We start from the raw sequence: 56,027 nt of genomic DNA, 5'->3' as shown, positions 1-56,027 counted from the left end.
TTCCTGATGCCGAACTCACAGCCATTGGGGGCGGCGGTCGGATCGATCGCCATGTAGTCGTGGCCACTGTGGAGTTCGACCTTCTCTAACGCGGTGCAGCCGCCGCTGCGGATAAACCAGGAGCCCTCGGCGGCCTGCGCCGAGGTCGCGCTCCCCACTCCGATCGCGCCCATCGCCACCATGGCGAGCGCGGCGGCCGAGGCACGCTTCCCGGTCCTGGTGAATCGCATGGAATCCTCCGGTTCGTCGGTCCCGCCCCGAGCTGGCGCCCGGGGCGCACCCCAAGTCCAGCAGCCGACAGCACGGAGCACAACTGATCGAGCGGAATCCGGACGGTCCTGGACACTGGCCCCCGCATCACCAATGCGACACCATTCGGCTGGCGGGCCGGGTCGCTGACAATAGCTCTTGCATCTTCGACGCGAGGTCTGTCGGGCTCACATCTCGGGATTGTCTTGGGGGAGGCCGGAGCGCTGCAGCGTCTCCATCAGGTGGGCTGCGTGCTCGGGGTGCTGTCGGGGGTTCAGAGACAGGTAGTGACCTTGACGTTTATCCAGTTCGTCGGAGTTTGGTGCCGACCTTGTGGTGTGCGGGTCTGGTGTAGGACTCGCCTGTGGCGAGGACGCGTCCGACGTCGTATCGGGTGGCGGTCCGCCGGTTCTTCGATCCGCGCGGACGGCCAGGGCCCGGCCGGGTGGGTTTCGGTGCACGGGCTGGAGTGCCCGCCTTCGCTCGGAGGTTCCTGAACCCCCGGCGGACTCGGGCGGGGGTAAGTCTGTTCGGTTCCGCTGGCCGTTCCCACGGCCGACGGAGATCCCGCGTGAGGGGGCGGGCGAGCCGGAGTTGGGCGTGGGCGGCCAGGACAAGCCAGGTCCAGCGGTCGGCCGCGGCGGAGTCCCGCAGCTTGGGTCGGGCCCCGCCGAGCGTCTGCTTGAGCAGGCTGGTGCGGGACCACCAGAGCCAGACGGGCTTGTTTGCCCCGCCGCTGGGCAGTTTTGCGACCGTCAACCGGATCACGGTGCCCTCGATGATGGGCAAGGGGCCTTCATGCTCGGCCCATGCCGCCCGGCGGGTCAGCCGGGGGTTCAGCCGGTCCCAGGCCTGCGCGGTCGCCGCCCCATACCGCTCGGTGTCGACACCTGCTGCGTGCGCAAGGCCCGGGCTGCGGGAGAGGAGTCCTCCAGCACGACAGCTGGAAGAAGACTCCTTCTACCTACGTCATCTGCACACAGCCGCGATGGGCGGCCGGGGTGCAGCTGTCGGGGTGCGAGCGCTTTCGGTGTTCGGTGTTTCAGGCTCAGGCCCGGCGTGTCACATGATCCATGATCACTTCACCTGCGGCATTCCAGCGCTTTCTCGACATCGCGTGGCCGTTCTCGTCGAAGACGACCACCTCCGACGGCTGGCCGTTGGCGTGCCAGTACCGCCACTCACCTACCGCGGCACCCATGATGGTCACGCCCTCGGCCCGCTTGGTCCCGTCCGGCCACCACTCCTGCTGCCGCCCGTGCTCGATGCCCAAGAAGTAGGTGCCGAGCACCTCCGTGTGCCCGTTGTCCGCCTGTTCCTCGACTTCGCCGGTGAAGAGATCCCCCTCGTAGCAGGTGCGTCCGTACTGGTCGAGGTAGGTCTGATCGCCTTTGACGCGTATCGCACGCACTGGGGTCGGCCTTGCCCTGAGCGGTTTCGCCGGCGGCTCGGCACCACCACGAGCCTTGGTGGCCCTCGGCCTTGACTCGCGCTCGGCGGCCTGCTGCTTGCGCGCCTCGAACTTGCGCATCAGCTCTGCGTGCCAGCGCGCAGCGTTGCTGCCGTCCAGTTGTCCGGCGAAGGCGGCCCGGGCCGCGTCGACGAGTTCGGGAGGGGCCCCCGGACCATACTTGACGATCTCCCACAGTGCGTCATCCGTTTCCATGTCCAGCCCGGTGCAGGTCCGCAAGCCTTGGCCGCTCAGCACCTCTTCCAGCACGGCGCGGAAAGTCCTCGTCAACTGGTCGTCGGTCAGCCGATCACCGCGCATGGATCCACCCTCCCTGATATGAATGAACCATCCCATCCCTGTACGACGCCCGGCACGACTCGGCGGGTTCCCGCCACCGTCACCGCTCGTGTCCCGCCGACCGATCCACCCGGCGGCAGCGTTGCCGTTGAGCCGAAGCTCGCATGGCTGCGAGGCACAGGAGGGCAAGCCCCTGCAAGCTGCTGGCCAAGTGCCGCATCAACGACGACCTGGACGGCTACCGGCTGCTGCTCGACCTCCTGGCCGAACACGGCGACACCGCGGAGACGCCTATCCCAGTGGCCATCGAGACCAGCCGCGGCCTGCCGGTAGCCACGCTGAGGCAGGGGCCTCGGCAGATCTACGCCGTCAACCCGATGCTGCCTCCCGCTACCGCGACCGCCACGGGGTGAGTCGCAAGGAGTCCGACCCGGGCGACGCACTGATCCTGGCGAACATCATCCGCACCGACAGGGACAAGCCTGGCAATCCCTGACCCGTCCCGATGTCCGCCGCATCCTGGCAGTAGCGCCCAGAGCTGCTCTGGCGGCCAAGCTGGCGATGTGGAAGCTGCCCGCCATGCTCCGGCGTGCCGGCCGCCGTCGGGGCTATCGAGACGGACGCCGAACCAATCCAGCAGCTCTTCCGCCAGGAGGCCCCTCGGCAACTGCCCCTCGTCGATGACGCCATGGGCAAGCAGGCACTGGCTCTGCTGCTGCAGCTGGACGCGGCCTGCGAGGCGGTCGCTGACCTGGCGCGGGCCACCGAGGAGGCCTTTCGGTCACATCCCCTGCGCTCAACCACGTCGGCCATCTGTGGGCCTTCGCCTCCCTCAGCGGTTCATCCGACGCGGACGCCCACCTTCGATGACTCGATCGCCTTCCCCCAGAGCCACTACCAGCAGGCACAGCTGCCACGTGAACCAGACAATCGCTGCCCGGCCCATCGCCCCGGCCTGCGGGTGAGCGCGGCCCAGCCCACACGATGAGCCGATGCCGGAGGGTGCGACCATCGTCGGATGCGAGGCATCGATGAACTGGTCAATGTGGACGATCCGGCGTGGCCGGAGCTGCAGGAGGCTCTCAGGACGAGCTCCGTGCCGGTTCAAGTGCAGCCCGGCGACATCAATGAGGGCCGCCGATGACCGGCCCGGAGAAGCAGGCGAACGCGAAGTGGTACGGCTACACCGGCCCGATCGGTGACAGCGAGTACGCTCACCTGATCTCGCTCGTCCTTCATGGGGATATTTCGTCGGGCCGCCCGGCGTCGGCAAGACGATGCTGTCGGTCGCACTCGGACGGGCTGCGGTCGAAGCCGGGCACCGCGTCTACTTCACCACCGCCGCCGAACTCTCGGCCCGCTGCCACAAAGCCGCTCTCGAAGGCCGGTGGAAGTCCTGCATGAACTTCTTCGCCGGCCCGAAACTCCTAATCATCGACGAACTGGGCTACCTCCCGCTGCCCGAGGACGGCGCCTCCGCCCTCTTCCAGGTGATCAACCAGAGGTATCTGAAGTCCTCCACGATCCTGACGACCAACGTCGGCATCGCCGACTGGGCCGGCGCCTTCGGTGACGCGACCGTCGCGGCAGCCATGCTCGATCGCCTCCTGCACCGGGCTGCTGTCGCGGGCATCGACGGCCCCTCCTACCGGCTCCGCGGCCACCGGAACAGGCGGAAACCCTCCGCGCCGGGGTGAACGCCCGTGTCTCCTGACCACCCTCCCGTCACCGAGGTCGAATCCGAGATGGCCCGCCGCTGCCCCGTCTGCGAATCGGTCTTCACCGTCGCCACCCACACCAGCCGCCAGGTCTTCTGCTCGCCCACCTGCAAGGAGAGCAACCGGCAGCGCAGGCCCGTCCAGCAGGTCTGCCCCTCCTGCCACACCGAGTTCGTCACGACCGCCGCCCTCCGACGTATCTACTGCTCGGAGGAGTGCCGCATCACCTCCCGCACCAGCGAGGAAGCCCGCGAGACACGCATCTGCCCCGTCTGCGACGGCACCTTCGACTCGCTCAGGACAGTCCGCCAGATCTACTGTTCCCCCGCCTGCCGCAAGGACGCCGAACGCCAACGGGACCAGGCCAGGGATGAAGACCGCGCCCGCCGGCTCGGAGGAGCATCACGGTCGGCTCCAGCTGCCACCCCGCCCCTCGCTGATCTCCCACCGGCCAAGTCGGCGGCACGAGCCTCGCGACAGGCACCCGAAAGGGACCCGCTCGAAACCCACCGCGACCCGCAATTGTCCGCACTGCCAGCAGCCCGTCACCATCGTCGCTCTCCTGGCGACCCCGGAAGCCGCCCGGCCGTCGATGCCGACCGGCCTTCCCGATGTCGTCCCGCTCCGCAGGGCTCCATGACAGCCAGACCGATAAGTCGGCAGTCCGGAAATCCAGCTGCCGACCCCAGGCCGTGATGGCAGGCTCTGCCCATGGTTTTCCTTCGTTGCGAAGCGGTCCGATGGGTCGATGACGAACCCCAGCCCGGCCTGGTCGAAGTCCGCTTCACCGACGCCCACCAGCAGCAATGGGCCTTCGTCGACAAGTGGCCCGTCTTCACCGGCGACGACCTGACCCCCGACTCCGCCTATCCCGTCGAGGTCGGCATCCTCTGCGACATCCTGAACACCGCCGCGGACACGCTTACGATCTCTGTCACACCTTGGGGACTCGAATCACTGGACGGACGGGTCGAGTTCGAAGTGCGATCTGATCAATTGACCACGAGCTGAGCTTCACGATCACCGGGCCCCGCCGACCTAACGATCGGCGGGGCCCACGCATGCTCGCCGATCCCCATTCTCCCCACACTGTTCAACCAACAACAGAGTGAGGCGAAGAGCGGCAGCGGCCGTTTTCAAAGATCCCCGTCATCCTCGACGGTGACCCCGACGATCCGCGCAACCTCTGGGTCGCCCCCCCGTCTCCCGACCACAAGCCCGGCGCCGGCCCCACGCGAAGGACACCGTGGAGGCGAAGCTGTCCAAGGCGGTCTGCTCGGGCAGGGTACAGCGCACCGCGGCGCAGAATGCCATCGCCACGGACTGGACCACAGCATTGGACCAGCTCGCTCTCCAATAGGGCCCCCTGTGTACGGGTTCGGCCTTTACATCGGCACAGCGTTTAGGGTTCCCCCACTTTCAGGCGTATGCGGTGGTGTGCGGGGATCCTGTTGAGACACCTCTGCAACCACGGCAAGAAGCCCCCAATGCGCCGCCCGACCCGGGAAGGCTTCGCGGCCCTCATCGCCGCAGCCGGCCTGGCCCTCCCCCTCCACCTCGCGGTCTCGCAGGGGAAATCAGGTGAGGCAGAACTCGTTGCCCTCGATGTCCTGCATCGTGATGCACGACTCATTGACGCCATCCGCACGCTGCGTCAGCACGTGCTTCGCGCCGAGCGCCATCAGCCGTGTGCATTCGGCCTCAAGTGTGGCCAGGCGCTCCTCGCCCACGAGCCCGACGCCGGACCGCACATCGAGATGCACCCGGTTCTTGACGACCTTGCCCTCGGGAACTCGCTGGAAGAGCAGGCGCGGAGCCACGCCCGAGGGATCAGTGCACGCGAAGTAGATCGCATCCTCGGGCGGCAGCGAGCGGAAGCACTCCTCCCATGTGGCGAAGCCCTCCGGGACCGCCGGCAGGACGTACCCCAGCACCTCACACCAGAAGGCGGCGAGGCGCACAGGATCCGCGCAGTCGAAGGCCACTTGGAACTGTTTGATCGTTGACATTGGCGCACAATAACAGGGGCCCTGCTCATCTCCGCAGGTCAGGGGGTCGAAGGTGGTCGGGAGGAGGGCTGCTACCCGCTGCCGTGTCGTCCGGTCACAGGGGTGAACCGAGGTCACCGTCTCACCAAAGGGAACCCGGCCAGCCACTCCCGTGCTGTCGAAGACCAGTTACGGGACAACCTTTGGGAAGGCTTGCCGGCGCTGATGTCAGTTCGGGATGAGATCGTCTCCCACATGGCTGACACAGAGAAAACACAAACCGATGTCGAGCACGCCGTCATCGCCCGCTATCGACTGGGCGGTGCCGGCTTCGGCGAAGCCGGCCAACGGGAGACCGTCCGTCGGGCCAAGTCGCTGCTAACGGAAGCGATCGAGCAGGCTGGCGCCGGAGCGTTCGATGGACATGAATTCGGAGCCGGCGAAGTGCTCCTTTACGCCTACGGGCCGGATGCCGACGCGCTCTTCGCTGTGATGGCCCCCATCCTGCGAGGCCTACCTTTCCGCCCGGCTCACGTCACCTTGCGCCGCGGTCCGGTCGATGACCCGTCGGCTGCCGAGCACCGAGTGGACCTCTGACGGGAACCCGCGAACCGCGGAGCAGACGAGCACCCCGGGAAATACGTGACGTTGGTCCTGGAGAAATGAATGACCGTCCACAGTCCGGCGAGGACTCATTGCCGGGCTGGTCTACCGACGAGGACGCCGACACCTCGGGGCCCTGGCAGCGGGGGAGGTGGGGGCGTCGGTGCGCCGGCTGACCGCGCCCGGCGCGGGGCCGTTGGCGGAGGTGCGGGTGATCGACCGGTTCCGGTCGGGGTCGGGCGGTTTGCGGCTGACGCTGGCGTGACCGGCCCGGGTGAGGGACGCCGCCGCCGAAGGCCCGGCGGGCAGAGTGGTGCGGCACGGAGTGCCGGGACCGGCCTGGCGGAGGGCTGCGTCTGTGCCCGGCACGACTGCGGCGGCTTGATCCCGGCGTCCTGGTGCGCTGAACACGGCAACGCATCAGCCCCGGTGGGGGAGTGGCATCCCGGCGGCGGCCTGCGCTGCACGGTCCTGGCCGCGCAGCGAACAACAGCAGCTGCACGCCCTTATCCGGCCTATGTGGCCGCCCGTGTCGGGCAGACCCTGGGCATTCCGCCGACGTGGCGGCCCAGGTCACCTGGCGGGATCAGCCCTGCTGAATGGTTGCCTGGTCGATGCCCACCGTGTCGTTGGGCTGGCCATCGTCCCCGCCGCCCTCGGGTTCTGGCTCAACTTCCGTGACACGACGGCGGACGCGGCTATGGCTACGCCTCCGAGAGCGGGAGTCATTCCGACGCCTGCCTGGCGTAGCACTCCATCCGCTGCGTGCCGCCGCGCTCTCATTCGACGTCAGCAGGGGACTTGCTCCGGCGCACCAAGCTCGGTACGCCGCCCCCGTCCGGACCGCGGGCCGCCTCGGGCGGCCGCGGCGTCGGGCGTGGAATGTGCGCTCTACATATCGGAGAAGAATCCGGACAAGTCGCCGAGGACGGGGTCCACGACAGACGGCTTTGACGAAGAGGCCGGCCTGCCAGGGCCAGGAGCTGGGGTCGGCCACACGGGTCTGGGCGGCGGCTGGAGCCGCGACAGCGAGCGCCGCGGCGAGCAGCACGGCGGTGGCAGCGGCGCGCTTGAGGGTGGTGGTCATGACTGATCAAGTCCCCGGGGCTGGCCCGGACCACGTCGCCGGGTCGGTGGGTTCACCTGCGGGGGCGGCGCCAGGGCGGCCGTCCCGAGTCCCGATGGTTGATGTCCCGATGCTGGCGAGCCTGACTGCTGGGTCGTCACGGAAGCTGAGCCAGAACCGGTTCTCGTGGACAAAGCCAACGGCTCATGGGTCGGGTAGATCTCACGGACGAGCAGTGGGCAGTGCTGGAGCCGCTCCTGCCGAGGCCATGAAGGCGGGTTGGCTGCCTGTCTGGCCTCGGCGGCAGTCCCGGGCCTCGGCTCTCCAACGTCGCCTTCAGCACCCCTGAACCCCGTCCAGCACAGCCGGCGCGGCCTACGGCACATCCAGTACCGCAGCGAACTCATACACGGCTGCTTCGCCGAGACCGGCCTGGCAATCAGACCCACCTGAGCAGCCCGGCCACATCCCGCGTCCAACCTCAGTAACGCAGGGCGGCCGCGAGTGCCTCGGCCAGGGGCACGGGCGGCCGGCCGATCAGGCGGCGCAAGTCGCCAGAGTCGGTGTACATCTCGCCGCGGCTCATACCGCGGTCAGCGTCAGCGAGGACCTCCGCCAGCTCGGCGGGTAGGCCCGCGGAGGCCAGTACCTGGGCGAAGTCCGCCACCGGGAGGTCAGCGTAGGCAACCTGCTTTCCGGCCGCGGTGGAGATCGCGGCGGCGAGCTCGGCCAGGGTGAAGGATTCGTCGCCGCCGAGCTCGTACACGGCGCCGGTGTGGCCTTCAGTGGTGAGCACGACCGCTGCGGCCTCGGCGTAGTCGGCGCGGGACGCGGCGCTGATCCGCCCTTCGCCCACGGCGCCGACGACCGCGCCGTTCTGCAGTATCTGCGGCAGTTGGCTGGTGTAGTTCTCCAGGTACCAGCCGTTGCGCAGCAGCACGCTGGGGATTCCGCGGTCCCGCAGATACGCCTCGGTCTCGCTGTGCGTGGCACCGATGACGGTGGTGGCCGTGTCCGCGTGCGTCGTGCTCGTGTACGCCACTAGCGATACGCCTGCGGATGCCGCGGCGTCGATCACGCGGCGGTGGTTGGCGACCCGCTCGCCCACGGGGATCGAGGCCGAGATCAGCAGCAGCCTTTCCGCCCCCGCGAATGCCGCGGCCAAGCCGTCGGTGTCCGCGAAGTCGGCGCGGCGTACCGTGATGCCTCGGTCGGCCAAATCCTTGATCCCGGCGATGTCCCGGCCGGTCGCGATGATGTCCGCGGCCGGGATCCCGCGCCGCAGCAGTGCCTCGACGGTGAGCCTGCCCAGTTGGCCGGTGGCTCCGGTGACGACGATCGGCATGATGGTCATTCCTTCCTTCCGCGCGTGCCTCGCACGCCTGCCGCGGTCCGTCCGCCGCGGGATGGAACACAGAATGACCTGGACACTCTCTGTTGGGGAGTAGCCACTTCTCGGTAGGGTACTTACCGCTGAGAAAGTATTGAGGTGAGCCGTATGGCTGCTGTCGAGAATGTGACCGGGCCCATGCCGTCATTCGATCCGTACGACCGCGGCTGCCCGTCGCGGGACCTGCTCGACCAGATCGGCAGCAAGTGGGCGGTCCTCGTGCTGGGCGAACTCGGCCGGAACGGGACCTCCCGGTTCGGTCATCTCCGGCAGGCGCTGGCGGGCGTGAGCGAGAAGATGCTCACCCAGACGCTGCGCACCCTCGAACGCGACGGGCTGGTCAGCCGGACCGTCTACCCAGAGGTGCCGCCGCACGTGGAGTATGAGCTGACCGCGCTCGGCCAGACGCTACGGGAACCGCTGAAGGCGCTCACGGAGTGGTCCGTGCTGCACATCGAAGAAGTCATCGCCGCCCGCGAAGAGTACGACGACCGCACTGAGCGCACCAGGTAATCAGCGGCGGCCCAGCGGTCTGGTCATAGACGGCTGCCATGGCGAGGCCGCGCCATTGCCTGAGTCGGGCGATGCACCCACCTCATCGACCGGCAGGCGGACTTCCGTCCCGGGGCAGTGCTGGACCCATTGACCAGGGGACCTGTCCCTGAAGGGCCGCTCCTCGCTGGTCCTTCAGGTCCGCAGCGTGGCCTTCAGCCGGCACCTGGCCGACTGCCTGCCTGACGTACAGCAGGCCCTCAGGCTGGGCGCGGAGCTTACCCACGCCGCGATGTCCGCCTCGGCGGAAGGCGACGGCAGCTACTTCGGCATCCACACCCACGCGCCCAAGGTCGCCGACCCGCCACCGCGGTCACCGCCGTCTACTTCATGCACCGCCGCCCCCGCGGCCACGGCAGCGGCCAGCTGCGCTTCTACGACACCGTCGTGCACGACGGCCTGGCGCAACGCGCCGACCCACCAGATCGAGGTCACCGCCGCGAACTATCCCTCTTGGCCGTTCGCCGACCACCGCTTCACCCTGACCAGTTGGATCTCCGGCCCGCCCCGGCAGGACGGCGCCCTGCCCGGCTCATCGCAGACCTTGCAGTGGATGGCCCAGTCCGCCGAGGGCACCCGGCCACTGCCCGCGCGTCAAGCTCCCGCAGCACAAAGCCTCCCCCGATCCACAGCCCCTCCACGGCTTGGCAGGCCCTCACCCGCCCATCCCCATAGAAGACGACTCCGGGCCACCAACGGTGGCGCGGCGCCGCGCCACCGGCTACGCCGCGAGCGCTCCTAGGGCCTGGCCGCCGGCCGTGGCCACGATGGCGGCGGGCGGCGAGGCTTCTCCGGGCGTTTGGGGCTCAGGGCATTCGGCCGCGGTCCGCACGCCGGGCCACGCCTTCGCCAGGTGGTCGCGGAGGTTGATGACGACCTGGAGCACCTCCTGGGCATCCCGCTGGATACCGGCCCGGGCCGGGCATCCGTCGGCCTCGCCCGCGGCACCCTGGCCATGGGAGAACCGCGGGGCGTACGCGGAGTGGCTCCCGCTGCGACGAGACGGGCCAGTAGGGTTCCCCCAGCTCAAGCAGCGGTATCGGCCGGACGCGAACGGGCCGGGTGCGAGATGGTCCGCACTGGCAGGGTCCGGCGTCAGGGTTACGAGCTGCCCGGTGACGGTGTCTCGCGCGTGCAGGGTCATGCCCTCGATGATCCACTCTTCGCCTCGGCGAGGGCAGCGGATTCCGGCTGATCCGGACGATGCATCGGGCCCCGAGCATGCAGGGGTTGGGCCCGTCGTCTTGGTTCGGCTGTGAGCGGTGCTGGTCTCGGTCAGCCCAGAGCGGTTCGGTGCCGCTCCACCCCCGAGGCCGCAGTGGAGAGTCGGGGTGCTGCGAAGCCGGCTGGTGCGAGCGCCCCGCTGGGGAGAGCGTCGTCGGTCTGCGCCCGAGGCGGAGCGCAGACCGACGACGCGGCCAGTGGCTACCAGCCCTGCGTGTAGCCCTTACCGCCGCGGAGCAGCAGGCCGGCCCACCCCGGGACGCGGCTCAGGAACCGCCCCCCATCGCCCCCTTCTCCAGTACCGGGCGCAGCTCCGCGTGAGCCCAGCCGGCGAGCCGGGTCGGCGTGGTGGTGAGCAGATCGCGGGACTGCTCCGGAACCAGGCCCCGCGACCCGGCGGCCATCCCGACAATCCCTTCGGCTGCCGACGCCGGCAGCCCGGCCGCGCGCAGCGCCTCCCGCACCGCGTCGTCCCCCACGGGTTCCACCCGGACCGTGCGCCCGAGTGCCTGGGTGAGGATCCCCGCGACCTGCTCGAAGGTGAGGTCCTCCGGCCCGTGCACCGCTTGCACCACCCGCCCCCGCCAGCTGTCGGCCAGCAGCCGGGCGGCAGCGACGTCCCCGACATCGCGCGGATCCACCCACGGCATCGGACGGCCGGGATCAAAAGCCGTGGTCAGCACCCCTCGCGCCAGCCCTTCCACATCGAGCAGCAGATTGGTGAAGAAGTACCCGCACCGCAGGTGCAGCACGTCCACGCCGGTGGCATCGAGTTCCGCCTCGATGCCACCCAGGGCGTCGATGTGCCCGACCCCGTGCCGCTTCTCCGCCCCGACGCTGCTGAGCAGCACCACGCGCCCCACATCCCCCGCCCGGGCGGCCGACACCAGGGGCGCCGCCGTCGCCAGCGACACATCCACCGGGTCCGCCGTCGTGTGGGGAGTCGGATCCACCCAGAAGACCGTCCGTGCCCCGGCCACCGCCTCCCGCACGAACCCGGCATCGGTCAAATCCCCCTGGCGCACCTCGACCCGTTCCCGCGTCCCCTCGTCCAGACGGGCCGGATCACGCACTAGCACTCGGGGCCGGACACCGGCCTGGAGCAACAACCGCACCACCCTCGATCCCACGTGCCCGGTCGGTGTGGTGACCACGATCGTCATCGAGTCCGTCCCTTCCCCCGCCGCCACAGCCACACCCCCACCCTCCCGCATGCCCCGGCTGCCCCACCGCACCCTTGACCTCGTCAGCAAGGGTGACGGCTGCTTTCCACCGGTGCGCAGACGGACACGCCGAGGTGTCAGCGAGGGGACCAGGGTGGCGAAGTCGGGGTTGCCCTGGGCCCCGAACCGCGCGTGTGCGTGGTCGGCGCCGGCACCGTCACGCCTCTGTGAACGGGCGAGCGCGGCCGAGGCCCGGCTCGTGCTGGCGCCAGCGGTCCGGCGGCCACCGAAGACTGGCGCTGGACACTGGAACCCGGCGAGGAGTACCCCAGCTACCCCCACCGGCCGGGCGTGACCGAGCCGTCGGCGTCACCAGGGGCGAGATGGTGCTCGTCGTCGACGGCGCCGATGCCACCCCCACCTACCGCGTTCAGGCGCCGGTACCTGACACTTCATCATGTGCGTTCACCTGCGCCCGGCACACGCGTAGCCTCCCGAGGGCCCACGCGCCCGGATACCCCCTGTCGCCAGACGAGGGTCCGTCTGGCGAAGCACCCCAGCCCAGCTGGCTGATGCGCGCCGTTGCGGCAAGACGCCGGGTGTCGTGGAAGACGGGAGGCGTGCCGCCGCCACCTCCAGCGGCGGCTGCCCCCCCCCGAAAGGGCTGCGGCCTCCCGAACTTCCACGCCACCGATCGCTCCGCCCGCGGGGAGGGGGACTACTGGTCCGTCGGTTTGCCTGCCAGGGCCTTGGCGACCGTTTGCGCTGACAGTTCTGTGACGCGCATCAAGTCGGACTTCGTTACGCCGCGCCTGTGGGCGGCCCGCATGACGGCGTTGCGCAGCGCGACATCCGGCCGGAAACGATGGCGGGCGAATTTGCCTTGCACGACCGCTACGAACCGGAGTAGTAAGCGTCCTTGCCAAGTGATCAAGGTGTTGCGCGGTGAGGGCAGCGAGGATGTTGCCAAGACGTGCCTTTCTCTTGACCGATCTCCCCTCGACGGTGACGGCAATCGGAGCCACCCGGCAGAGCGAGACCAGGCCAGGTTGCGACGGAACGCGGGCACGCGTACGGGAAAGGGCGGGCCTCACGGGGCTCGGGGGTCCTTCAGCACCTCACGCGGCGCGTCCGGTTTCGAGCGGTGACGCGCTCGATTGAGGTCCTCACCGCTCCATGCATGCCGCAGGCAAGGCTGCCATGGCCCCCAGGGTCGTATCACCCGGGCCATGGCCTGGCCCGAAGCGGCCACCCTCACGCGTCCCGGTGCAGGGCGCTGCTGGGTGCTGCCTGACCGGTGGCGCGGTACAGCTGGGGGAGTTGGTGTCCTGGCTCAGATCGCAGCCCTGCTCGCACCTCGGCCCGTGCAGACGTGCATCCAGCTGTGCGCCCGACCGCCCGACACCCGCCGCATCCTTTGATACAGCCGCGCGGCTGACAGGTCGCCGACCTGGCCCTGCCCATCAGCCAGAAGTAGCCCGCACCCTGACGCCCGGCCCCGCGCCACCGGTCCCACCACCGCGCTGGTCCGGGCACGCCGGGCATCCACGCACGCCGACCCGCTGGAGGTCGCGCGGGTGCTGGAGAGCCTTCCGGCCGGTGTCGACGTGCTGGTGAACAACGCGAGCGGCCGCGGCGGACCTGCGGCAGAGGGGGGACTTGAAGGCGTCGCCCGACAATGGCGTCAGGTCTTCGACGGCAACGTATCGCCCGCTGTCCTCCTCACGGAGGTGTTGCTTCCGCGCCTGTCCCGGGCCAGCAGTCGTGTGATCACCATCGGCTCTGTCGCCGCACTTCGGGGTAACGGGGCCTGCGGCGCCGCCAAGGCGGCCCTGATGGCGTGGAACCGCACGCTCGCACAGCAGCGGGGACCCCATGGTGCGACCGCCAACGTGGTGTTGCCCGGGTTCCTCGCGGTCACCGAGTTTCGGCGAGCCGACCGACGCCCAGGGGCTGGACAGGCGCCGGGTTGGCCGGGTGGGGGAGCCCCAGGACATCGCAGACGATCCTGCGCCGGCTGCGCGCCGATGGGCACGGCATCTTCCTTCCCGCCGCCCAGATGCCCCACGGCTGGATCGAGGCGTTCGACGCCATCCTCGTGACCCCCCGCCCACCTGCGGGACGCCATCCGGGCACACCAGACCATCCCGCCCCTACCTGGGCCACTGACCCTGTTCCAGGCCCCACCCCTTGGGCGGTTGCCACCCGAGCAGCGGCATGATCTACGGTCGTTACCGCACCAACACTGATCTTCAGCAACGGGGAAGCACGCACATGCGCAAGACAGCAGCACTCATCACCAGTCTGCTCGCGGCGTCGGTCCTGGTGACCGGGTGCGGCAGCGAGAAGAAGGACGACAGACCGGCCAAGGCGAGCCAGGCCGCACCGGCCGCCTCCGCGAGCAGCGAGGCAAGCGGCTCGTCCTCGGGGAAGAAGGGCGTTCCGCACCAAGTGGTCTTCGAGGTGGGCGGTACGGGCGCGTCCCAGGTCATGTGGAACGGAAACAGCAACCACTTCGACCAGGTGACACTGCCCTGGACCAAGACCGAGGCCATGCAGTTGGAGGGCGCCGAGCTGAAGGTCGGCGTCACGGTCTCGGTGGTGCCCGGCTCGGTCACGGGCCCGGACGGGATGCTCAAGCCAGCCCCGTGCACGATCAAGGTCGACGGCAAGCAGGTCGCTGACAACCAGGAGGGCAAGTCGCCCAAGCCCTGCGAGTACAAGCTCAAGGACTGACAACCGGTTCCTCCCATTGACTCTTTTGCGACGAGGCATCGGCTCAGGTGGCCCGCTGCCGGACGTGGTTCGCGACGTAGACCGCCAGCCCCCGGCCACTCGGCTGAGGGGGCCGGCCGGGGTGAGGCCGCCACCCGGCTCGGCGGCTACGTCGTGCCGCCGCAGAGGGAGCCGAGGTATCCGGCGACCGAGGAAGGGAAGCTGATGGTGTTCGGGCGCGACATGCGGGACGAACCCTTCGAGACGGTGCACTGGGACGAGATCACCCAGTTCACGGTGGGCAGGACGATGCGGAACACATTCCGCAGGTCGAAGCGGGGTGAAGGCGCGCATGCGGTCCGGTCCCTGAGGATGCGCGGGGGCGAGGAGTACATGGTCCCCGGCGTCTACATCGTCCCTCTGGAGCCGGCCGCGAGCCTTGCGAAGGGCGGATTCCGGCTCTTCGAGGACGAGGCCGGGCGGCAACTGCTGTGCACGGTGCTGCCGGACGGCTCCGACCGCTACCAGGTGAAGGATCACGCGGGCCGGGAGATCGGGTTCATCCGTCGTACCCCGGTCACGAAGCGGCTCACCCAGCAGGGCCTGTGGATCGAGCAGCCCGGGTATCCGGCGGTCGTGGCCCCCCGCGCGTGGGCGATGGGCGGCCCAGGAGCGTCCCTGGGGCGCGGGGTGGGCCACGTCCTTGACGGGATCGTTGATTCCCTGTTGTCCTTCGGGTCGGACGAAGCGACGGGGTCCGGGGGCCTCAAGCCGGTGGTTTGGTCGGCGGTTGTGGAGGACGTGAGGGAGGAGGCGGGTGGGGAGTACGGGGAAGCGGTGCTCACCTTCCCCCGCCGTACCGACGGCACCCGCTGGTACTTCGTCAAGCGGGACGGCTGGCTGGACAAGCGCCTCGCCTTCGCACTGGCAGTTCTACGCGACAGCGACACCATCGGCGCCGACCGCCACTGAACTGCGCCCGCCCGTGTTCGTGGCTACTCGTCGCCATCGCGGAGTGACGAGTACCTTTCCGGCCCTCGCCGGTGCATCCCTCTGGGACGAGCCCCGCCGCGGTGCGACACGCGCGAGCAGCGGTTCGGGCACCGCCTATCGGCGGCGGCGAGGTCGCAGTGCGGCGGAGCTGGGCCGGCGCGACGACGGGAGGTTCGCGTACCGGAGGGGGACCGCCAGGTCCGGGAGCAGGGGGGTGGTTGCGGCCCAGCCGGAGACCGTCGCCGTCGTTCCCGGTGCCGGGCTCGTGGACGCCAGCTGGATAGGCCGGGTCACCCCCGGGAATGCGTCGCCCTTTCCGCGAGGTTGACCGGGCAGGCACCCACCGACGGCGACAGGGGGAACAGCAAAGTGACGCAGGCGAGGAAGCTTTACCTGAGCGTGGCGGAAAGAGCGGCGAGGCTGTTGGCCGCTCCGGAAGTGGCAGACGGCTGGTACCAGCCCTCCGCGTTGGCGAAGCTCAGCGTCCAGGGTCTGGCAGGTCACCTGGCCGGGCAGGTCTTCTTCATCCCCACGGTGCTCGCAGAGCCAGTACCTACCGAGCCCGCCATCTCGATCCACGAGTATTACGCGCGAGTCAGCTGGATCGGTTCAGACCTTGACACCCCGTTTAACCAGGCCATCCGAACCGGCGGCGAGGAAGAGGCAGCCGAGGGTCCGGCCGCCCTGGCCGCACGAGTCACCGCATGTGTCGAGGAGCTGTGCGGCACCCTGCCCACCAGTCCGGATCGCCTGGTTCGCCGTCCCACCTGGGGGCCGTGGTCGATCAGTCTCGACGACTTCATCACCAGCCGGCTCCTGGAACTCGTCATCCACTCCGACGACCTTGCACACAGCGTCGGGTTGCCGACCCCGGAGTTCCCGGCTCCTGCCGTCGAAACCGTCGTGGACTTGCTGTCCCGAATCGCCTTGCGGCGGCACGGCGCGACCAATGTCCTGCGCGCACTGAGCCGCAGCGAACGCGCACCTGCTTCCATCTCGGCGCTCTAGCCAGCGCAGGCGCTGAACCCGCCCAAAGCTCACGTACCGCCCTCTCGGTTCGGGTCTGTCAGCAAGGTCCGGAGCCGGGGGCCAGGGCCGAAGTTCAACGGACGCGATGGGCCGGCGAACACCCCACGAGTTGACGGCTTAACTGCATGAGGTGTCTTTCCCACGCGATAGCCGAGGGGGAGAGGTGTCGTCTATCAGGGCGGGGGCCGGGCGCGCTCAGGCCGGTTGCACCTGGAGTCCGGCGAGGGGAGAGCGCCGGTCCTTGCCGACCGTGCGTAGCTGCGCCCAGTCGACCTCGGGGTGTGCTCCGGGCAGGTCGTCGACGTGCCCGGCGGAGAAGCGCGGGACGGTGACGGCGGCCAGGTAGAGCGACAGCGGGGTCAGGGCCCGCGACCGGTCGGCTGGGCGGGTTGAGGCTCGTGGGAGTTCTCGTCGATCCGTGGTGGTCGGTCCGGTTGCCGGCCCGCCGGGGTCGGTGGGCCATGGTGCGGCCCCCGACGCGGGGGAGTGGGTCGGGGGTCTGGCTTCGTTCACGTCAATCGGCTCTGGCTCAACTTCTGTGGAGCGACGGTCGTACCGGCTCGGCTCCATGGCGCGCCGGAGGCCTGACCTGCGCGATCGGGCATCGGCGCGGGACTGCACGGCCAGGCATCCACGGCTGACCACAGAAGTTGAGCCAGAGCCCGTCAATCGACGTCGTTTGTTCGTGGGTTCCAGCGGCGTTCAGTGATCACCGGCACTCTGGATGTCCACGGGAAATAACGGCAGCACCTTGGTTGTCCCGCCCGTCGACCGGCTTCGGAGACCGGTCATGATCGTTCGGCGGCAAAAGAGCCGGTGCTGTCTGCGACAGAGGTGACACCCATGTCCAGATGTCCATCGGCACCGCCCGCACCGGTGATACCTGTATCAGCGAGCCCAGCTTCTACCAGGAGAACTGGGAGATGCCCTGACCTCCGAGGTCCAGAGGCTGAGCCCAGATTCCGAGGGGGAACGTGGAGGCTGGGGGACGGCCCGACTCTGCGCCAGCCAGCCCGATTTCACGACGCGGCCCAGTCGATGCCGAGGGCGGCGAGCGCGGCGAGCTGTCCGGCGTCGAGGCGGTCGCGGCGTTGTTTCCGGTTGACGATCCACACCCCAGTCCGGTGCGCTTCGGACGGTAGATCTTCGACGTGTCCGCGGCCGGGCATCCCGCCAAGGGTGCCGTGGAGCTCGAAGTAGGCGCGGCGCTGGTCTGGCAGCCACCTCCCGAGTGGGTAGGCCCCTCGGTGTGGTCGTAGGGGACCTCCAGGTGGCCCTCGCGTTCCTGGTACCGGTAGGCGGCCTCGTAACGGCCTCGGGGAGCAATCAGGACGTGGTGAGCGGTAAGGAACGATCTCGCTCGCTAGCACAGTGATCGCCCGGCCCGTTCGACTTCAGCCGAAGATCGTATGAGGTGATCGGCTGGCAGATGCCGTCCGCCGCGTGCGGAGGCAGTTTCTGACGGTTGAGCAGGCCGTCATCTGTACCTGGCCTTGAGAAGAGCCAAGCTGAGCAGGTCATCTACTTCGCTGACAGTGTCAGCGAAGCGACTCCCCCGCGGTTCCGGACCGGGTTGCGGTGACATCCCCTGTCCACCAGTCCGGCTTGTCGGTGGGCGTCCAGGCCATGGTGACCGACCGTTGGAAGGTGTCCTCGATCCAGCGGTGCATGGCCTCCTGAGCGGACTCGGGTGAACCGTCGGGCGATTCGTTGGGAAGCGCGCCGTCCAGGACACCGCCGGGATCGGCGAGGTAGACGGCGAAGCGCCACTTGAGTGGGGTCCTGAACAGCACGGCCGTGGCGGGCCGGCCAAGTCGGCTGCGCCAGTCCTGCCTGCGCCTGGGCATCAGGTACTTGCCTTCCACTCGTCGAGCTTGATCTTCACCTGGGAGTTGTGGCCGACATGCCAGATGACTTCGCCGCTGACGCGGGTTCCGATCAGCGGGAGCACTGCGTCCCGGGGCATCGCCGTGATCTCGGCCAGGCCGATCGCGTCTGGGGCGTTGTCGATGGTCATGAAGACGCCGAAGGGCTGGCGGCCGACAACCTCGCCGGTCACCGAGGTTCCGACGGGCAAGGTCAGGCAGGTCGCGGACCAGGCTGCCCGGGACCGAGCTCCGGCCTCGACGCCGTTGTCCGGCCACGAGAATATGACCTTCGGCGGCAACATCATCCAGACCGGGACCGAGTCCTACCGCCTCGCCCACACCAAGGCTCAGGCGGACCGAGCCGCGAGCTGAGCAACAGGATCAGCCGGCCCTGGCCAACACGCTGGCGGCTCCTCGTCCGGACTGTCGGGATCGAAGGACGCGGCAGAGGTGAGGCCCTCCGCGAATGCTCTGAAGTCTGCAGCCAGGGTGAGTTCCGAGTTCCAGTCTGCGTCGAACCACGCTACCGACGGCTCACCTTGCCGGCCGTAGACCCGGTAGTCGAGGGCGATCCAGCAGTGCCCATCACCCGAGAGCAAGACGAGCGGGGACGGCAGTCCCCACTCCTCCACCAAGTAGGGCGAGTCCAGCAACGACAACTGATCATCGTGACGGCCGATCCCCATCACCATGTCGAGCGGGACGTGGTCCTCGCTCCATGAAGTCGGAACATTGGTCGGAAACGCGTCCCATCGATCTGCCACCAGGCCGCCGTTCTGGCCCTGCAGAAGCTCCAGGAACGACGACGGCAGGCGAACCCCGAGCTGAGCCTCGGCGTCCTGGACCACCGCGTCAGTCAACGGTGGCTGAACCCCATAGAGCCCGTCACCCCAGAACGTCGTCCTGACCTCGTCAAATCGCGCCACACACGCATCCTACGGCCCAGCCGGACCGCCCTCGGGAGTCGATCGAACGTCTGGGCGACTTCGAAACTCGTCGATATTGCAGGCTCCCAGGCCCCCCGAGTGACACCCCAACTCATCGACAGACGCCTCCCACAACCATTGGCATAGCCACCTCGCCGGGGCCGGGCCCGGTCACCCCTTCGAGGGGGTGCGGTTCACCTCGACGTGGGGGAGTCGCGACGTGCTGGACGTGGTGCTGGTCCGCCCGGACCTGGTGGCGGAAGTCAGCGCCGACCGGGCGGTGCCCCGCGGGGGGTTCCGTCACCCGCTGAGGTTCCAGCGATTCCGCGACATGAGCGTGGGCGACGTGCCTCCGTTCGGGGTGGGGTCGACGGCGGAGGCCGGCTGACTGTGACAAGAACCCGCCTAAAGGGTGTTGCAGAAGGTCTGGTTCGGGCAGGCACGGTGGTGTTGGGTGGTGCGGTAGTACACGGCCCCCAGCAGCACCCGCTCCGCCAGCGGCAGACACCACGGCCGACCACCAACGGGACCGTTCCCGCCCCGTTCATGGACTACCTTGAACACCGAGCAGCTAAACCTGGTCGCCGGGCACGAGGGGGCCCGGACGCCCTGTGGGCGCCCGGCCGAGGAGGCGGTGGGGCGTCCGGCGGTGGCTGGCGCGCTCGCGACCGTCGAGGCCCTGGGGAAGCAGGTCGGCCCCAGGTATGCAGAAGATCATTTATCTGAAGGGGGCGGCCGCCCTCGCGGCAGCCTTCGTTATGTCGACGCTTCAGCGCCTGCGGCTTCGAGACCGCCGTGTCGGTCACGGTCCCGGACGCGAAGGGCTCCTCGCTCGTCGACTTCCCCGATCTGAAGAAGATGCTCACGGCTATGGTCGCCGGGGAGACCAAGAGAGTCGCGGGCTGGACCCGCGTCTCGCATACCGGAGGCCGGCCGCGCGCCAGGGCGCCGACCTCGGTGTCGGACAGCGGGCCGTACCACGGGGAACGGCCCTCCGCGCACCGCCGTGGCGTCCATTTCGGCCTGCCAGGGCATCATCGGGCCTTGGCTGGCCTCCGCGCTCACGGACCACGTACCACCCTGACGTGCTGCGGATCGGCGACCGGCAGGATGTGGTGCGACCGGGCACCGCGGCAGCTCGGTGGTCTACACCGATGCCTGCCTCACCATCGGTGAGCCGGCGATGCCATCGCTGGTCCGGGACTCCTTACGCGATCGGCACCGCTGTACGGGACCCGGCCCGCTGCCCGCACTGGACACGTTGACGGCCGCCACCGGCTACGCCGAGATCGCCACCGGCGAGGACGGAGTCCGGCAGCTGTACGGCGACCCCAGGGTCAGATGGAGGGGCCAGCGGTGCGGCGTGATACTGGGCTCATGGGACGCGGGGGCCTGGTGCGAGTGCCGCGCGGAACGGCGGCGGTGGCGGTCGGCTGGCTGCTGCTGCTCGGTCCTTCGGGTGTCGGTGCCTTCGCGGCCTTGCCCCCCACACCCTCGCCCGCCGGAGCCAGTCGTGTGGACGGCGGCCGGCAGGTGACCTTGCCCGATGGGCGCATGATCTACCTGGACTGCCGGGGGCACGGCACCCCCACCGTGGTCCTTGAGTCCGGTATCCACGACTCATCCGACGTCTGGAGCCTGACCGACACCCGGCCACCCGTGCCCGCCTCCCCGGCCACCCTGCCGGGCATCGCGCGCGGTGCGCGCGTGTGCACGTACGACCGCCCCGGCACGATCCGCTACACGGCACCGCCCACGCTGACCGACCGGAGCAGCCCCGTGGCCATGCCGCGCAGCCTGCCGGCGCTGGTGACCGAGCTGGACCAGACCCTGACCGCGGCCGGGGAGAAGGGCCCGTATCTGCTCGTCGGCCATTCCTTCGGCGGGATGATCATCCGGCTCTACGCCCAGACGCACCCCGAACGGACGGCTGGTCTGGTGTTCGTCGACGCCTTCGGTCCCGAGATCCGGGACGGGCTGGGAGCCGACTGGCCGGCCTACGCCCGCCTGGTCAACCGGCCAGGGGTGCCCGTCGAGCGGGATCCAGGCTTCGAGACGATCGACCTCGACGGCGCGATGACGGCGGTGGCGAAGGGGCCGCGCCTGCCCCCGATACCCATGGCGGTCATCAGCAAGACCGCGCCCTTCGAGGTGGCGCCGGGCACCCCGCACACGCTGATGAAGGCGGTCGAGGCGGCCTGGCCGCGCCTGCAGGACAGCCTGGTGGCGCTGGGTCCGAACACGCCGCACATCCTGGCCACGGGCAGCGACCACTACGTGCAGCTCCACGACCCCGATCTGGTGACCGCGACGGTGGACCTGGTCCTGGACCGGGTCCGCCACGGACCGACGGCCGGGTCGCAGACGACGCCTGCGCAGGGGCCGCCTGCCCGGTGACTGGCCGGTCCGGGCGGCCCGATGTTCGCTCCGACGCTGCAGCGCGACCGGTTCGGGTGCCGGTGCCGGACGGCCGGGGCAGTTCGGTCCACGCCGACCGAGGCTTGCGTACGGCGGGCGTTGGCGGTGTGGTCCTGGATGGCCACCGTGCCCTTGCCCGAGCGGCACGGGAAGCCCGTGGGGGCGGCGCCCCTGTTCCCGGCGTATCCACGAGGCCGAGCACGGAGTTCAACCAGACGCGTTCACGGCGGTGACTGCGTTCCGCACGAAGCCGTACGCCTCCCTGCTTGCCCGAGGAGATGTCCTCTTCCGGCGGTGACGGGGAGGGGGAGTCTTCGTCGAGCTTGTGTACCGCTTCGAAGACGCGGTCTTCAGCCCGGGGGCGGCACTGAGGAACGCCAGTACAGCCCGGGCAGAGGTGGTCCAGCACAGTCCGCGAGCTCAAGGCGCGGACTTTGGTCCGTGTCGCCGTTCCGGCGCGGCAGGTGACGATCGTTCTGGTAGAGACACCTGTTCCTCGCGCCGGACAGCCGCCAGGCCGTGCGCTGCCAGTGAGGGGCGCTCCAGGGCAGTGGCCGCCATGACTGGTTCGGGTCGGATGCCCGGCAGGGGAAAAGGCGTGCGCCGGCCTCCGCCGCCGTCAGGCAGTATGTCGGGTTCTGCCGTGGGCGGATGGTGTGGTCGGCGGCGGTCTTCCATTCCTGCCGCGTGGACCCGTCGCACACGTGGAGCCGGACCGGTCCGGAGTGCCATGATCCGGCCGGCGCCGTGAGGCACTGCTCGGCCGTGTCACCCGAATGCCGCGTGAGCCGGCCCACGTCCGCGAGGATCTCGCCCGGCCGGGGATCACGGTGGGTGCGCTGGTAGCGGCGCTCCACCCAACTCCGGTAGGTCGGGCCGAGTACGGCCTTCGCCTCCCTAGGGGTGGCACAGACGTGCTCGCGGGGGCACTGGCTGGTCGCGAGGTACCAACGGGCGATGCGTTCCTTCCACGATGTCTCGGCCGGTGTCAGGTTTCTGCTGAGCGGGGCCACGGTGTAGCCGCGGTAGTAGTACGGATGTGTGCCGGTGCGGTAGGCGGCCTCGCGGGCATAGCGGGCGGTGATCCCGTGGTCGCTGTGGTCCACGTGGCCGTCGGTACCCGTCGCGAAGGAGGCGACGTCGGGATCCAGGGTCAGGACGGTGTCGGCCCGCGCCCGCCGGATCAGGGTGGCCAGGACCGACACCAGCTGTTCCTCCGTATAGCTCATGGCGCCCTGCATCGGTGTGATGGCCCTGCGGTCCGCGGTGAAGAGCCTCAGGAGGCTTTGCGGTCTTCCGCCCTTGGGCTTGCCGTCGTACAGGCCCAGGAACGTCAGCCGGACGTCTTTGCCCCGCCCCCCGCCGTTCAGCCGGAAAGAACGGATGCTGCGACCGTCCGCGCGCACTGTGTCCGCCGTCCAGTCGTCCCGCACGCCGGCCATCTCCGCGTAGGCCTTACGGACGCCGTTCTCCCTGTTCAGGACGTAGTTCTTCGCCTCCTGCGGGACTTCTTCGCCGCCGTCACCGGCGGTGAGGTAGACGGTGGAGACGAAACAGTTGCGGGCGACGGCGGCCATGATGTCCGGGTTGACGAACACCAGGTCGTCGTCGGGGTGGGCCACCACCACGAGGGTCCGCCGGCATGCCGACGGGGCGGCCGCCGGGACGCGTCCGGCGTTCGGGTGCGGTGCCATCGAGGCCGCCATGCACAGGGCCAACGCGGAGGCGGCGGCCGCAGCGGTGCGCATGAATCTGGCCACGCCTCTTCCTCTCCTCCCTCTGCTCCCGCGCGCGAAGTGCGCGATCACCCTCCGCACCAGTACTACGCGGCGTGCGCCGACGGTGCACCCGCGGCGCTGGGCTCGGCTCCCTGCTGTGGGCGCGGGAGCCCGGTCGCCGTGTTCGCGGGGCCTGGCTAGCCTGAGGACCGTGATGCGGGGCCCGACGCCGCCGTACCCCCATGTGTCCGGTTCAGCGCCTTGGAGAGGAAGCCCCCCTGTGGCCACCAGAGCGTTCCGTCACTCACGCCGGGCGCCGTCCGTACCCACCGCCGCCTCCGGTCAGGGCGTGGCGGCTCTCCCGGCGCGGGCCCTCGTCTAGGCCTGCGATGACCGCGAAAGACAGGCCTCTGGTCCCGCTGTCGGACCGGCACGTGCGCGGCATCGGCCATCCGGGGCCACCCGGACCGCCCGCCGACACCGGTCCGGGCAGGGCCATGGCCGCGGGACTGGCTGCGGCCCTGGCCATGGGCGCCTACTGCCTGGCCATGGCCGTGCACGGCGTGTACCCCTTCGGTTCGCGCTCGCGCGCGGTCAACGACCTCGGCAACCAGTTCGTGCCGTTCCACGCGCATCTGTGGGACCTCATGCACAGCAACACCCCCGGCGACCTCGTATTCAACTGGGGGAGCGGCTACGGAGTGCCCTTCCTGGCCGACTTCACCGCCTACCTCATGAACCCCCTCTCCTGGCTCGTGGGGCCGTTCCCCCGCGACATGGTCGAGCTCCCGGTCTTCCTGGTGACCCTCCTCAGCATCGGACTCGGCACTGGCCTGATGACGCTCTTGCTGCTGCGGATCCGGACCGGGCCGCCCTGGCAGGCCGGACTTCTCGCGGTCGGCTACGGCGTCAGCTCCTGGACCGTCGCGGTCGCCGCCGCGGACCCGATGTGGATGTGGGGCCTGGTGTCCCTTCCGCTGACGGGCATCGCCATGGACTGGTGCCTGCGCCGCCGCCGCTGGGCGTCGGCGGTCCTGCTGGTCAGCCTCTCCTGGGCGGGCAACTTCTATACCGCCGCGATGGTCACGCTGGCCATGGGCCTCGTCCTGGCCGTACGCCTCGCGACGGACGGCCGGCCCGCCGGGGAACGGATCCGCTGCGTCGGACGTGCGCTGTCCGCGACGGCTGTGGGGGTGGCGCTCGTGGCCCCGGTGCTCACGGTGCCGTTCCTGGCCAGCCGTGCCGCCCAGCCCGCACCGCCCGCCACATACGTGCCGCCGGGGGTTCGGGCCTACCTCGCACACCTGCTGCCCGCCGGATACACCGGCAGCGCCCCCTTCGCCGCCGTCGGCGTCCTGGCCCTTCCGCTGGCGCTGTGCTACCCCTTCATGGGGCAGGTCCCGCGCCGCGAGCGGGCCTTGTGGAGCGCTCTGGCCGTTGCCGTCGCCTTGTCCCTGGTGTGGGAGCCGACGATCTTGCTGTGGCACGGCTTCGCCCTGCCCAACGGGGGCCCCTACCGGGCTTCCATCGCCCTGACCGCGATCCTCGTCATCATCGCCTGGCTCGCCCTGTCCCGCGGCCCGCGCGCCCCGCAACTGACGGCAGGCGCCGCTCTGACGGCCCTGCTCCTCGTGGCCGCGGGCACCGGGAGTGCCCTCTCACGCGGCACCTGGGTGCTGACTCTGGCCGGCTGCGGCACCGCACTCGGCCTGCTGTGGTACCCGGCCCACCGCGCTCCGCACGTACGCCGGACGGCAGCGGCAGGCCTCGCTGTCACCGCCGCGCTGGGCGCCGCCGGAGCGACCCTGAGCCTGGAGAGGATCCGTGACGACAGCGACTGGTGGCAGCCCAAGCCCACCTTCGGTCCCCACGCGGCGGCCGCGTCCGCCGCCGTCCGCGCCCGGACCGCTTGGCCGCTCACCCGCAGTGATCCCGGCCCGCACGCGTTCGCGGACAACGACCCGCTGCTGCTGGGAGGCCAGGGCGGCGCCTACTACAGCAGCTTCGTCCCGGCGAAGTCCGCGCGGACCCTGGCCGCCCTCGGCGCCGGCTGGTACATCGGCGGCCGCCACCTGCTCTCCTTCGACGCCGACGACCAGGTGGGCCACGCCCTGATGGGGGTGGCCGCCCGCCTGAACCCGAGCCACGCGAATCCGCTCGGCTTCGCGCAGCACCTGGCCCCTGCACTGCCCGTGGTCACAGTGCGGGCTGCCGGCACCCGGCTCGACGGCGAGAGCCCTCAGGACCCGTCCGTCTTCCACCTGCGCAACCGTCTCATGGGCACCCGCCTCTACCTCGTCCGCGACCTCGATCCCGCCAGGCCGCCCCGGCCGCGACCCCCTACGGCCACCGTCCTGATCGGTCGCTGCCCGGCGGGCAGCGACGCGTACCTCCACGCCCCCTGGTACTCGGGCACCGTCCGCGCGCTCGGCGCCACCACGACGCTGCGGGGACAGGAGCCGATGACCCGCAACGGCCTCGTCAGGCTCGGCCGCGTCACGACCGCAGACCCCTTCCCCATCGAGCTCCGCCCCACCCGGGCACAGCCGATGCCCAGCCCGAGCCTGGGCTGCCTCGACCCCGCCCGTCTTGAGCGCACCGTCCGCGAGCTCGCCGCCGACGGTCCCACCGTCCTGGATGCCTCGGGCCACACCATCCGGGCTTCCTTCGCCGGGCCCCGCCACAATGTCGCCGTCATCGCACTGCCGGCCGTGGACGGCTGGCAGTGCGCGGTCGACGGCGCCACGCCGCGCTCGCCCGCCAGTCTCGGCGGGCTGATCGCCGTCCGGATGAACGGAGGTCAGAGCCTCGCCTGTACCTACCGCACGGCAGGCGTCGGCTCCGGCCTGGCCTTGAGCGCCGCCGCCCTCGTACTCCTCACGGTCTGCACCGCTGGTGCGTCGCACCGCTGCCGGTCGAAGCCGTCACATCCGACCAGCACAACGAGCAACCAGGCAAACCTTCCTGGCCACAGCATGAGATGAAGTTCCCGCAGCGGTGGTTACTGATCGTTTTAGGATGAAGGGCCAGCAGCCGTTGTGCGGCAGCAGCAGTCGTGGCTCAGCGTGTTCGTGCACGGGAGCCCAGACGTCGCCGGCGCACGCCCAGGTCCACAACCGCTCCCGCAGCGACGGACTCGCGTAGCGGAGGCCGTCGTGTGGGTCATCGCCCCAGCCGGGCCCCCACCCGTCCACGTGGAGAGCGGCGCCGGGTTGTCTACAGCGAGCAACGAGACGTGCCACTCCATCGTGCAACCACCTGGCACGGGATACAGCCATGAGGCAGGCAGCCCCTCCTTGCGGTGGAGTTGGGGCATGCGAAGCGAGGATTGCCAGTCAGCCAGGCGTCCCGGGCACGCGCTCGCCTGCGACCAGTGAAGCGACTCCTGCATCGGGCCCGAAGCCGCGTTGCCGACCTCGGTGTGAATCCGTCGGAGCAGTTCCGGCAGAGGGTGCCCGACGATCCGCTCCGCGGCAGCGACCTCCTGGCCACTGATCGGCGCGAACAGTGGCCCGCGGGGAGCGCCAGCGAAGTAGCACGCGACCTCCTCCGCTCGGGCATCGACCGTGACCTTTCCCTCGCTGCCGCGAGATATGATTCTTCCCTGGATCCGCACAAGCCCTTCCTGGCCGTAGTACTCCTCGATCCAGGCGAGCGGAACTTGGGCCCTGTCGAACCGCAGGGCTGGATCCCAGGCGCGAGCGCGCAGCTTGTCCATCAGCGCGGCGTCAGCCCCCTGATGTAGGTCCGCCTCCCTTGCTCCATCCCAAGCTGTGGCCGGCACCTGCGGTTCGAGGGAAGGTCATGCGCCGGCGAGGTGGGACAGAGCGTCGAAGGGGGCGAAGGTAGGTAATCTCCCAGCCACGACACCCGGGTCGACCCACACCAGCCGTCTCGCTGCGGCCAGCGTGCGTTCTGGCGGGGTGCCGGGAAGAGCCTGACTCAGGCGTCTGTGTCGAGGAGGTGCTGGTCGACTTCCCTGAACGACCATGTTCCTGCGGTGCGGGTGAGGACCCAGATCAGGTCGTAGCGGTCCGGCCAGGAGGTGGGGGCGCCGCTCCGCGGCGCGAGGGCCTTCACGATCGCGGGGATCCGGGAATGCTCCCAGCAGATCAGCACGGGGCCGGCGGCCACCGAGACGGCCGCCGCCAGATCGGCTTCCTTCGACTCGGCGTAGGTGAGGTCGACGGACAGGCCGAGCTGCTTGGCCAGCGGGGTGACGGTCTGTCGCATCCGGTGCCCGCCGGCGTCCGGCCCCTGATCGGTGGCGGCGTACACCTTGACGGGCCGCACCAGGCCGGCGGCCGGCTTCGGGGCGAACAGCCGCGGCAGCGCGTTGGCCCGGGCCCAGCCCCGGTCGGTCAGGGAGTGACTGTCCGGCTTGCCGTTGTCGTCCATGCCCTTCTTGCTGCCGGTGGGCTTTTCACCGTGCCGGATGATCATCGCGACCAGGTCGCCGCTGCCGCCGCTGGTGCCGTCTCCACCAGTCGTCGTGCCCGGGGATGGACTCGTGGCCTGCGCGGACCGCGGCGGGGCGGCGCCCTTGCTCTTGGAGGCGCAGCCGCCCAGCAGCAGGGGAATCGCCCCCAGCCCCCCGATCACACTGCGGCGGCTGAGCGCAGAAGACCGTCCCTCGCACCCGTGCACCATGCTTCGCGACTCCCCGTTCGGTGCCCACCCCTCGGCCGAGCACAGAGGAGCACATCGACAGGGTAGGGGAGACGTCGCGACCCGCGCGGCTGCCGGGAGGGAAACCTGACCGCCGGCCGTATGGGGAAGCCCGACGGGGCAAGGGGCGCGCGCCGGCGCCGGAGGCTCAGGCTGGGAGTGGCCGATGGTCACGGACGGTGGTGGAGGCCTGCGACCCGGAGGCGGTCCGCGCGGCGCTGCGGGGCCCGATCGGGGTGAGGGCTACCAGCGATACCAACGGCCGCTGCCGCCCTGGGGACGGACGACGAAACCGACCAGCCACAGCACCAGCACCGCGATGGCGACCCACCAGAGGACCTTCACCGCGAAGCCGCAGGGGAACCATGGTTGTCAACCTCCGAGCCGTCGAGTGCCCGGCCGCCCGTCGCCCATGCATGCGAACTTCATGCGTTTCCTACGGCAGTGCGAGGGGCCGCCGAGACGGTTGCCATAGCGGCCCGGCAGCAGCGCGACCGGCGCGCCGAGCAGGCCGGACACTGCACCGACGAGCAGCAGTTGTTCAGCACTTCCGACAGCACCCCGAGCCAGAGGCGTTCGATTTCAGGCGCTGGGGCGATCCACACGACTGGTGCGAAGAAGGTGACTCACGACCAACAAGATCGGGTGAGCCGACCGGCTCCGTTGCGGTAGCCACCCCGGCGAATGGTCCAAACCAGCGTGGGGAACGGACGTCAACTCTGCCTGCCGCTCCCCGTCGGGCTGCGCGCATACTCGACCGCATGGAGACCGTTCCGTACCTGGACCCCGAGCTGGCCGTCGCGCTGGCCGCCCGCGGCGGGGTGCCCGCGCCGCTGACGCCCGGCGGGCTGGCGGCCTGGCAGCGGCGGGACGCCGAACGGCGGCCGAGGCCGACGCTGGGCCAACTCGCCGACGGCGGACGGTTCGAGGCGGCCGAGCACGACGCGGACGGTGTCGCCGTGGTCTCCGGCCGCCCGGCCGGGGCGGACGGCCCGCTGCCCGCGCTGCTGTACCTGCACGGGGGCGGCCTGATCGGCGGCAACGCGTACGCCGTACTACCGCGCGTGCTACGGGAGTTGGCGGAGCCGCTCGGGCTGGCCGTGCTCTCCGTCGAGTACCCGCTCGCCCCCGCCGCCCGCTACCCCGCCCCGCTGCACGCCTGCCGCACCGCCCTGCGCTGGGCCGCCGAGCACGCCGGGCGGCTGCGGATCGACCCCGACCGGATCGTGCTCGCCGGCAAGAGCGCCGGCGGCGGACTGGCCGCCGCCCTCACCCTGCTGCTCCGCGACCGGGGCGGCCCCGCGCCGTACGGACAACTGCTGCTCAGCCCGATGCTGGACGACCGCGGCACCACCTCCTCGGCCCGGCAGGCCGCCGGCCACGACACCTGGGACGCCACTTCCAACGCCACCGCTTGGCAGGCTGCCCTCGGCCCCCTGCACCGTGCCCCCGACCTCCCCCCGTACGCCGCTCCCGCCCGCGCCCACGACCTCACCGGCCTGCCCCCCGCCTACCTGGAGGTCGGCTCCGCCGAAACCTTCCGCGACGAGGTCACCGCCTACGCCGAGGCCCTCTGGCGGGCCGGCGGCCACGTCGAACTCCACGTCTGGCCCGGCGCCCTCCACGGCTTCGACACCCTCGCCCCGGACGCGGCCGTCAGCCGCACCGCGGTCGCGGCCCGACGGGACTGGCTGCGGCGCCTGCTCGGCTAGACCCTCCTCCGGGCCCCGCGGGTGCCCGACGTCGCGCGCTGGTCCGACAAGATCCGTAAGGGAGGGCCTGGGGCCGCTCCGCTCATGTGTCGAAGCAGCACCAGTCTCGGGCGGGAAAGCAGACGGCAGGCGCTCCAGACGGGAGACGGCACTGGGGGAGTGCTGGTCCATCTCAGGTTCCGTACTGCGCCCGCCGCTCCTCGCGGCACGGTTCGCAGAGGGGGTTGACCGGGGCTCCATATCGCGCGCAAGTTCGATGGCTTCTCTGCACCGACAGCGAGATCGAGGCCGTCATCGAAGCGCCGGCCGAAAACCTCATCACGTTCCGACAAGTCCTCACCCAGGTGCTCGGTTACGGACGTGCGGACGCCGGACTCACGCGTGCAGGCATCTGACCGGCCTCTCCTTGAGGCTCGGAGGCGCCCTGCCCAATGAGCCAGAGATGATGCACTTGACACCCCAGCATCTCGCGGCTGGCCAGCCGCGCAACCACACACTTGACCTCTGCTGCCCGCCTCGTATAGCCATCACCAGCCACACGACCGGTCCCGGCGCCAGAACTATCGGCAGCAGACGGGTCGTATAGCCATCACCAGCCACACGACCGGTACCGCTGCCAGAACGATCAGCAGCAGACAGCACGGTATTCGGGACGGCGCCTTGAGTGGCTTGGCTGCTACCTGCGGGGCCACTCGGCGCACGTCGTCGGCGTTATACGACGTCCTGCTGGCGTACCCCGTAGTGGTCGGCCAGCTATCCGTTGCTATCCGCACCCCATAGGCCAGCGCATTCACATACACCGAGTGAGTACGGACGCCCGGCCACAAGTAGCTCACCTCGCGAGCCGTCAGCATGACCTTCTCTTCGTGCGCCATGTTCCGCCCTTCCCCCGGCAGCCGGTGACGACATCATGAACTGTCCCATAGCCAGGCGTAGTTCGTCCCGCCACCGCTCCTCGGAATTCCGACGCGGCGATCCGCTTCCCGGGCCCCGAACGCCTGGCGCGAGCGGGTGTGGCCCTCGTCATCGAGAACAGGCGGTCAGGGTCTGACCGCCGCCCCACCCCGAATCACGGCGCCGGGGCGTGAGCACCGTCAGTGCAGTTAACAGGCCAGCTTGGCCCCCGGTTTCGGCGGTGCTTCTTCTGGTCGTTGTTCTCCGGGATCGTGTGTCCGATGCCGCGTTTGCGCAGATCTCATGACCTTCAGCGCCACCGTCTTCATCGGCACCAGCCTCGACCGGCTACATAGCCCGCCCCGACGATGACATCGAATGGCTGACCTCGCGCGGCGAAAAGGCCGGCGACCTGGGCTTCACGCTGCCGCCTATCACCCTTCCGGCGAACTCCCACCGCGATACCGTGAGCATGTGCGGCCACCTCATCGCGGCCGCCCGATGGGCGGACACGACCGCCGCGACGGCGTCGGCAAGCGTCGAAGACGCCGCATCCGGCATCACCGGGTCGTCCGCGAGCGCGACGAGAGCGACTGTGAAGTGGCGGCGAACGACTTCCGCCCGCCCGGCGAACGCCCGCAACCAGCCACGGACCGTGCCGTCGGCAAGGCCCAGGTGGGCGGCGATCCGGCGGTGCCCCATGCCCAGGGCGGCTATCTCCAGTCCGGCCCTGATCACCGCGGCGGCATCCGCCCCTCGCGGCCAGAGTGCCTCCGCCAGCAGCACGTCCGAGTCCACGATCAGCACCGACAGCCTCCACCTGACCTGCAACGATCAGCCGGAACCTCTCCAGACGGGCCAGTGTTTATGTACGGATCACCCCGCCGGAAGACAACCCCACCCCGCTACCCTGCCTTCATCAGGCAGCAGCGATGATGCCCTCGTGGCGACAAACCTTGAACTCTTCGCGGACTACCACCAGATCCACGTCATGGACGAGGAATCCGAAGGCGACTTCGGCGATGCATGGACCGAACAGACCATCCTGGACGGGCTCGGCATCACCGACGGGGCCCTGGCCATCGGCACCGCCGTCAACGTCACCGTGGCCGTCAGCGTCCATGTCCTCGCAGAACAGCCCGACGACGACAGGGACGACTTTGACCACGTCATCGAGGCCAGTCTCCACCTGGCTTCGGGACGCCTCGTCGTCATGGGCTGCACCGACTACCTCCCCGACGCAGCACGCTTCGACATGCCAGCCGACTGGATTCGGGTACGAGCTTCCCGGCGGAACCTCGCTGCTGCCGTCGATGCGGACATCGACTCGTATGAGTCGCCCGAGACCGCCGAGCAGCTTCGCCTGCAAGCATGGCCCGCTCTGTTCTCCCCGCCGCACATCATCAAGCGGTGGGTACAGCCCGAGGCATAAGCCCCTCACGCGTCGGCTCTTCGTGTCCACCGTGTCGTCGCACACCAAGGAAACACCCTGGGCATCCGACCTCTGTCACGGACGTGGTCACCGCCGCTGTCGCCAGCCTCAGTTCCTGTTCATACAGAACGTCGCTCAACACGCGAGGCAGACCGCCAGCCCCCGGCCACTCGGCTGGCAACTCGCGGGGGACGGCATGCTCCTCGGCGGTGTCCGGCCGGGTCAGCCGCAGCACCTCCTCGACGGTCGCCTCCCAATGGCCTGCCCGAGCCGGGGCTTCGCGGACGGCGGGATGCAGATCCGCCGCCCGGCGGCACCCCCTGGGCGGCGTTGATGGCCCAGCCGGAGCCCGGTCAGCGCAGTCCGCATTTGGTGAGAGGCGTTGGCACTGAACTCCCGCTCTCGAAAAAGGAGTTGGATGAGTCTGTCGACCATGGTGTTCTGCGTGCGGGTCGGCTGGTGCAACTCCGCGATCCCGCACGGCCCGGCCCGGGCGCCGAGGTCGCGGCGAGGTCGCCGGCGGCGATCTCCGCCGCCCTACGGGTGAGCGCCTCCGCGGGGCCGACCTCGACTGCACCCGAACGACAGGCCCGCCAGATGGTGCACGAGGATCGAGCGACTCGCCGACGCTGTGATCACCGCGCTGGTACTGACCCGTCGCAGTCGTGGGCGTCGCCGATGACACCTCCAAGGTCGCCTTCAAGGAATCGCCTTGCCCGTGACGCCGCGCTCGGCGAGGGCGGCCCTCGTCTGGCCGGCCGTCATTTGGGAACTGGACGCGGCGGGGGAGGGCGAGAGGGCGCACGCGGGCGCGACGGACCGGAGCGGAGTGTGAGTGTCGAGGCCCATGATGTCCGGCGACCCGCACCTCCCGCTTCGACGTCCTGGGCGCCCCCTTTTCTTTCGTCCTGGCTGATCCGGCTCACCGGCCTGCGCTGCTCAACGCTTGAGTGCCCGTTCCAGCTGCTGCTTGTTCATGTGGGAGCGGCCTTCGATGCCCTGCGCCGTCGCTTCCTGGCGCAGTTCCTGCAGTGTGTGTCGGGAGGATCCATTCGTGCTCTGACTATTACCGTTGGGGTGGAGAACGACCTTGGTCCAGCCGTCGTCGCGGTTGTCGAAGTGCTCGTATGCCGATGAGGCCTCGTCGAGGTCGAGTTCGTGGGAGACGAGGAAGCTCGGCTCGGCCTTGCCGCCGGCGATCAGGTCGCGCAGGGCCCGGTTGTAGCGCTTGACGGGTGCCTGGCCGGTGCCGATCCGCTGGCCCTTGAACCAGAGCATGCCGAAGTCCAGCGGTACCTTCCCCTGGGCTTCGAGCTCGCCCTGGGCCTCGGCGCCGCCCGGGTCCTCGGGCAGGAACACACCGACCACGCCGATGCAGCCGGTGAATCGGACCGCGTCGATGAGTCCGTTCATGGTCAGGGTCGCGTCCTCCTTGCCCTGGGGGTCGTGGGCCTGGTAGCCGACGCATTCGCAGCCGTTGTCCGCGCCCAGTCCCAGGGTCGCTTCCTTGACGACCTCAGCCGGGTCCTGCTCGGCGGTGTTGATGGCGATGGCGCCGATCTCCTCGGCGAGACGGAGCCGATCGGGCTGGTGGTCGGCCACCCATACGCGGCCGGCGCCCTTGAGGATGGCGGAATAGGCGGCCATGAGGCCGACCGGGCCCGCTCCGTAGACGATCGTCTGGTCTCCGGGCTTGACGCCCGCCATTTCGGTGGCGTGGTAGCCGGTGGGGAAGATGTCGGCCAGCATCACGTAGTCGAGCTGCCGCTCGGCGGCGTCTTCACCCAGGCGCAGGGCGTTGAAGTCGCCGTATGGAACGCGCAGCAGCTCCGCCTGGCCGCCCTGGTACGGGCCCATCTCGGCGAAGCCGTACGCGGCGCCGGCCATGTCCGGTTTGGGCTGCATGGTCAGGCAGTAGTTCGTGAGGCCCTGCTCGCACTGCTTGCAGAATCCGCAGGCGATGTTGAAGGGCAGGACCACCCAGTCGCCGACCTGGACCTTGCTGACGGCCTTGCCGACCTCGACGACCTGTCCGAGGTTCTCGTGGCCGAGCGTCCGGCCCGTTTCGAACGAGGTCCGCCCCTCATACATGTGCAGGTCGGAGCCGCATATGTTGGTGGTGGTGATCTTCACCAGGATGTCGCACGGGTGCTCGATCTTCGCGTCGGGGACATCTTTGACCCTCACCGTCCGCGGTCCTTCGTACACTGCTGCTTTCATGGTTCGTCCTTGCCGACGCCACGCACTTCACGGGACTGTCCACGGCGGGTGGTGGCATCTTCGGGGTGTAGGCACGGCCGGCCATGCAGACGACCGCGGGGCGACGCCCGGCTGCCGACGGCCGGCGTCTCTCCGTGCCGCGTCTACCCCGCTCTCGCTCGTACACCACGTGGGGCCGTGCCGAATCCAGGATCCTCACGTACCAGGGCTGCGGCATGGTCGGGGGAGCCAGGGCAGGTGCGGGGATCTGACGGTGCGATCCACAGGCGGCCGCATGCGAAGCGTAGGCGTGGAAGAAGAGCTGCTGCACGTGGACGCGGACAGTGGCGCCCCGCCCGCCGTGTCGGGGGCGGTGCTGGCGGCCGCTGAGCGTTCGCCTTGGCAGCACCTGGGTACAAGGGGTCGGCGGGAGCACGGGTTCGAGAAGGAGGGCAGAAGGAGCAGTTGGAGTTCGCCGCGAAACCGGTGACCGAGATGCGTGAGCTCGAGGAGGAGATCGTGCGCATCCGCCGTGAGGGGCCCGCCACGCGGCGAGTGCCGGAGCCGTGGTGGCGGCGGTCGCGACATCTCCGCTGCCCGTCAAGCCGTCGTTGCACGTCCGGCGGCGCTACCAGTGGCTGGGCGAGCAGTTTGGACTGACGGCGCAGGAGCAGCTGACCTGCGGGTGTCACGTCCACGTGTCGGTCGCGGGCGGGAACTGCGTGTGCCGCCGGTTCGGGTGCGGCAGCGCGCACTCCTGGTGCTCTCAACTCGAAGGTGGCGCAGGCGAACCTGGCCTCCACGGTGTGCCGGTGAGGGTACACGGGGACGATTCGGCCGCCGGTGTCGGTGACCGGTCCGGAGAAGCAGGCGAACGCGAAGTCGTATGGCTACACCGGGCCGATCGGTGACAGTGAGTACGACCACCTGATCTCGCTGGTCCTCGGTGGTGACCCGGACGATCCGCGCAACCTTTGGGTCGTGCCGCTGTCTCCCGACCACAAGCCGGGCGCCGGCCCCAACAATCCGAAGGACGCCGTGGAGGCGAAGCTGTCCAAGGCGGTCTGCTCGGGCAAGGTACAGCTCACCGCGGCGCAGAACGCCATCGCCGCTGACTGGACCACGGCGTTGGACAAGCTCGCGCTCCAGTAGGGCATGGCCGACCGCCTGGAGACGGAGCGCGAGCCCTGACGGTGCGGGTCCCGGGCCGTTGCGACGGGCCCCGCCGGGGCGCGCACGGCCTTCGCGGGCGGCCGTCGATCGGTGGAGGCGAGCAGGTTCCCTGCTGCGTCACGACGACCGTCCCGGTTGTCGCCTCGCGTACCCGCGGCGTGTCGCCACCCACCGCCAGGGCCCGCTCGACCACCGGACCCCCGCGGTCCGCACCACCGTCCATGGGGCCCATCGTCACCAGCACCACATCCCCGCGCCGGACCTCTGCCGGGCCCTTGCGGAACAGCAGCAGATCCCCTTTGGAATACGTGGGTTCCATGGCCGACGCCGAGTACGTCGCGCCCCGATACAGCATCCTGGGCACCAGCCCACCGCCGACCACTAAGGGAAGCCCGGCCAAGAGCAGTACGAGGGCCGGCGAGATCAGCTTCATGTCGCCGCCCGGGTCGTGGCCGGCCTGCGCGGCATCTCCACCCGTGCGGGGGCCGCCGGGGCGCGACGTTCCCGGCCCCGGCCTCGGGCCCGGTCTTGGTCAGACGGGTGCCGGCTTGCACCGGTCGCCTGTGGGTTCCAGGCGGACGATGATGCCTTTGGAGGTGGGCTGGTTGCTCATGTCGGCGACGCTGTCGAGCGGCACTAGGACGTTCGTCTCCGGGTAGTAGGCAGCGGCCGACCCCTTGGCCGCGGGATAGGAGACGACCTCGAAGTTCTCGGCCCGGCGCTCGGTGCCGTCCTCCCAGACGCTCACCAGGTCCACCCGGTCGCCCTGGGCGAGACCGAGCGCGGACAGGTCGGCCGGGTTGACCAGGACGACGTGGCGGCTGCCGTGGATACCGCGGTAGCGGTCGTTGTTGGTGTACGGGACGGTGTTCCACTGATCGTGCGAGCGCAGGGTCTGCAGCAGCAGGTGTCCCTCGGGAGCCAGGGGGACCACCGGCTCGTTGCAGGTGAAGCGTGCCTTTCCGGTCTCGGTCCGGAACACGCCCTCGTTGACGGGGTTCGGGAGCTGGAAGCCTCCCGGGCGGGTCACGCGGGCGTTGAAGTCGTGGAAGCCCGGCACGATCCGGGAGATGCTGTCGCGGATGGAGTCGTAGTCGCCCTCGAACTTCGCCCAGGGGATGTCCCCCGTGCCGTCGACGCTGAGCCGGGCGAGCCGGCACAGGATGGCGACTTCGCTGAGCAGCATGCGCGAGGCCGGTTCGATCCGTCCCCGGGAGGTGTGCACCTGGCTCATGGAGTTCTCGACGGTGACGAACTGCTCGCCGTCGGCCTGGACGTCACGCTCGGTGCGCCCCAGCGTCGGCAGGATCAGGGCGGTGTCGCCGCAGACGGTGTGCGAGCGGTTGAGCTTGGTGGAGATGTGGGCGGTCAGCCGGCACCTGCGCATCGCCTTCTCGGTGACCTCGCTGTCGGGCGCTGCGCGCACGAAGTTCCCGGCCAGGGCGAGGAAGACCTTGACGCGGCCCTCCAGCATCGCCTTGATCGCGTTCACCGAGTCCAGGCCGTGCGGGCGGGGCGGGTCGAAGCCGAACTCCTCTCGCAGGGCGTCCAGGAAGCTGTCCGGCATCTGCTCCCAGATGCCCATGGTGCGGTCGCCCTGGACGTTGCTGTGGCCGCGCACCGGGCAGACGCCCGTGCCGGCACGTCCCAGGTTGCCGCGCAGCATCAGGAAGTTGACGATCTCCCGGACGGTGGGGACGCCGTGCTTGTGCTGGGTGATGCCCATTGCCCAGCACACGACGACTCGTTCGCAGGCGAGGACCTCGTCGCGGACGTTCTCGATCTCCTGGCGGGTCAGTCCCGTCGCCGCGCGCACGTCGTCCCAGTCGACGGTGCGGGCGTGCCGGGCGAACTCCTTGAATCCGGAGGTGTGGGCGTCGATGAAGTCGTGGTCCAGGACGGTGCCGGGGCGCGCGTCCTCGGCCTCCAGCAGTAGCCGGTTCAGTGCCTGGAACAGGGCGAGGTCCCCGCCGGGCTTGATGTGCAGGAAGCGGTCGGCGATCTGGGTGCCCCGCCCCAGGACCCCGCTCGGCTTCTGCGGGTTCTTGAAGCGCCGCAGCCCCGCCTCCGGCAGCGGGTTGACCGCCACGATGCGGCCGCCGTTGCGCTTGGCCTCTTCCAGGGCGGAGAGCTGGCGCGGGTGGTTGCTGCCGGGGTTCTGCCCCACCAGGAAGATCAGGTCCGCGTGGTGGAGGTCGTCCAGGCTCACGGTGCCCTTGCCGACGCCGAGGGTCTCGTTCAGGGCGAAGCCGCTGGACTCGTGGCACATGTTGCTGCAGTCGGGGAGGTTGTTGGTGCCCAGGGCGCGGGCGAACAGCTGGAAGACGAAGGCGGCTTCGTTGCTGGCCCGGCCGGAGGTGTAGAAGGCCGCCTCGTCGGGCGAGTCCAGCCCCTTGAGTTCCTGCGCGAGGACTCCCAGGGCGGCGTTCCAGCCGATGGGCTCGTAGTGGTCCGATCCGGGCCGTTTGATCATCGGCTCGGTGAGCCGGCCCTGCTGGTTGAGCCACATGTCGGAACGGGCGGCCAGGTCGGACACACTGTGCTCGCGGAAGAAGTCGGCGGTGATCCGGCGCGTGGTGGCCTCGTCGTTGATGTGCTTGGCGCCGTTCTCGCAGTACTCGTTGCGGTGGCGCCGGCCCGGGGCGGGGTCCGCCCACGCGCAGCCGGGGCAGTCGATCCCGCCCACCTGGTTCATGGTCAGCAGGTCGACCCCGGTCTTGCGCGGGGAGGTCTGCTCCAGGGAGTACTCCAGCGCGTGCACGACGGCGGGGACCCCGGCCGCCCACTTCTTCGGCGGTGTCACGGAGAGGGAGGTGTCCGGCTCCTCACCGGGCGGGTTCTGCATCGCTTGGCCTTTCTCTTGCCGTGTCGGGCGGGCAGGTCAGCCGACGGGCCACTGGGCGACACGGCTCCTGGGCGGTTCCGGGGTGTCGTGCTGGACACGGCCGTTGCGGATGGTGCCGCGCCAGGCGCCGCCCTCCTGGCCGAGCCCTTCGATGAAGTCCTTGAAGCTGACGATTTCTGCGCGCACCAGCCGAGCGGCCAGCGCCGTGACCCTGGAGGAGCGGGTGAGGACCCTCAGGGCGCCGCGCGGCCGCAGGAGCATCCGGATGGTGACCGCGGTGCCCCCGGACTCCGTGGGCCGGAACTCGACCTCGCCCTCATGGGTGGGATACTGCTCCAGGCCCCGCCAGGCCAGGTAGGCGTCGGGGTCCTGTTCCACGATCTCGACCGCGAAACGGTGGCGCACCGGGCCGTAGCCGAGGGTCCAGGCGGTGACGGTGGGCCTGACCTGCTCGACATCGCGCACCACGGCCGAGAAACGCGGGAACGTCTTGAATTGCGTCCACTGGTTGTAGGCCGTACGCACCGGCACCGCGACCTCGACCGTCTCGTCGACGTGCCGCTCGCTCAGCGGACGACGGCGTGCGACGCCGTCGCCGCCGGTGCGCCCGTCGTCCTCTTCGTGCGACATCATGATCCTTCTTCCGGTGAGAAAGCCAGGCATCCGCGCGCCCCGGCCCCCTGGCGGGCCAGGGCACCACTTCCGGTTCCCCGATCCCGGGCTTCACATCACCCGACCGTACCCCCGACGCCTGCGCACGGGCCCCAAGGCAAGTTCGCCGGCTTCTCCCGGCGCCCGGCCGCCACCTCCAGCTTCAGCCCTGCCCCGGCCACCCGCCACCGACCGCACCCCGGCAGGGTCCTCCCTCGATCCCGTATCTCCTGGCGCGACCAACGGGCCGCTGCGCGATCCTCCCGGCCGACCTCACGCGGCGCGGGGCGGCGAGGGGCGGCCTCACCACCGCCGACGGGGCGGTGCTCACGCTGAACTCCTTCGTCAACGAGCTCTACGCCAAGCTGCCGGACACCACCGATTACGTCGCCCTCGCCACGCTGTGGCAGGCCGCCTACGGCGCCCTCCGGGCGGGCGGGACGTCGGCCTCGGCCCCACGGGTGCGCGCCGCCCTCACGCGTGGACCGCAACGGCAGTTGGCATACTCCGGTGATCAGCCACCGGGCCGGCAGCGGCGCATACAGGAACGTGGTGCTGTTCCTGGACTGGCACCGGGACGACCACGGGTACCAGGCGCACGACACAAGGGGTCCCCGACCGTCTGACCTGCCAGTTTCGGTCAGTCGCCGGGGGTGTGCCCGTCCTCCTGGCCGTGGGTGAGGATCGGCAGCAGTGTCTCGGCGGCGTCGCATCCGGTGCACGCGAGCGTGCCGGGTCGGCCGAGGGCGTCGAGGGCGGCCGTCGTCTTGACCGGCACGGCCCGGTCGGTCGCCAGCTGGCATCCCTCGGCGTGCACGGTGGCCGCCCGTGCGCTGGTGCGGCCGTCCAGCACCCACACTCACGGCGTCGCCGGGGCCGGCGTGCCGGTGGGGTTGCGGTGGGTGGGTACCTGGGCCAGGGCGACGCCGGGGATGGGGCGCAGCTGCGCGGAGGTCACCCACGTGCTGTACTCGGCCGGCTCGACACCGCCCTCGGTGGTCTGCCACAGGGGTACCCGATGCGGTACATCCACAGCCCGGTGTCCATCTGGAGCCGCTCGTAGAGCCGCACGCGCCCGATCTCCTGCCCGTCGGGCAGCAGGAGGGTGATCGCTGCGGGCGGTGGTGGGGGGTCGGTCACGGTCAGGGGCGGTCGAGCCGTTCCGCCCGGGCCTGTCGGCATGCCGCGCACAGGGGGCTGGCGCCGGCTCCGTAGCGCGTGGTGGCCCGGCGGCAGCGGACGCACGGCCCGGTCGAGACCGGAGTGGGCCGTGGGGGTGCGGGGTCGATGGGGCGGCTCATGCTGCGGCTTTCCGCCCCGGGCCCGTGGGGGTGCGGGCGGCACGGTGCAGGTCGGCTGCGCCGACCGGTCGGGGCGGTCCAGTAGGGGTGTTCGCAAAGGCCGAGGGGCCCACCCTTCTTCGGTGGCGCCCGCACCGCGGGCGCCGAGCGGGCCCGCGATGCCCGCGACCACGCGACGGCCGCCCGCGCACTCACCGTGGAGTAGAACGGAACTGAGTATTCAATCTGTCATCAGACGCCATCTGCGGATCTGCGGCGCTCAGTCACAAGATGGGCGAGGCGGGGCGTCGTCCTCGCCTGATTCGTTCGATCCTGGAGGGAGGAGAGGGCGAGGGAGGCCCTGTGACGTTGCGACCGCCGGTGGAGCCGATGCTCGCGCAGGCCGCCGAGTCGGTGCCGGGCCCGGCCGCCCTGCGGGCCGGAGTGGCCTACGAGCAGAAGCTCGACGGGCACCGCGCGATCTTGTTCACCCCCGCCGGGCCGGGCGGGACGGTGGTGGTGCAGACCCGGCGCGGGGCGCTGGTGCAGGACCGGTGGCCGGACCTGGTGGCCGCCGCCGAGGCGCAGCTCCCCGCAGGGCTGGTCCTTGACGGCGAGCTGGTCGTCTGGGACACCTCGGAGGGCCGGTTGTCCTTCGGGGCGTTGCAGCGCCGGGCCGCCGCCCGTGCTCGCGGCGCCGCCTCCCTCGCTGCCAAATGGCCGGCCTACTTCGTCGCGTTCGACGTGTTGCAGATCGGCGGTCAGGAGCTCTTGACCCGCCCTTACGCCGACCGGCGCGCCCTCCTGGAGGGCCTGTTCGCCGACCACGCCCTGACGGCCCCCTGGACGCTGTGTCCGATGACCACGGACCTTGCCAAGGCCCCCGGGAATGGCTCCAGACCTGGACTGACGTGTCCGGGGTCGAGGGAATCGTGATCAAGCCCCTGACCGGCAAATACCTCCCGGGCTATCGTGGCCGCTGGACCAAGATCAGAAGACGCGACACCACCGAAGCGGTCATCGGCGCGATCACCGGCACCCCCACCCCGCCCCCAGCTCCTCGTCCTCGCCGCCACGACGCCGGCGGCCGGCTGCGCGCGGTTGGCTGGACCGTACCGCTGCGGCCGGACGTCTCCCGACAGGTCGGCGAGTACCTTGCCGCGGCCGGCCCGGGGCACCCGTTCGAGTGGGTGCGGTTCACTTCGGCGTGGGGGAGTTGCGACGTCTTGGACGTGGTGCGGGTCCGTCCGGAGGTGGTGGCGGAGGTGAGTGCGGACCGGGCGGTGGACCACGGGGTGTTCCGTCATCCGCTGCGGTTCCAGCAGATCCGCCTGGACACGACGGCAGGCGATGTGCCGCCGTTCGGGGCGGGGCCCACGGCGGCAGCCGGCTGACCGCTTCACCGTGGGCAGGCCGTCACCGCCAGGTACGCGCGAGGGGCCGCCCACCGGGTGGTGGCGGCCCCTTGGGAGCTTGGCTCAGGTGCGGTCGTCTCTTTTGGATCAGGCGGGCGCAGGATGACCCAAAAGACACCTAACCAACGCTGACCTGGGCAGGCGGACGTCACTGGCGCGTACATGGATGCGGCCAGAGGCCTCGACCTTCCGGCCCCAGTGGTGAGGCAGGCACACTCCGCCGGGCGGTGCCACACTGAGAGTGAGGGGAACAGCCGTAATGGAACAGCTGCGGATCGAAGTCCAGGATTTCGAGCAGCCCGGCCAGGACGTCGAGTCACTGCTCCTGGCGCTGGACGGCCTCCGTGAGGACCTTCTCCAACTCAACGTGCAGGAGGTCCGGCACCCGTTCGACGCCCCCGCACCCCCAGGCACCCGCTCAAGCGGCCTGGAGCAGGTGAACGCTCTCCTGGTAACCCTCACGGCCGTGCCGACCCTGCTGCAACAGGTGGTGACGGTCGTCGAAAAGTGGCGTGGCCGTGCCTCCGGCAGTACGCCGAGTGGCATCGTTTTGACGCTGGGCGACCAGCGCCTTGAGATCAGCGGCGGCGATGCCGACCAGCAGCGTGCGCTCACGGCTGTGTGGCTAGAGGCGTGCATGACGCGTGAGGCGGGAGGGGCGGACGGTGGCTGACCGAGAGCGTCAGGCGCTCATTGTGGTGACCAGCAACTACAGCGACAGAGCACTGGATGTGCTTCGTACACCGGCGAGGGACGCCGAGGCCCTGGCAGAAGTTCTTGGGGACCCGGACATCGGGAACTTCGACGTGGAGGTGCTGGAGGACCCTGATTCCCACCGGCTGCGTCTGAAGGTGGAGGACTTCTTTGCCGATCGCTCCACGCGCCACACGCTACTGCTGCACTTCTCGTGCCATGGGGTGAAGAACGCCGCCGGAAAGCTGTTTCTGGCGACCGTCGACACCCGGCAGTCGAGGCTGGCCTCGACAGCGGTTCCGGCCGAGTACGTGAGCGGACAGATGCTGGCGAGCCGGGCACAGCGAGCCGTCCTCATCCTGGACTGTTGCTATGCCGGCGCCTTCGAGCGAGACGTGCTCCACCGGGGTGGCACCGACGCCCACGTGGAGGACAGCTTCCAGGAACTCAAGCACACCGGCGGGAGGCGGGGCCGTGCGGTGTTCACGGCATCCAGCGCCATCGAGTACGCGCAAGATGCCGGCCAGCCCGTCACCCTGGTACCGGGACAGGGCAGCACGCTGCGACCGTCGTTGTTCACAGACGCCTTGGTGGAAGGACTGCGCACCGGTGAGGCTGATCGCGACGGCGACGGCGAGATCGGCATCTCCGAACTCGCCGACTACGTCCACGACCGCATCGCGGAAGTAACTTGGCACCAGACCCCCCAGCTGTGGCTGTTCGGCACCCACGGCGGCGATCTGCCAATCGCCAGGAACCGGCGCCGCGGCCCAGCACCCGCTCCGCTTCCGCCCGGACTCGACGCAGCCGTCCACTCGTCGGACCGGGATGAGCGGCTACGGGTGGTGGACGACCTAGAAGAGCTGCTGCAGGGTGAGGACGTGGGCCTCGCCCTGTCGGCCAAGGACGCTCTGGACAGACTCACACGCGACGACAGTCGGCGGGTGTCGGAGAAAGCGGCGCGCCCTCTCTCCGCCGCCCGGCCCCGAATGACGGCGGACTCCCTCGACCTCGGCACGATGGTCCTCGGGGCGGCCGCACCTCAAGCCCTGATCACCGTGGACAGTCCCCCAGTCGCACAAGCCACCATGGCGGCCGAGACGGAACCGTGGTTGAAGACCCGCTACGTCGCGGGTGGCATCCTCCTCAGCCCGGAGCCGGACACACCAGGGCATTACGAGACCGACGTTCTGGTCCATACCGCAACCGGCGAACTCGCCGTCCACGTCCGCGTCCAAGCTGTGGAGCCCCTGGCGGATGCAAGACAGCTGGTCGAGAGGCAGCCCCAGCTGATGGCAGTAGCCACCGAGAAGCGGCTGGTGCCGCTCCCCTTCCTCGTTGCGTGCCTTCTACTGCTGTGCACAGTGTTCACACCGTTCTACACAGACGTCGGGTACGTGTTCTGGATCTTTGACCTGGCCCAGTCCCAAGGAGACTGGATCATTCCTGCGGGCGTCGCGCTGGCTCTGGCCGCGAATGCGGCAGTTATTACGCTCCTGCAGCGTCACTCCCGTCACGTACGCTGCAAAGCACTGGTCGCCGGGTATGCGTTGGTGACCGCGATAACTCTCTTCCTGGCTCAGCATGCGATTGTCACCTTCGCCGCCTACACCCTTGGTGTCGCCTCTGTAACCTTTGCCGTCGCCGGCCTCTGCTGCATTTGGGGTTCCATTGCTTTGTGGCAGCACGCGACAAGAGCAGTGCCGCCTGGCCTAAATGATCTTGTGTAGCCGGCTGCAGCGTTGCACAACAGCCAGTACCGCTTCTGGTGAAGGGTTTCAGTGGGCAGCCACCTCGTGGTGTGGATGGCGCTGGTTCCTCCCATCCCGCGCACCCTGGACCTGACGGGCGCAGCGGACTGGAACGGCATCGACTGGCCCGGCTTGCTGCGGGACGCCGCGGACCACAGCGCGCACCTCGGCGAGGAGATCGCGGAGGCGCGCGACAGGGTGGCGGTTCTGGCCGTGGGCGCCGCGGCTGGCTCGGAGGCGGAGGCCGGCGTTTTGGTCGGGCTGGCGGCGGTTGAGCGGCAGTTCGCGCATGGGCGCCACCTCCAGGGTGGGAGGTAGCTGGCTTGCAGCGGCCGCGCACGTCGCCGTGGGGCTTCAGGATTCGGCCCCGGAAGCCGTGTGCGGATCGGGCAGACTCGGCGGGCGAGCGATGACGAGACGGCCAACGTCCCGCGGGTGTTCCTCGGCAGCTGCCTGACCGGGATGGGCCCGAAAGACGCTGGCGCCCGCGGTGCTGAGCTGTGCGACGGGTGCGGGATCAATGTCGACAGCTGCCGCAGGCACGCAGGCTTCTGCGCCTACTCCACGGCAGGACTCCGCGCTGGCTGAACAGGCAGACCGAACATCCTCTGAACGGCCCTGGTCCAGTGCGAGGGCGGCCGCGCACGGCTGAGCTCATGAGGGAGGGCGGGATGCTGGCCGGGGCGCAGGGGGGCAACACGCCCTCCACAACGCGGCCCGGCCGCTGTCCGGAGAGGCGAAAGCCCAGCTCAGGGGTGTAACACGGGCCGTGTTGCTATCAGCGGCCAGGGGTGTGCGGCGGCAGACGGGGCGGAGCCAGGCCTGCGAGGCCATCCGGGTCGGTACCCCTCGCGCACCTCGAAGACGCCGCTGTCCCAGTACACGGACGGCTCGTCGGCCTCGCTCGGCCAGTCGCTCTGCAGATGGCGGCGGCCGTGTCCGAGGGCTCCGACCCGGTGTGGGCCCAACCGCCCCGCCGTCAGGTCGTCCGCTTCGGCGTCCGTGATCGGCAGAATGGTCCGGTACTGCGCGTCCTGGGAGGCGACCCAGTCAACGTACTCGGTGAAGACGCTCGCGAAGGCCTGCGAACAGAGGCCGCAGCGCTGGACAGAGACGATGAAATGCGAGTCGTCCTGAATCATCCTCTCGACCCGGACCCCGTTGTGGCTCTGATGGTGCGCCTGCGCCACCAGGGCGTCCTCGGCGCAGCAAGCCGCGCACCCGAAACCTGCGTGGTCACTTCCATACTGCGAACCCACGGATCCCCCCACCTAAGCCGTCCCTGATCGGCCGTCACCGTAGCAACTCACCGGCGAATGCCGTCCAAGGAGACCCTGAGCCGGCTGCTGTCGCGCCCCGACCTCGCACGGGGGTAAAACGCCCATCTGCGCAGGTCACAGGGTGCGACAGCGCCCGATGCGACAGGGGGTGGGACGGCAGCTGGCTCTCAGAGGGCGGTACGTGAGCTTTTGACGGGTTTCGGCGCCTGCGCTGGCTAGAGCGCCGAGATGGAAACAGGTGCGCGTTCGCTGCGGCTCAGTGCGCGCAGGACATTGGTCGCGCCGTGCCGCCGCAAGGCGATTCGGGACAGCAAGTCCACGACGGTTTCGACGGCAGGAGCCGGGAACTCCGGGGTCGGCAACCCGACGCTGTGTGCAAGGTCCTCGGAGTGGATGACGAGTTCCAGGAGCCGGCTGGTGATGAAGTCGTCGGGGGTGAGGTGGAGGGGTTCGCGCATGCCGGTGAAGTGCAGGGCCAGCCGCCGGGGGCGGGTTCCACCGCCACGAGCCGGTCGGGCCGGACCCGCGCCGGCCGGACGCACCGAGGACCGTCCACCCAACTCATCGCCCCCTTTTTGTTGGCGGCCTGGCCGTCGGCCGCCGGTCCTGCCCCGCGGTGGCAGGACCGGCGGCACGCGGTGTGGTGTTCGCCCTGACCGCCCTGACCGCCCTGACCGCCCTGACCGCCCTGGGTGGTGGTGGTGCTGTTCTGGCGGGTAAGTCCGTACGGTCGCAGGGTGACGGGTCGGCGTTCTGCCGGCCCTCGGGTCGGGAGGCGTGTATGGAGTTGCCGCAGGTGACGGTGAGGGCGGAGCCGGATGGCGTGTGGGTGGTCGTCTGTGCCGGCGAGTTCGACCTGGTGTCGCGTACTCATTGAGGTGCTCAGCAAGGTACGGATGAACGTGCTCAGCTTGGCGGCCATCAAAGCGCAGCCTTGTGGGGCGAAGAGGGAACCTCGGGGCAGAAACTCCTGGCCTGTGAGCCGGAGAGACCTGATGATCGACGCATGAAGCGAGGTGCCTTCGACGACGTCCCCTTGACCGACCTGATCCCCGGCCTATCGACTGCTGATGTGGAAGCCCTGATGGATGCGGCCCGTGCCGTTGATGCGGTTCGCGTCAACGAAGTCGGGGCGGAATGGGAGTGGGCTCCGGACCACGCGGTCTTCCCTGGACTTCAGCCAGGAACGCCGATCATCCTCGGCCTGGGCGTCATTGAGCACGCCGACGGGGGCGACCAGCTGGAGTTCCTGCTTCAGGTGGTGTGGACAGACCTGGGCCAGCTCGCGGTCGACGCGGCGGTGAACGTGGCTTGCTGGTGCGATACCGATCACGCAAGCCACGACGTTGATGGGTTCAGCATTGCCGTCGCTGATCTGACCTTGCTGCCCCAGGCCTTCCGAGAAGGGGCTGAACGTCTGATCGGATGGCTGGCCGACCCGCGCGACGCGGACTACTGGCGAGCCAAGGCGGGGCTGCCCGCCCGTCGGCCCTCCTAGGAAGCCGGCGGGATGAGACGACATCGCAGTGGTGCAGGAGGCGGTCGAGGGTGGCGGTGGCGAGGACTTCATCGCCGAACACCTGTCCCCATTCGCTGAAGGTCTTGTTCGACGTCAGGATGATCGAGCCCTTTTCGTAGCGCTTTGAGATCACCTGGAAGACCAGATTGGCCTCGGCCCGTTCCAGTGGCTGGTAGCCGACTTCATCGACGACGAGGACGCCGGGGCGGAGGTAGGTGCGGAGCTTGCTGTTGAGCCGTCCGGCAGCCTCGGCGGCCTTGAGCTGGCGGACCATGTCGTCGAGAGTGGTGAAGTAGACGGAGAAGCCGGCCCGGCAGGCCGCGACCGAGAGCGCGACCGCGATGTGTGTCTTGCCGACTCCGGGCGGTCCCAGCAGGGCCGCGTTGCCCTTGGCCTCGGCGAAGGCCAGGGTGGCAAGGTCTTTGATCTTGCGGGGGTCGAGGTCGGGCTGGAAGGTGAAGTCGTACTCGTCGAGCGTCTTGTGGTGGGGCAGTTTGGAGAGCCGCAGGCCCTGGCGGAAGCGGCGGTCGTCGCGGACGGCGAGTTCTTCGGCGAGGACGAGGTCGAGGAAGTCGAGGTAGCCCATCTTGGCCTCGTCCGCCCGTCCGGCGTACTGCTTCAAGCTCTCGGCCAGGTGGGGCAGGCCGAGTTTGGCGGCCGTGGTGCGGATTCGGGTGCTGACCAACTCACTCAACTGGGATCCTCCGGTGTGGGATGGACGCCGCCAGCAGGGCGCCCTGGGCGAGGAGGCCCTCTCGCTGATGGCCCAACGTGGGCGAGGATCTGGCCCCCGTCGCCCCAGTCGACCTGGGCCTGAGCCCCGGGCACGACTTCGAACCTGCGGTGCAGGCCGGCCAACTCTCCAGGGCTGATGCCCAGTTCCTGAGCGATGCGGGGGCGGGCCTCCTGCATGTAGAGCTTCACCCGCTGATAGGTGCCGGTGAAGCCGTACTCGCGAGCCACGGCGCCTTTGATCAGGATCTCGGACCGCAGCATGGCGTCGATCAGCGGGGCGACCTCATCCACCATCCATCGGCGGCCGCGGCCGCGGCGAACCCCAGCCCGCCGGGGTGGTGCAGCCGGGGCTCCGGAGGACAGGTATTTGCGGACCGTGCGGCGGTTGAGCCCTGTCTCCCTTGCGATCTCCGACAGGCTCATAGCCCCGGACTCAAGCAGCCCACGAAAGCGTCGAAGTTCCATCCACCGTTGCGGATCCAGCACCACGGTCAGCCGCCCTCCACCACCCCGAACAGGCCAGCGGCAGGCTGCCCACGAACGAGCCTCAGTACGTCATCAGCACCTGGGCACGTTCATCCGTACGTGACTGGGCACGTTCACGTGTACGCCGACACCTGGACACGGCGGGGAGACTGGAGGCCGCCTGTGAGAGTGAGGCCGCCGGCGCCCGGCTCCTGGTCCTCGACGTCACCGGCGTGAGGTTCGCCGACTCCTCCTTCCTCAACGTTCTCATCCGCCTGCGCAAGGCTTGTCCCGTGGTCCTGGCGGGGCCGTTGCCGCACCAGCTGGAGCGGTTGTTGGAGATGACGGGTGCGCGGGCGCTTTTCACGGTCCGCGACGGTCCGGGCCCGGCGGCCTGACGGCCTTGGGGCCGGCCCTCGTCTCAGGGGTGCCGGATGCGGGCTCAAGACGACCAGCAGCCACTCGTCGCCCCGTACTCCCACGGTCAGGCCGGCGGCGGGCAGTGCTGCCGCCATGGCGAGGCCGAAGGCGTGCCGCAGCCCGGGTAGGTCGGCGGGGGCGGTTCGGCGGCCGCGGCGGGGGCCCCGGCGTCGGCGGGTCCGGGTGAGTTCTTCGGGCATCCAGCCGACCATGACACCGCGCGCATGCTGGATCGGGTGTACGCCCTCGGCGCCGGCGGCGGTCTCTTCGAAGCCCGCGTCGGCCAGGACTGCCCGAACCCGGGTCAGCACCACGTCGCACCTGAAGCCGTGTGAGTCGCCCCTCCACCACGCCAGGACGGCGGAGACGCTCCCCCAGATATGCCGCAGGGCCGGCCTTCACCCGCCCGGTCCACCGGGGCAAGCCTCCCCGGCTGGAGGCCACGGCGGCCTTCGGGAGGGTTGCACTGGAGGGTATACCGGGGATGGTCTTGGCGGAGGCCCAGGTGACCATCCCGCGCCGCCGGTGGCCGGCCCTGGGGCTGTTGCTGCAACACGCGAGCTGCGTTGGACCTCTGACCTGTGGTGACAGCCACTGAAGTGCGTCCAGGACCGCTGTTGCACCACCGTGTTGCAGCGTCCAGACGCACGAGACCCCGGGACCATCGCGGCCCGGGGGTCTCGTGCGCTCCGGCTCAGCGCCGAACCGGGTCAAGCCCAGTCGATGCCCAGCTTCGTGAGGGCGGCGAGTCGGTCGGCGGTGAGATTGTTGCGGGCGTCCTACTGGCGGGGGTGGTTGTAGACCCCGGCGGCGTACGGGGTGAGGTCGCCGGGGTGGAGGTCGAGGCGACGCGCGAGTTCGAGGACGACGTGCAGCGGCTGGTTGGGCAGGTGGTCCAGGGAGATGTCGTGCTCGTGGACGCCGAGGAGGTCCGCGAGCTCCCATGCGGACATGCCGCGTTGTGCTGGCGGCGGCGCAGTTCCTCGCCCCAGCCACGGGTTTGTAGTGCGAGGGCTGTAGGGGTCGGGGCCGGTCACAGGGCGGCACTCCGACCCGACACGCTTGCGTGAGAACGGGTTTTGAGAACCAAAAAAACCGCTCCAGATCGGCGGCTTCGGGCCGCGAGCCGGACCACTCCTCAGAACGGAACGTTTGTGAGACCGGCGCAGACTCGGTAGAGCTTGAGATCGCCGGCCCGCGATCGGCCGGTCGATCAGCGGGGCAGGATGCGCAGTACTGCCTCGCGTTCGCCGCTGAGCCGCAGGCCTTGCTCTACTGCGGCGCTCAGATCGAGGTCGCCGAGCAGGGTCGCGGCCAGCAGGTGCGGCGGTCCGGTCAGTGACGCGGTGGGGTGGTCGACCCGGCCTGCGTGGGTGTGCACCGAGCCGTCCTTGACTTCGATGACCAGGTCTTCGTTGCCGTCGGCGTGCAGTTGCAGGGCGATGGCCGGCTGGTCGGGGCGGTGGTCGATCAGCGCCCGGGCGGGCATGTCCAGCCAGTGGGTGCGGAAGGTTTCGCTGCCGCCCGGCTCGCGCAACAGCGGCACGCCCCACCGGCTGAGTTCCCGCAGCACCGGCTCCAGCTCGCGGCCACGCTCGGTGAGGGAGAACAGGCTGGTGGCCACCGGCGGCGGGGCGGCCTCGCGGTGGATCAGGCCGGCTTCCTCAAGTTCGCGGAGCCGGTCGACCAGCAAGTTACTGGCGATTCCGGGCAGCCCGTTGCGCAGGTCGGTGTGCCGGCACGGACCCAGGGCGAACAGTTCACGGACGATCAGCAGGGTCCATCGGTCGCCGATGGTGTCCAGTGCTTTCGCGATGCCGCAGTACTGCCCGTAGGTGCGCATGCCCCCACCCTACCTCGTGGCGTTGAGATTCAAAACTTGCTTGTTGACTTTCTCAACAACGTCGGTCTAGCGTCGCTGCCCATGACCTCCACCCTTTCCGTGCGTCGGCTGGCCTGGGCCGGAGTCGAGATCCGTCTCGGCGACACCCGCCTGCTGATCGACCCGCTTGAGAACGTCGCTGCGCTGGCGCCGGTGATGGGGCCGCCGCACCGGCCGGTCGACCCGGTCGATACCCCGACCGGCACCCACGCCCTGATCACCCACCTGCACCCCGACCACTACGACCACGACCTGATCGCCCGGATCGCGGCCACCGGAACGATCGGCTGCCACACCCCCAGCGCGGCCGGGCTGCGCGAGGCGGGCATCACCCCCGTCGCCCAGGACCTGGGCCAGTCACGCCGCATCGGAAAGCTGACCGTCACCCCGGTGACCTCGCTGGACTGGCGCGGCAACGACTGCGACCAGGTCGCCTGGGTCGTCGAAGGCGCCGGCCGACGGATCATCCACTGCGGCGACACCCAGTGGCACGGCAGCTGGTGGCAGATCGCCCGCGACCACGGCCCGTTCGACGTCGCGTTCGTCCCGGTCAACGGCGTCATCGCCCACTTCGAGGGCTACGCGGCCAACGTCCCGGCGACCATGACCCCCGAGCAGGGCGTCGAGGCCGCCGTCGCACTCGGCGCCGGCACCGTCTGCGCCATGCACTACGGCCTGTTCCACAACCCGCCGTTCTACACCGAACAACCCGACATCGAGCAGCGCTTCCAGCACGCCGCCGCCGAGCGCGGCATCACCGCGGCCATCGTCGCCGACGGCCAGCCCGTCCTGTGACCATCAGAACCAAGGAGCAACACATGAAGATCGTCCTGTTCGGTGCCAGCGGCAACATCGGCCGACCGGCGGCCGAGGAACTACTGCGTCGCGGTCACACCGTCACCGCGGTCACCCGAGCCGGCCACATCGACGGCCTTGAGCACAAGGCCCTGACCGTGACCACCGGTGACGTCACAGACGCCGCCGTGGTCGCCGGCCTCGCCGCCTCCCACGACGCCGTACTGTCGGCCGTCGGCCCCCGGATCGGCCAGGAGAACGACCGCGCCACGATCGTCGGCGCCGCCCGTGCGCTGATCGACGGACTCCGCCGAGCCGGCGTCACCCGCCTGGTCACCATCGGCGGCGCCGGGAGCCTGCGCACGCCGACCGGCACCCGCGTCATGGACGACCCGGACTTCCCCGCGCTGTGGAAGGCCAACGCCGAGGCCCAGTCCGAAGCGCTCGACCTCTACCGCGGTGTGCACGACCTCGACTGGACCTACGTGTCACCCGCCGCAGTCATCGCAGCGGGCGAGCGGACCGGGGCCTACCGCAGCGCAGGGGACACCCTGCTCACCGACGACGACGGCAACAGCCGCATCTCGTACGCCGACTACGCGATCGCCTTGGCCGACACGATCGAGAGCGGCACCGCGATCCGCCGCCGCATCACGGTGGCGTACTGAGCCATGAGCAACGACGCCGCCGGCCGGCAAACCCGATTCATCGTCCTGCTCGCAGCGCTCGTGGCCCTGGGACCACTGTCCATCGACGGCTACCTGCCCGGACTGCCGGACCTCGCCGACGACCTGCGCGCCAGCGCCGCGGCCACCCAGCTCACCATCACCGCCTGCCTGGCCGGGCTGGCCGTCGGGCAGCTGATCGCCGGGCCGCTGAGCGACACCTACGGCCGGCGGCGTCCATTGCTGGCGGGCCTCGCCCTCTACGCGATCGCCAGCGCGCTCTGCGCGGTGGCACCCGACGTCCGGACACTCATCGGCCTACGCCTGGTCCAGGGCATCGGCGGGGCGTTCGTCATCGTCATCGCCAACGCCATGGTCCGCGACCGCACCTCCGGAATCCGCACCGCACATCTTTTCTCCGCACTGACCTTGACCACCGGACTGGCGCCGGTGCTCGCGCCGGTCCTCGGCGGTCAGCTACTGCGCGTCACGGCCTGGCCGGGGATCTTCGTGGGCCTGGCCGTACTCGGCGCCGTGATGCTGGCGGCCTCCGCCGCAGAGCTGCCGGAGACCCGGTCCTCCGCGTCACGCCAGCCGCTGCCGGCTGTCGTCGGGCAGCTGCTCAGCGACCAGGTCTTCACCGGGTACGTCCTGGCCAACGGCCTGGTCTTCGCGGCGATGTTCGCCTACATCTCCGGCTCGCCCTTCGTCCTGCAGGAAATCCACGGCCTGTCACCGCAGCAGTACAGCGCCGTGTTCGCCGTCAACGCCGCCGGACTCATTGCGGCCGCCCAGATCAGCGGCCGGCTGGTGGCCCGGGCCGGCGCCCGCGTGCTGCTGATCGCCGGTCTGCTGGGTGCGACAGCCGGTGGCACCACGGTCCTGGGCGCGGTGCTGACACGGGCACCCCTGCCCGTGCTCCTGATCGGCCTGTTCGTCCTGGTCTCCAGCGTGGGCCTGGTCATGCCGAACGCCGCGGCCCAGGCCTTGGCCGACCACGGCGGACACGCCGGGGCGGCCGCCGCTCTGCTCGGCTTCAGCCAGTTCATGATCGGCGGGGCACTTGCTCCGCTGGCCGGCGCGGGTGGCGCCACCGACGCCTTGCCGATGGGAATCATCGTCGCCGTGCTGCCGGCGCTCGCTCTGCTTATACTCGGCGTCCTCACCCGGTCGATGCCCGCAGAGCGCACTCACAGGCCGGCTCGCCGAGGACCTGCCGGGCACCGGTAACCGCGCTGGTACATCGATCGCAGACGAGCCGGCATCCCGGTCGTGGGGTGTGTGGTGGTGGGGGAGCAGAGTGCGTTGCCGGAGGCCGCGCGGGTTGAGATGTGCGGCGCGGCGGTGGGTCGACTGCTGGAGTTGCGTGCGGTGGGCCGGTTGACGGCAGGCCATGTGCGGGTGGCTGCGGGGGCGCTGGGGTGTCGGAGCGGACGGTGTGGCGCCGGCTCGCTGCGCCCGGTAGGCGGCTTGCTCGCTACCACCGACATCACGGCGTACGTACGGCAGATGACCGCCCACTGCCCGTACCTGGCGCCGCCCCTCCAGCAGGGCCTGGTCCGCGAGGACGTCGGCGACGCCGAGGGAGGCTCCCTCGTATCCGAGCGCGATGGCCGCCCGCCCTCGCACCCACACCCGCACGTCTTCGTCCTCGGAGTGGTCGGCGGCGGTGGCGGCCATCCGGTACCAGCGCACGGCGGCGGCCCCGTCGGAGCCGGGGAAGGTCTTCGCATACAGGGTCAAGCTCAATCCGCCAGCGACCTCAGTTCGACGTGCCTCCGGAGACCTGCACATGCGCGAGGTCGCGCTCCTCGAAGCGGATGTCGACCGCCAGGTAGTCGGCGTTGCCGTTGTCGCTCCCGTCCGCGGGAGCGGCGGGCCGCGCGCACAGGTCGGCTTTCACGCAGTCGCGGTCGACACGTGCGCCCGGGTAAGTGGCGCGCAGCCATGCTTCCGCCTCCGCTCGCGAGATCTGGAAGTCGATGTTGTACCAAGTGGTCGTCCACTGCCCCTTCGTGCACCGCTTGCTCCGGGCGGCCTTGGGGAGGCGGGCGGCTTGAAGGAAGCGAACGGCCTCGTGGCAGGAGACCGGGGCCTTCCCCTCCAGTTCCTGGTCCGCACCGTGGAGCCACCAGCCGGCGGACGCCAGCACAGCCACCACCGCCCCGGCCGAGAGCCAGAACCTGCTCCTGTTGCGCTGCACGGACAAGGAGAACCCCCGAAATGTAGATACTGAACGGGTTCAAAGATGTGCCTCGGACGCAGTTGGTTCCACATCTCACCCGGTCGCATGGCATGAGGGGCGAAGAAAGAGCGGCCGGCCGCCCACTGCGGATGGCCGGCCTCGGTCCCAGGGACGGCTCCCGTCCCGTCCGCCGGGCACACTGCCGCACGTGACCCCGCAGCGCGCCGCCGTCTATGAACCTCCAGAGCACACCTGCGGACTAGAGCCGGCTGTGTCCGCGCATCGGCAGCAGCCGGCTCCCCCAGGACCTCGGACCGGGCCCGGGGACGGTCACCGCTGCGGCCAACAGGCTTGACCGACGAGCATCTTGACGCTTCCGGTCGGTGAGGGGAAGTCTCGTGCGCAAGTGCCTGCAACCGGCTGGACAAGGGAGATCGCCATGGATCTAGAGTTCGTCGGTATAGACCCCAATACCCAGGGCAACGGCTCGCCCACCGTCTGGGTGGACGCGGCAAGGCAGGAGATCGTGGTCCAGGGGTGGAAGGCCGAAGAGAGCCTGTCGGCCCTGATCAGTGAGACCGTATGGGTGCCGGGCCACGAGGCCGGCATCCCCGAGCACGAGGCGGTCGTGCGGATCCCGCTCCGCATGGTGCCGGTCCTCAGAGAGGCGTGTGATGTCGCAGAACGACGTGCCGGAATTCGATGAGCTGCTGGGGGCCGCACAGCATTCCGCCGTGCACCTGGAGATGCGCGACGTCTACGGGGTCGGCGACGAGACCGCAGACTTCGACCGGTTCCGGCGTACGGGGATCCACCCCGACGCGGATCCCGCGACGGCGGGCTGGGGCGGCTGGGTGCCGCTGGTGAAGGAGACTGTCGCCCGCGGCGTCGTGATGCGCCGGGCTCGCATCGTCTCCGAGCCCGTCACCGACTACATCCGCTTCGAGCACGCCGGGACCGTCGTGAACCTGGCGGCCGGGGAACTGGTCCGCTGGCTGCCGCGCCGGCTGGCATCCGACATCGCGCTGCCCGGCAACGACTTCTGGGTCTTCGACAGCAAGGTGGTGCAGTTCAACCACTTCACGGGCGCCGGTGACTGGGCATCGCCGAAGTACTCCATGTCCGAGGACCCGGACGTGGTCAAGCTCTGCGTCTCCGCTTTCGAGGCGGTGTGGGAGCGCGGCACCCCACACGAGCAGTACACCGTCTGAGCCACCCGACACCGAGCAGACAGCCCATGCCCACCTCTCCCTCCTCCAGCGCCCAGGCCGCACGCGAGGCCGTCGCCGCGCGCCTGCGGGAGCTGATGCTCGACGCCGGGATCGACGGCAAGCAGCTGTCTGCCCGATGCGGGTGGAACCCGGCCAAGACCTCCCGCGTGCTGACCGGCAAGGCCGTACCGTCGGAGAACGACATCCGCCTGTGGTGCACCGCCTGCGGCGCCGACGACCAGGCCGCCGACCTCATCGCCACATCCCGCGCCATCGAGTCGATGTACCAGGAATGGCGCCGGCTCCAGCGCACCGGCATGCGCAAGTTCCAGGAACAGGTCTACGCCCTCAACGAGAAAGCCTCCCGCCAGCGCGTCTACGTCTCCAACGTCGTGCCGGGCTACTTCCAGACACCCGCATACGCCACCGCCCTCATGCGCTCCATCACCCGATTCCAGAACACCCCGGACGACGTGGCCGAGGCGGTGACCGCCAGGATCGCCCGCAGCCGATTCCTGTACGAGGGCGGCCACCGCTTCGCCGTGGTGATCGAGGAGGGCGTGCTCCGCCACCGGTTCGGCACCGCCGAGGAGATGGCCGGCCAGCTCCGCCACCTCCTCACGGTCATGCCTTTGGCCTCCGTCTCCCTCGGGGTCATCCCCTTCGGGGCCGAGCGCACCGTCTGGCCGCTGGAGGCGTTCTACCTCTTCGACGACGAGCACGTGGTGGTCGAGACGCTCACCGCCGAGATCAACGTCCACCAGCCCCGCGAACTCGCCGACTACGC

Annotated in this window: 52 protein-coding genes and 6 pseudogenes (1 of these 58 running past the window's edge); 29 read left to right on the top strand and 29 right to left on the bottom strand. The window is 69.8% G+C overall.

The window, feature by feature from the left end:
* From ACZ5NJ_RS15180 to ACZ5NJ_RS15170, 3 genes and pseudogenes are all read right to left on the bottom strand, one after another.
* Positions 1 to 230, bottom strand: the 5' portion of a protein-coding gene (locus ACZ5NJ_RS15180) for a hypothetical protein (protein ID WP_468765315.1). 139 nt of this gene lie to the left of the window's left edge; the window shows 230 of its 369 coding nt (coding positions 1-230); its start codon is at positions 228 to 230; its stop codon lies beyond the left edge, outside the window.
* A 319-nt stretch (positions 231 to 549) separates the two neighbouring features.
* Positions 550 to 1,134 (bottom strand): annotated as a pseudogene (locus ACZ5NJ_RS15175) (NF041680 family putative transposase); the annotation flags it as partial.
* A 163-nt stretch (positions 1,135 to 1,297) separates the two neighbouring features.
* The gene (locus ACZ5NJ_RS15170) at positions 1,298 to 2,020 is read right to left on the bottom strand and encodes a toxin-antitoxin system YwqK family antitoxin (RefSeq protein ID WP_468765313.1); all 723 of its coding nucleotides are present in this window, start codon (positions 2,018 to 2,020) and stop codon (positions 1,298 to 1,300) included.
* 179 nt (positions 2,021 to 2,199) lie between these two features.
* On the opposite strand from ACZ5NJ_RS15170, the pseudogene ACZ5NJ_RS15165 reads away from it, so the two are divergent.
* The 3 genes and pseudogenes from ACZ5NJ_RS15165 to ACZ5NJ_RS15155 form a co-directional block, all read left to right on the top strand.
* Positions 2,200 to 2,786 (top strand): annotated as a pseudogene (locus ACZ5NJ_RS15165) (IS110 family transposase); the annotation flags it as partial.
* 490 nt (positions 2,787 to 3,276) lie between these two features.
* A complete protein-coding gene (locus ACZ5NJ_RS15160; protein ID WP_468765312.1) occupies positions 3,277 to 3,696 on the top strand; it encodes an ATP-binding protein in 420 nt (139 codons plus the stop codon).
* A gap of 732 nt (positions 3,697 to 4,428) precedes the next feature.
* Entirely contained in the window at positions 4,429 to 4,728 is a 300-nt protein-coding gene (locus ACZ5NJ_RS15155; RefSeq protein ID WP_468765311.1) for a hypothetical protein, read from the top strand.
* A gap of 566 nt (positions 4,729 to 5,294) precedes the next feature.
* On the opposite strand, the gene ACZ5NJ_RS15150 is transcribed toward ACZ5NJ_RS15155, so the two are convergent.
* On the bottom strand, positions 5,295 to 5,726 hold the full coding sequence (locus tag ACZ5NJ_RS15150; RefSeq protein ID WP_468765310.1) for a VOC family protein: 432 nt from the start codon (positions 5,724 to 5,726) through the stop codon (positions 5,295 to 5,297).
* Between the two features lie 234 nt (positions 5,727 to 5,960).
* Here ACZ5NJ_RS15150 and ACZ5NJ_RS15145 point away from each other — a divergent pair, with 234 nt between their 5' ends.
* Together ACZ5NJ_RS15145 and ACZ5NJ_RS15140 are read left to right on the top strand one after the other, a co-directional pair.
* Complete coding sequence (locus ACZ5NJ_RS15145; RefSeq protein ID WP_468765309.1) at positions 5,961 to 6,302, top strand: hypothetical protein; 342 nt, start codon at positions 5,961 to 5,963, stop codon at positions 6,300 to 6,302.
* A 1,392-nt stretch (positions 6,303 to 7,694) separates the two neighbouring features.
* A pseudogene (locus ACZ5NJ_RS15140) lies at positions 7,695 to 7,827 on the top strand (transposase); the annotation flags it as partial.
* Positions 7,828 to 7,855: 28 nt separating this feature from the next.
* On the opposite strand, the gene ACZ5NJ_RS15135 reads toward ACZ5NJ_RS15140, so the two are convergent.
* Positions 7,856 to 8,728, bottom strand: a complete 873-nt coding sequence (locus ACZ5NJ_RS15135; RefSeq protein ID WP_468765308.1) for an SDR family oxidoreductase — start codon at positions 8,726 to 8,728, stop codon at positions 7,856 to 7,858.
* A gap of 144 nt (positions 8,729 to 8,872) precedes the next feature.
* On the opposite strand from ACZ5NJ_RS15135, the gene ACZ5NJ_RS15130 reads away from it, so the two are divergent.
* On the top strand, positions 8,873 to 9,277 hold the full coding sequence (locus ACZ5NJ_RS15130; RefSeq protein WP_468765307.1) for a winged helix-turn-helix transcriptional regulator: 405 nt from the start codon (positions 8,873 to 8,875) through the stop codon (positions 9,275 to 9,277).
* A gap of 300 nt (positions 9,278 to 9,577) precedes the next feature.
* Here ACZ5NJ_RS15130 and ACZ5NJ_RS15125 read toward each other — a convergent pair whose 3' ends face one another.
* Both ACZ5NJ_RS15125 and ACZ5NJ_RS15120 read right to left on the bottom strand, forming a co-directional pair.
* On the bottom strand, positions 9,578 to 9,751 hold the full coding sequence (locus tag ACZ5NJ_RS15125; RefSeq protein ID WP_468765306.1) for a hypothetical protein: 174 nt from the start codon (positions 9,749 to 9,751) through the stop codon (positions 9,578 to 9,580).
* A gap of 1,055 nt (positions 9,752 to 10,806) precedes the next feature.
* Entirely contained in the window at positions 10,807 to 11,703 is an 897-nt protein-coding gene (locus tag ACZ5NJ_RS15120) for an NmrA family NAD(P)-binding protein (protein ID WP_468765305.1), read from the bottom strand.
* A gap of 1,577 nt (positions 11,704 to 13,280) precedes the next feature.
* Here ACZ5NJ_RS15120 and ACZ5NJ_RS15115 point away from each other — a divergent pair.
* The 4 genes from ACZ5NJ_RS15115 (at position 13,281) to ACZ5NJ_RS15100 (ending at position 16,419) form a co-directional block, all read left to right on the top strand.
* Positions 13,281 to 13,805 (top strand): SDR family NAD(P)-dependent oxidoreductase, encoded by a 525-nt coding sequence (locus ACZ5NJ_RS15115; RefSeq protein WP_468765304.1) that lies wholly within the window; start codon positions 13,281 to 13,283, stop codon positions 13,803 to 13,805.
* 172 nt (positions 13,806 to 13,977) lie between these two features.
* Positions 13,978 to 14,439: a hypothetical protein gene (locus ACZ5NJ_RS15110; protein WP_468765303.1), complete on the top strand. Its 462-nt coding sequence runs from the start codon at positions 13,978 to 13,980 to the stop codon at positions 14,437 to 14,439.
* Between the two features lie 204 nt (positions 14,440 to 14,643).
* Positions 14,644 to 15,390 carry a hypothetical protein gene (locus ACZ5NJ_RS15105; protein WP_468765302.1) on the top strand — a complete coding sequence of 249 codons (747 nt, stop codon included), beginning with the start codon at positions 14,644 to 14,646 and terminating at the stop codon, positions 15,388 to 15,390.
* Positions 15,391 to 15,780: 390 nt separating this feature from the next.
* Positions 15,781 to 16,419: a maleylpyruvate isomerase N-terminal domain-containing protein gene (locus tag ACZ5NJ_RS15100; protein WP_468765301.1), complete on the top strand. Its 639-nt coding sequence runs from the start codon at positions 15,781 to 15,783 to the stop codon at positions 16,417 to 16,419.
* A 216-nt stretch (positions 16,420 to 16,635) separates the two neighbouring features.
* Here ACZ5NJ_RS15100 and ACZ5NJ_RS15095 read toward each other — a convergent pair whose 3' ends face one another.
* From ACZ5NJ_RS15095 to ACZ5NJ_RS15080, 4 genes are all read right to left on the bottom strand, one after another.
* A complete protein-coding gene (locus ACZ5NJ_RS15095) occupies positions 16,636 to 16,953 on the bottom strand; it encodes a hypothetical protein (protein ID WP_468765300.1) in 318 nt (105 codons plus the stop codon).
* Between the two features lie 1,025 nt (positions 16,954 to 17,978).
* Entirely contained in the window at positions 17,979 to 18,305 is a 327-nt protein-coding gene (locus tag ACZ5NJ_RS15090) for a hypothetical protein (protein WP_468765299.1), read from the bottom strand.
* The gene (locus ACZ5NJ_RS15085; protein ID WP_468765298.1) at positions 18,287 to 18,499 is read right to left on the bottom strand and encodes a hypothetical protein; all 213 of its coding nucleotides are present in this window, start codon (positions 18,497 to 18,499) and stop codon (positions 18,287 to 18,289) included. The genes ACZ5NJ_RS15090 and ACZ5NJ_RS15085 overlap by 19 nt, the downstream gene beginning before the upstream one ends.
* A 156-nt stretch (positions 18,500 to 18,655) precedes the next feature.
* Entirely contained in the window at positions 18,656 to 19,234 is a 579-nt protein-coding gene (locus tag ACZ5NJ_RS15080; protein WP_468765297.1) for an SMI1/KNR4 family protein, read from the bottom strand.
* A gap of 220 nt (positions 19,235 to 19,454) precedes the next feature.
* Between ACZ5NJ_RS15080 and ACZ5NJ_RS15075 the strand changes: the two genes are divergently transcribed.
* Positions 19,455 to 19,622, top strand: coding sequence for a hypothetical protein (locus ACZ5NJ_RS15075; RefSeq protein ID WP_468765296.1), 168 nt, complete (start codon positions 19,455 to 19,457; stop codon positions 19,620 to 19,622).
* A gap of 68 nt (positions 19,623 to 19,690) precedes the next feature.
* On the opposite strand, the pseudogene ACZ5NJ_RS15070 reads toward ACZ5NJ_RS15075, so the two are convergent.
* Positions 19,691 to 19,798: pseudogene (locus tag ACZ5NJ_RS15070) on the bottom strand (IS5/IS1182 family transposase); the annotation flags it as partial.
* A gap of 990 nt (positions 19,799 to 20,788) precedes the next feature.
* On the opposite strand from ACZ5NJ_RS15070, the gene ACZ5NJ_RS15065 reads away from it, so the two are divergent.
* Positions 20,789 to 21,631, top strand: coding sequence for an alpha/beta fold hydrolase (locus ACZ5NJ_RS15065; RefSeq protein ID WP_468765295.1), 843 nt, complete (start codon positions 20,789 to 20,791; stop codon positions 21,629 to 21,631).
* A gap of 371 nt (positions 21,632 to 22,002) precedes the next feature.
* Here ACZ5NJ_RS15065 and ACZ5NJ_RS15060 read toward each other — a convergent pair whose 3' ends face one another.
* Positions 22,003 to 23,412 carry a PIG-L family deacetylase gene (locus ACZ5NJ_RS15060; protein WP_468765294.1) on the bottom strand — a complete coding sequence of 470 codons (1,410 nt, stop codon included), beginning with the start codon at positions 23,410 to 23,412 and terminating at the stop codon, positions 22,003 to 22,005.
* Positions 23,413 to 23,759: 347 nt separating this feature from the next.
* On the opposite strand from ACZ5NJ_RS15060, the gene ACZ5NJ_RS15055 reads away from it, so the two are divergent.
* Positions 23,760 to 26,354: a YfhO family protein gene (locus ACZ5NJ_RS15055; RefSeq protein WP_468765293.1), complete on the top strand. Its 2,595-nt coding sequence runs from the start codon at positions 23,760 to 23,762 to the stop codon at positions 26,352 to 26,354.
* 958 nt (positions 26,355 to 27,312) lie between these two features.
* Here the strand turns inward: ACZ5NJ_RS15055 and ACZ5NJ_RS15050 are convergent.
* A complete protein-coding gene (locus ACZ5NJ_RS15050; protein WP_468765292.1) occupies positions 27,313 to 27,972 on the bottom strand; it encodes a histidine phosphatase family protein in 660 nt (219 codons plus the stop codon).
* Positions 27,973 to 28,799: 827 nt separating this feature from the next.
* Between ACZ5NJ_RS15050 and ACZ5NJ_RS15045 the strand changes: the two genes are divergently transcribed.
* Complete coding sequence (locus ACZ5NJ_RS15045; protein ID WP_468765291.1) at positions 28,800 to 29,750, top strand: alpha/beta hydrolase; 951 nt, start codon at positions 28,800 to 28,802, stop codon at positions 29,748 to 29,750.
* A 1,242-nt stretch (positions 29,751 to 30,992) separates the two neighbouring features.
* Here ACZ5NJ_RS15045 and ACZ5NJ_RS15040 read toward each other — a convergent pair.
* Positions 30,993 to 31,451 carry a hypothetical protein gene (locus ACZ5NJ_RS15040; protein ID WP_468765290.1) on the bottom strand — a complete coding sequence of 153 codons (459 nt, stop codon included), beginning with the start codon at positions 31,449 to 31,451 and terminating at the stop codon, positions 30,993 to 30,995.
* A 136-nt stretch (positions 31,452 to 31,587) separates the two neighbouring features.
* Between ACZ5NJ_RS15040 and ACZ5NJ_RS15035 the strand changes: the two genes are divergently transcribed.
* Positions 31,588 to 32,076: a hypothetical protein gene (locus ACZ5NJ_RS15035; RefSeq protein ID WP_468765289.1), complete on the top strand. Its 489-nt coding sequence runs from the start codon at positions 31,588 to 31,590 to the stop codon at positions 32,074 to 32,076.
* 939 nt (positions 32,077 to 33,015) lie between these two features.
* On the opposite strand, the gene ACZ5NJ_RS15030 is transcribed toward ACZ5NJ_RS15035, so the two are convergent.
* Positions 33,016 to 34,296 carry an alcohol dehydrogenase catalytic domain-containing protein gene (locus ACZ5NJ_RS15030; RefSeq protein ID WP_468765288.1) on the bottom strand — a complete coding sequence of 427 codons (1,281 nt, stop codon included), beginning with the start codon at positions 34,294 to 34,296 and terminating at the stop codon, positions 33,016 to 33,018.
* 274 nt (positions 34,297 to 34,570) lie between these two features.
* Here ACZ5NJ_RS15030 and ACZ5NJ_RS15025 point away from each other — a divergent pair.
* Together ACZ5NJ_RS15025 and ACZ5NJ_RS15020 are read left to right on the top strand one after the other, a co-directional pair.
* Positions 34,571 to 34,982 (top strand): annotated as a pseudogene (locus ACZ5NJ_RS15025) (glutamate-cysteine ligase family protein); the annotation flags it as partial.
* A gap of 136 nt (positions 34,983 to 35,118) precedes the next feature.
* Complete coding sequence (locus tag ACZ5NJ_RS15020) at positions 35,119 to 35,427, top strand: hypothetical protein (protein WP_468765287.1); 309 nt, start codon at positions 35,119 to 35,121, stop codon at positions 35,425 to 35,427.
* On the opposite strand, the gene ACZ5NJ_RS15015 is transcribed toward ACZ5NJ_RS15020, so the two are convergent.
* From ACZ5NJ_RS15015 to ACZ5NJ_RS14995, 5 genes are all read right to left on the bottom strand, one after another.
* Positions 35,360 to 35,881, bottom strand: a complete 522-nt coding sequence (locus ACZ5NJ_RS15015) for a S24/S26 family peptidase (protein WP_468765286.1) — start codon at positions 35,879 to 35,881, stop codon at positions 35,360 to 35,362. The two genes, ACZ5NJ_RS15020 and ACZ5NJ_RS15015, sit on opposite strands and share 68 nt — an antisense overlap.
* A gap of 99 nt (positions 35,882 to 35,980) precedes the next feature.
* Positions 35,981 to 38,293, bottom strand: a complete 2,313-nt coding sequence (locus ACZ5NJ_RS15010) for an FdhF/YdeP family oxidoreductase (protein WP_468765285.1) — start codon at positions 38,291 to 38,293, stop codon at positions 35,981 to 35,983.
* A gap of 36 nt (positions 38,294 to 38,329) precedes the next feature.
* Positions 38,330 to 38,926, bottom strand: a complete 597-nt coding sequence (locus ACZ5NJ_RS15005; RefSeq protein WP_468765284.1) for an SRPBCC family protein — start codon at positions 38,924 to 38,926, stop codon at positions 38,330 to 38,332.
* 658 nt (positions 38,927 to 39,584) lie between these two features.
* Positions 39,585 to 39,797, bottom strand: a complete 213-nt coding sequence (locus ACZ5NJ_RS15000) for a DUF6233 domain-containing protein (protein WP_468765283.1) — start codon at positions 39,795 to 39,797, stop codon at positions 39,585 to 39,587.
* 6 nt (positions 39,798 to 39,803) lie between these two features.
* Complete coding sequence (locus ACZ5NJ_RS14995) at positions 39,804 to 39,977, bottom strand: hypothetical protein (RefSeq protein ID WP_468765282.1); 174 nt, start codon at positions 39,975 to 39,977, stop codon at positions 39,804 to 39,806.
* A gap of 610 nt (positions 39,978 to 40,587) precedes the next feature.
* Here ACZ5NJ_RS14995 and ACZ5NJ_RS14990 point away from each other — a divergent pair.
* From ACZ5NJ_RS14990 to ACZ5NJ_RS14970, 5 genes are all read left to right on the top strand, one after another.
* Positions 40,588 to 41,160, top strand: coding sequence for an ATP-dependent DNA ligase (locus ACZ5NJ_RS14990; protein ID WP_468765281.1), 573 nt, complete (start codon positions 40,588 to 40,590; stop codon positions 41,158 to 41,160).
* A complete protein-coding gene (locus ACZ5NJ_RS14985) occupies positions 41,136 to 41,618 on the top strand; it encodes a hypothetical protein (RefSeq protein ID WP_468765280.1) in 483 nt (160 codons plus the stop codon). The genes ACZ5NJ_RS14990 and ACZ5NJ_RS14985 overlap by 25 nt, the downstream gene beginning before the upstream one ends.
* A 280-nt stretch (positions 41,619 to 41,898) precedes the next feature.
* Complete coding sequence (locus tag ACZ5NJ_RS14980) at positions 41,899 to 42,312, top strand: hypothetical protein (protein ID WP_468765279.1); 414 nt, start codon at positions 41,899 to 41,901, stop codon at positions 42,310 to 42,312.
* The gene (locus tag ACZ5NJ_RS14975; protein ID WP_468765278.1) at positions 42,305 to 44,062 is read left to right on the top strand and encodes a caspase family protein; all 1,758 of its coding nucleotides are present in this window, start codon (positions 42,305 to 42,307) and stop codon (positions 44,060 to 44,062) included. The genes ACZ5NJ_RS14980 and ACZ5NJ_RS14975 overlap by 8 nt, the downstream gene beginning before the upstream one ends.
* Before the next feature lie 51 nt (positions 44,063 to 44,113).
* Positions 44,114 to 44,401 carry a hypothetical protein gene (locus ACZ5NJ_RS14970; protein WP_468765277.1) on the top strand — a complete coding sequence of 96 codons (288 nt, stop codon included), beginning with the start codon at positions 44,114 to 44,116 and terminating at the stop codon, positions 44,399 to 44,401.
* A 431-nt stretch (positions 44,402 to 44,832) separates the two neighbouring features.
* On the opposite strand, the gene ACZ5NJ_RS14965 is transcribed toward ACZ5NJ_RS14970, so the two are convergent.
* The 5 genes and pseudogenes from ACZ5NJ_RS14965 to ACZ5NJ_RS14945 form a co-directional block, all read right to left on the bottom strand.
* Complete coding sequence (locus ACZ5NJ_RS14965) at positions 44,833 to 45,273, bottom strand: hypothetical protein (RefSeq protein WP_468765275.1); 441 nt, start codon at positions 45,271 to 45,273, stop codon at positions 44,833 to 44,835.
* Positions 45,274 to 45,578: 305 nt separating this feature from the next.
* Positions 45,579 to 45,821 carry a hypothetical protein gene (locus ACZ5NJ_RS14960; protein ID WP_468765274.1) on the bottom strand — a complete coding sequence of 81 codons (243 nt, stop codon included), beginning with the start codon at positions 45,819 to 45,821 and terminating at the stop codon, positions 45,579 to 45,581.
* Between the two features lie 599 nt (positions 45,822 to 46,420).
* Positions 46,421 to 46,696 carry a hypothetical protein gene (locus tag ACZ5NJ_RS14955; protein WP_468765273.1) on the bottom strand — a complete coding sequence of 92 codons (276 nt, stop codon included), beginning with the start codon at positions 46,694 to 46,696 and terminating at the stop codon, positions 46,421 to 46,423.
* A 178-nt stretch (positions 46,697 to 46,874) separates the two neighbouring features.
* Positions 46,875 to 47,576 (bottom strand): annotated as a pseudogene (gene istB / locus ACZ5NJ_RS14950) (IS21-like element helper ATPase IstB); the annotation flags it as partial.
* Positions 47,573 to 48,106 (bottom strand): MerR family transcriptional regulator, encoded by a 534-nt coding sequence (locus tag ACZ5NJ_RS14945; RefSeq protein WP_468765272.1) that lies wholly within the window; start codon positions 48,104 to 48,106, stop codon positions 47,573 to 47,575. The gene ACZ5NJ_RS14945 and the pseudogene istB, both read right to left, overlap by 4 nt.
* A 41-nt stretch (positions 48,107 to 48,147) precedes the next feature.
* On the opposite strand from ACZ5NJ_RS14945, the gene ACZ5NJ_RS14940 reads away from it, so the two are divergent.
* Positions 48,148 to 48,480, top strand: coding sequence for an STAS domain-containing protein (locus tag ACZ5NJ_RS14940; RefSeq protein ID WP_468765555.1), 333 nt, complete (start codon positions 48,148 to 48,150; stop codon positions 48,478 to 48,480).
* A gap of 801 nt (positions 48,481 to 49,281) precedes the next feature.
* Here the strand turns inward: ACZ5NJ_RS14940 and ACZ5NJ_RS14935 are convergent.
* On the bottom strand, positions 49,282 to 49,455 hold the full coding sequence (locus ACZ5NJ_RS14935; protein WP_468765271.1) for a hypothetical protein: 174 nt from the start codon (positions 49,453 to 49,455) through the stop codon (positions 49,282 to 49,284).
* A 260-nt stretch (positions 49,456 to 49,715) separates the two neighbouring features.
* Entirely contained in the window at positions 49,716 to 50,345 is a 630-nt protein-coding gene (locus ACZ5NJ_RS14930; RefSeq protein ID WP_468765269.1) for a winged helix-turn-helix transcriptional regulator, read from the bottom strand.
* 81 nt (positions 50,346 to 50,426) lie between these two features.
* Here ACZ5NJ_RS14930 and ACZ5NJ_RS14925 point away from each other — a divergent pair, with 81 nt between their 5' ends.
* Genes ACZ5NJ_RS14925 through ACZ5NJ_RS14915 form a run of 3 tightly spaced genes read left to right on the top strand, consistent with a single transcriptional unit; the run spans position 50,427 to position 53,074 of the window.
* Positions 50,427 to 51,179, top strand: a complete 753-nt coding sequence (locus tag ACZ5NJ_RS14925) for an MBL fold metallo-hydrolase (protein ID WP_468765268.1) — start codon at positions 50,427 to 50,429, stop codon at positions 51,177 to 51,179.
* 23 nt (positions 51,180 to 51,202) lie between these two features.
* Entirely contained in the window at positions 51,203 to 51,847 is a 645-nt protein-coding gene (locus tag ACZ5NJ_RS14920) for an NAD(P)-dependent oxidoreductase (protein WP_468765267.1), read from the top strand.
* Positions 51,848 to 51,850: 3 nt separating this feature from the next.
* The gene (locus tag ACZ5NJ_RS14915) at positions 51,851 to 53,074 is read left to right on the top strand and encodes a multidrug effflux MFS transporter (RefSeq protein ID WP_468765266.1); all 1,224 of its coding nucleotides are present in this window, start codon (positions 51,851 to 51,853) and stop codon (positions 53,072 to 53,074) included.
* A 532-nt stretch (positions 53,075 to 53,606) separates the two neighbouring features.
* On the opposite strand, the gene ACZ5NJ_RS14910 is transcribed toward ACZ5NJ_RS14915, so the two are convergent.
* Positions 53,607 to 54,047 (bottom strand): hypothetical protein, encoded by a 441-nt coding sequence (locus ACZ5NJ_RS14910; RefSeq protein WP_468765264.1) that lies wholly within the window; start codon positions 54,045 to 54,047, stop codon positions 53,607 to 53,609.
* 421 nt (positions 54,048 to 54,468) lie between these two features.
* Here ACZ5NJ_RS14910 and ACZ5NJ_RS14905 point away from each other — a divergent pair, with 421 nt between their 5' ends.
* The 3 genes from ACZ5NJ_RS14905 to ACZ5NJ_RS14895 form a co-directional block, all read left to right on the top strand.
* The gene (locus ACZ5NJ_RS14905; protein ID WP_468765263.1) at positions 54,469 to 54,735 is read left to right on the top strand and encodes a hypothetical protein; all 267 of its coding nucleotides are present in this window, start codon (positions 54,469 to 54,471) and stop codon (positions 54,733 to 54,735) included.
* Complete coding sequence (locus ACZ5NJ_RS14900; RefSeq protein ID WP_468765262.1) at positions 54,704 to 55,240, top strand: DUF6879 family protein; 537 nt, start codon at positions 54,704 to 54,706, stop codon at positions 55,238 to 55,240. Before ACZ5NJ_RS14905 ends, ACZ5NJ_RS14900 begins: the two co-directional genes overlap by 32 nt.
* A 26-nt stretch (positions 55,241 to 55,266) precedes the next feature.
* The coding region (locus ACZ5NJ_RS14895) for a helix-turn-helix domain-containing protein (protein ID WP_468765261.1) at positions 55,267 to 56,027 on the top strand (761 nt) is incomplete at its 3' end.

It is taken from the genome of Streptomyces sp. NPDC032091 (genome assembly GCF_055580265.1).
This window is presented reverse-complemented; position numbering and strand designations above follow the sequence as displayed.

Bases quoted from the DNA above. Each gene is read 5' to 3' on its own strand.
- ACZ5NJ_RS15030 (WP_468765288.1), bottom strand. From the start codon at position 34,296: ATGAAAGCAGCAGTGTACGAAGGACCGCGGACGGTGAGGGTCAAAGAT.
- ACZ5NJ_RS14960 (WP_468765274.1), bottom strand. From the start codon at position 45,821: ATGCGCGAACCCCTCCACCTCACCCCCGACGACTTCATCACCAGCCGG.
- ACZ5NJ_RS15015 (WP_468765286.1), bottom strand. From the start codon at position 35,881: ATGAAGCTGATCTCGCCGGCCCTCGTACTGCTCTTGGCCGGGCTTCCC.
- ACZ5NJ_RS14905 (WP_468765263.1), top strand. From the start codon at position 54,469: ATGGATCTAGAGTTCGTCGGTATAGACCCCAATACCCAGGGCAACGGC.
- ACZ5NJ_RS14930 (WP_468765269.1), bottom strand. From the start codon at position 50,345: ATGCGCACCTACGGGCAGTACTGCGGCATCGCGAAAGCACTGGACACC.
- ACZ5NJ_RS14935 (WP_468765271.1), bottom strand. From the start codon at position 49,455: ATGTCCGCATGGGAGCTCGCGGACCTCCTCGGCGTCCACGAGCACGAC.
- ACZ5NJ_RS15150 (WP_468765310.1), bottom strand. From the start codon at position 5,726: ATGTCAACGATCAAACAGTTCCAAGTGGCCTTCGACTGCGCGGATCCT.
- ACZ5NJ_RS14915 (WP_468765266.1), top strand. From the start codon at position 51,851: ATGAGCAACGACGCCGCCGGCCGGCAAACCCGATTCATCGTCCTGCTC.
- ACZ5NJ_RS15005 (WP_468765284.1), bottom strand. From the start codon at position 38,926: ATGATGTCGCACGAAGAGGACGACGGGCGCACCGGCGGCGACGGCGTC.
- ACZ5NJ_RS15110 (WP_468765303.1), top strand. From the start codon at position 13,978: ATGCGCAAGACAGCAGCACTCATCACCAGTCTGCTCGCGGCGTCGGTC.
- ACZ5NJ_RS15130 (WP_468765307.1), top strand. From the start codon at position 8,873: ATGGCTGCTGTCGAGAATGTGACCGGGCCCATGCCGTCATTCGATCCG.
- ACZ5NJ_RS15065 (WP_468765295.1), top strand. From the start codon at position 20,789: ATGATCTACCTGGACTGCCGGGGGCACGGCACCCCCACCGTGGTCCTT.
- ACZ5NJ_RS14925 (WP_468765268.1), top strand. From the start codon at position 50,427: ATGACCTCCACCCTTTCCGTGCGTCGGCTGGCCTGGGCCGGAGTCGAG.
- ACZ5NJ_RS15105 (WP_468765302.1), top strand. From the start codon at position 14,644: ATGGTGTTCGGGCGCGACATGCGGGACGAACCCTTCGAGACGGTGCAC.
- ACZ5NJ_RS15160 (WP_468765312.1), top strand. From the start codon at position 3,277: ATGCTGTCGGTCGCACTCGGACGGGCTGCGGTCGAAGCCGGGCACCGC.
- ACZ5NJ_RS15010 (WP_468765285.1), bottom strand. From the start codon at position 38,293: ATGCAGAACCCGCCCGGTGAGGAGCCGGACACCTCCCTCTCCGTGACA.
- ACZ5NJ_RS15045 (WP_468765291.1), top strand. From the start codon at position 28,800: ATGGAGACCGTTCCGTACCTGGACCCCGAGCTGGCCGTCGCGCTGGCC.
- ACZ5NJ_RS14920 (WP_468765267.1), top strand. From the start codon at position 51,203: ATGAAGATCGTCCTGTTCGGTGCCAGCGGCAACATCGGCCGACCGGCG.
- ACZ5NJ_RS15135 (WP_468765308.1), bottom strand. From the start codon at position 8,728: ATGACCATCATGCCGATCGTCGTCACCGGAGCCACCGGCCAACTGGGC.
- ACZ5NJ_RS15145 (WP_468765309.1), top strand. From the start codon at position 5,961: ATGGCTGACACAGAGAAAACACAAACCGATGTCGAGCACGCCGTCATC.
- ACZ5NJ_RS14900 (WP_468765262.1), top strand. From the start codon at position 54,704: ATGTCGCAGAACGACGTGCCGGAATTCGATGAGCTGCTGGGGGCCGCA.
- ACZ5NJ_RS15120 (WP_468765305.1), bottom strand. From the start codon at position 11,703: ATGACGATCGTGGTCACCACACCGACCGGGCACGTGGGATCGAGGGTG.
- ACZ5NJ_RS14980 (WP_468765279.1), top strand. From the start codon at position 41,899: ATGGAACAGCTGCGGATCGAAGTCCAGGATTTCGAGCAGCCCGGCCAG.
- ACZ5NJ_RS15155 (WP_468765311.1), top strand. From the start codon at position 4,429: ATGGTTTTCCTTCGTTGCGAAGCGGTCCGATGGGTCGATGACGAACCC.
- ACZ5NJ_RS15170 (WP_468765313.1), bottom strand. From the start codon at position 2,020: ATGCGCGGTGATCGGCTGACCGACGACCAGTTGACGAGGACTTTCCGC.
- ACZ5NJ_RS15055 (WP_468765293.1), top strand. From the start codon at position 23,760: ATGACCGCGAAAGACAGGCCTCTGGTCCCGCTGTCGGACCGGCACGTG.